The following is a 44,768-nucleotide window of genomic DNA, read 5'->3' as shown; positions in this document are numbered from 1 at the left end:
ATTTTTACTTTAATTGGTATTAGCTATTTAGCTACTGTAACAACGACCAAATATACCCTCGAAAACCGACCACTAGACGACTGGTCTAATTTAACTTATAGTACCGCCCATGAACGAAAAAACGAATGACACACGCCTGCATGTTTTAGATGTTGGCTACCAATTAATAGTGAACAACGGCTTTAACGGCGTTGGCTTATCGCAATTGCTTAAAGAAGCGGACGTGCCGAAAGGGTCGTTTTACCACTACTTTAAATCGAAAGAGCAATTTGGCGAGGCTCTGATCCAGCACTATTTTGAGACCTACATCAGCAGAGTTGAAACTATTTTGGTTCATGGTGAAGGCAACCATTACCAGAGAATTGTCAGTTATTTCACTCGATGGTCACAGATTGAAAACGGCACCTGCAATGCTCATAAATGCTTGGTAGTTAAACTCAGCGCGGAAGTTTCTGATCTTTCTGATCCTATGCGCCAAGCGCTATTAAAGGGTGCAGAAAAAGTGACGAATACCATCGAACAGTGCATTGTCGGCGGTATTGAAGATGGCTCCATAAAGGTTGAAGAGAGCCAAGAAGCAGCTCAGAACCTATACTCAATGTGGTTAGGCGCCAGCTTATTGAGCAAGCTGAGCCAAAGCTCACATAGCTTACAGTCAGCTTTGAGCCTTACCGAACGAATTTTAAAAGGTGAAAGCTAATAACGCGCAGCGCGCTTTATTGGCTTTAACTTAAAAAAATCACCCGCCCTCTTATCAATTTGATGACGGCGGGATTTTTAGACAACAAGACTAGACGACTGGTCTAATTCTAAATGTATAAAATACACAATTAAGGACATCCAATGACTCAACAAGACAATCGCCGAATCGTATTGGCTTCTCGCCCAGTTGGCGCACCGACTCAAGACAACTTCCGTTTAGAGACAGTAGCTGCGCCAAGCATCAAAGACGGCGAGATGTTACTTCGCTCAGTTTACCTTTCTCTAGACCCATACATGCGTGGTCGTATGAGCGATGCTAAATCCTACGCAGATCCCGTTGCGATTGATGAAGTGATGGTAGGCGCAACCGTATGTCAGGTTGAAGAATCAAACCACGCTGATTACGAAATTGGCGAGTGGGTACTGGCTTACACAGGTTGGCAAGATCTTGGTGTGTCTAACGGTGAAGGCCTTATCAAACTAGGTAAAGAACCAACGCACCCTTCTTACGCGCTTGGCATCATGGGTATGCCTGGTTTTACTGCTTACATGGGCTTGCTTGATATCGGCCAACCTAAAGAAGGCGACACGCTAGTCGTTGCAGCAGCAACAGGTGCTGTAGGCGCAACCGTTGGACAAATCGGCAAACTAAAAGGCTGTCGTGTTATCGGCGTTGCAGGCGGTCAAGAGAAGTGTCAGTACGCGAAAGAGATTCTTGGCTTTGATGAATGCATCGACCACAAAGCTGACGACTTCGCGGAGCAATTGGCTAAAGCGTGTGACAACGGCATCGACGTTTACTTTGAAAACGTTGGCGGCAAGGTATTCGATGCAGTAATGCCTCTGCTTAACACAGGTGCTCGTATTCCTGTGTGTGGCCTTATCTCTCAATACAATGCGACTTCACTGCCTGAAGGACCAGATCGTATGTCTAGCCTGATGGGTATGCTGCTTGTTAAAAGAATTAAGATGCAAGGTTTCATCATCTTTGATGACTACGCACACCGTTACAACGAATTTGCTGTTCAAATGACAGAATGGTTGTCTCAAGGCAAGATGCACTATCGTGAGCACCTGGTTGAAGGTCTAGAAAATGCGCCACAAGCATTCATGGGCCTATTGGAAGGTCAGAACTTCGGTAAGCTTGTTATCAAAACGAACGAAGCTAAATAAATTCAATAAACTGAACCCGTTAACTAGGTAGAATCATGATTACTTTGCATCACCTGAATAAGTCGCGCTCAAAGCGCATCATCTGGCTATTGGAAGAGCTTGGGGTAGATTACCAAATCAAACCCTACCAACGAGACAGTGTCACTTTTCTTGCACCACCAGAACTCAAATCCATTCACCCATTGGGTAAATCTCCTGTCATTGAAGACGATGGCGTCGTGATCACTGAATCTGGTGCTATCACGGAATACCTAATAGACAAATACGGTCAGGGTAAGTTCGCACCTACACGCGGCACCGCAAACTACGTTGAGTATTCTCAATGGCTTCACTTCGCTGAGAGTTCAGGTATTTTGCCAATGCTGCTTAAGATCTTTGTAATGAAGGACGGCTGTGAAACTAACTTCCTAGGCGGTTATGCAGACGATGAAAACCAAAAGATCTTAACTTACGTGAATAATGCACTTGAAGGTAAAACCTACTTGGTTGCAGACACACTAACAGGTGCAGATTTTATGATGTTGTTCATCGTAGAAATCGTTGGTAACTTTGGTGCAACTGCGCTTTACCCTAACATCGCTAAATACGGTGAACTTTTAAAGAGCCACCCTGCTTACCAAAAAGCTGAGCAAGTAGAGCTAGAACACTCGAACTGATCGAGTTTCACTCAAACACGTGCTTGCTAGAGTAAACACAAGAAACTAAATGAAGCCAAAGCCGATTTATCTTCTGCTTTGGCTTCTCATTTGTCTTCATTTCGACAACAATACCGAACTCTAACTGAACAGCCATAGAGTTTGATCTTAATGCCAACAAACCTCGCTCAATACACACCTCTGCACCTAGCAAACACGAATGTCGATTTAGCGCTACCGACTCGTTTTACGTTTCCGTATTACTATACCCCGCACCCTGTGTGTGAATTCGCTATGCTGCAGCTTCAGCAATCACTTGTCGACTGTGGTGTGAATGAAACCTCGCAAGGTAATCTCTACGCTGTGCTTCTTGTTCAGAATCCAACCACACAAGGGTTAGGTTACCTTTCTGCGTTTTCAGGCTTGCAGTTAGATCCGGCTTTGGTCTCTCAGTTAAACAACATTCACTTTGTTCCACCAGCCTTCGATTCAAAACAGTTTCAATCTCAAAACAGTGCGAACCTTGCTCGACAATTGCAGCTCTCGGACGACATTGAAAAGCTGCAACAGTCGCACAATCTAGACACATTATTGGCCGAGCTTGAAGGGTTAAAAATCGAATCAGCAAAAGCTATCGAAGCCTTTCAGTTAGCAATGGCCGCAAACAAAGCTCAGCGTAACGAACTCAGAGAACAAGCCAATCAAGAAAAAGCATTAGGGAATCTAGAGTCAGCGGCGAATTTGCTCAAACAACTGGGCAATCAAAGTAGCCAAGAGAAACGTGACCTAAAAGCACTTCGTATTGAGTGGAAACAGAAGATCGCAGAGCGCCAATCACAAATTGATTTGATTGAAAGCGAACTGAAAAACCGTAAGCAAGATCACCAAGCAGTTTCACAACAGTTGGAAACTCAACGCCTCTCTCACTATCGCTTTATCAATCAAGCCAAGCAATCTAAGAATTTACTCGAGTTGCTCGATGGTAAAGACGCGCTTGAAGGCTCTGGTGACTGCTGCCTACCTAAGTTGCTTAACTTTGCGTTTGAACACGGGTTCAAGCCGTTAGCATTATCTGAGTTTTGGTGGGGATTACCGCCTACAGACATCATTCGACAACACGCAAACCTCTACCCTGTTTGTCAGAGTAAAAGCTTTGAGATCCTCGAACACCAGTTAAGTGGCATAGAGCTAGAAGATAACCCGCTTATCGTGAACCCTGCGGTTGGTAAGTCTTTTAATATTGTTTATGAAGACGATGAAATCGTAGTCGTCAATAAGCCTGAAGAGTTCTTGTCGGTTCCCGGTAAGTTCATCGAAGATTCAGTTTATACCCGCATAAAAGCGCGTTACCCGGATGCGACTGGTCCTTTGATTATCCATAGGTTGGATATGTCGACGTCAGGTTTGTTGATCTTGGCGCTCACGGCGGAATCAAACAAGCATATTCAGAAGCAGTTCATTAATAGAACCGTAGAGAAACGCTACACCGCTTTGTTAGATGGCGAGATAACGGGCGAATCTGGCAATATCAGCCTTCCTTTGCGCGGCGACATCACGGACAGACCAAGACAACTGGTTTGTCACCAACACGGCCGAAATGCAGAGACCCATTGGCAAGTGGTTAGCACTCACAATGGCAAAACCAAGGTTCACTTGTACCCTAAAACAGGGCGAACCCACCAGCTGCGAGTGCACTGTGCTCATCCATTAGGGCTTGCTGTACCTATTCGTGGTGACGACTTATACGGATACAAACGCGAGCGCTTACACCTGCACGCTGGCTACTTAAAGTTGATTCACCCGACAACCGGTGAATGGATGGAGTTTGAAGTGCCTTCCGAGTTCTAAACTCTAACTTATCGAGCTAAGACTCTTATCTCACTCAATATTTGATCTCATAAAACGCATCAAGGTTCTACAACTGCTTAAGGTATAGAACCCTGATATTTAATTTTAATGTGATTATCACAGTTCATTAGCGTACTTTAGTTACTGAGTTCAATACTGCAGACGCCTAGCCCATCACATCTTTGCGCTGGTCAACACATTCGAAAGAGCCCATTTCGAACTCGCGACAGATCCATGGTCGGTTTTCGTAGATAGTACACATCAGTGTTTCTCTATCTACCGCAGAACACCAGCCGTCGTCTAAGCGCTTCATGGTTTCACCGCCCCATTCATCATAAGCGATGTGCTCTTCAGGTACGCCCGTATCTGTGATGATCATAACCTCTAAACGACAACAGCATGCCTGACAATTTGCACAGGTTACTTCGGGTTCGGTTACGTTCTTTATATCTATCGTCATAAGTGACTACACTGCTAAATTTTGCGTATAGTAATCGAAACCGCCCGCTACGGCTAATAAAGATAGTGCGGCGCGGCGTTTTCATTGATGTAGAAATAACAAAGGGCGCTGTGATTCACTCACAACACCCATAATATTTCGACTTTTCAGCGCGGCTTATCGCCACAGGCTCTATTTAGAACAGGCTCGCGAAGAACAGCTTAACGTAGTCTATTAAACGTTTGAACAAACCGCCCTGTTCAACCGCTTCAAGCGCGATCAAAGGCTGAGTTTGAACATCTTCGCCATCAACGGTGTAATGAACCACACCTAGAGATTGACCTTCTGCAATTGGCGCTTTCAGTTCAGAGTTAAGCTCGATAGATGCAGTCAGCTTTTTACTGTCTGACTTAGGCAACGTAATGAACGTGTCTTCTGCCACACCTAATTTCAATGTGTCTTGCTCACCAAACCATACCTTCTCTTCAGCCACTTGATCGCCGCCTTTATGCGGGTTTAGTGTATCGAAGAAACGGAAACCGTAGCTCAACAGCTGTTTGCTGTCTGATTCACGGCTCTTAACGCTTGATGCGCCCATCACAACCGCGATAAGTCTCATCTCACCTTGTGTCGCTGAACTCGCCAAACTGTAGCCAGCACCAGAGGTGTAGCCCGTTTTCATGCCATCAACGGTTAAGCTTCTATCACGCAACAAGCCATTACGGTTATGTTGAGTGATGCCGTTGTAACTGAAAGAGCGTTCGCTGTATAAGCCATACACATCCGGTAAATCACGAATAATGGCACGACCGAGTAACGCGATATCGTAAGGAGTCGAATAGAGGTCGTCTGCATCCAAACCATGTGCATTGGCAAAATGGGTGTTTTCTAGCTTCAGAGAGGTAGCCCAAGAGTTCATCAGGTCAACGAATGCATCTTGTGAGCCTGCAACATGCTCTGCAATCGCAACGCTAGCATCATTACCGGATTGAATAATCAAGCCACGATAAAGATCCATCATTGCTACATCGGTGTTTACTTCGATGAACATTTTTGAAGAGTCTGGGAAGTTCTTCGCCCACGCGTTCTCACTGATTCGTACCTGATCATCAGCAGAGATGTTGCCTCGCTTCATCTCTTGACCTGCCACATAGCTGGTCATCAGTTTGGTCAAGCTTGCTGGGTTTAACTTCGTATGTGCGTTTTTTTCTACCAGCACATCACCAGAATTAAAATCAATTAACACATACCCTTTTGCGCCTAGGCTAGGTGGGCTTGGTACTATAGAAGGTGCTGCGATAGCTGCATTACTTACCATCGCGGCGTTACTTACAATGAATATACTTAATAGAGGGAGAGAGTATTTGGAAAACAGTTTCATTGAATCAAACCTAAGTTAACGTTTTGAGCAGTATAGACAAATGCTAGCAAAAGAAGCGCGAACTTTACGTTGCTTTACGTATTTGTACCATTCGTTACAAATAAAAAAGTATAATCTGCGATCTGACCATATTTTCCACAACTAATATTTACTCCACGAATGCATTCAACGCCTAATGCTATCGCTCAGGCATGCGTCTAAATAACATTTCAACAAAGCCAGTAATACGCTGTTTGCTCTCGCTTGGCTCTAAATCAGGTTGGATGCCAGACTGTGCTAATGCTTGCCATTGTACGACCTCTGAGTTAGGTACGAAAAACGCAATGTACAACGACCCTTTCTCCGCGACTTTACCTTCACCATCGTAAAATGGCACACCAGTAGATAGCTTAATCGCATCGAAGATAGACTCATCGTTCAGTTCCGATTCTTCCGCTAATCCAAAGCCTACAACAACATCACCGACACCATCCTGCTTTAACTGATAACCTTTACTTGAGAGCTGTTCTTGAATCGAATCACGCACTAAATCGGTTACCACGGTTTCATCGTATTTTTGAGAAAGGTAAACCTTTTCTGACTCAGGGTGCCAGGAGTACGTCATCACGCCGTGTTTCATGAAACCAAAGTCACCGCTAGTGACCACACCATAATTGTGTGTGGGTGGTATTTCTTGCGTAGAGCATGCGGTCAGCCCAATAGCCATCAAAGCCAATAGTGCTGCTTTTTTTATGCTTTTTGTTGCACAAATGGATCGTTTTATCATTCGAGGCTTCCTTACCTATATAAGAATAACTATCAATTCAACCTCCAACATAAATAGTAATTATGTTAATAGAAAGGTCATTAAACGTTTGCGTAATCGCTAACCTTCACCTCTGTCTGTTTTGGGGGTTTAATCACAAAAACAGAGTTGGTATAGTTCTCCCCGTTAAACAAAACCAGACCATTCGAGGCACGGAGCTTCCTCAATCATCTCATGAAGAGAAGAATTGGTACCGACAAAGTATCGGCAAATTTAAGAGGGTCAAACAATGGAATTCAATATGGTTGAAATTTTAGGTTACGCTGCGTCTATTATGGTCGCAATTTCATTAACAATGAAAGATATCGTTCGTCTGCGTGTCCTTAACTTTATTGGCTGTGCACTCTTCACAGCATACGGCATCATGATTGACGCATGGCCAGTTGCAGCCACCAACGGCTTTATCGCTTGTGTAAACATCTACTTCCTTGCAAAAATGCAAAAGGAAAAAAAAACGGAAGCGATGAAAGCAGCGAAAGCTTAAATTAACGATTAGCCTTTCAAATAATTCTGAAAAAGCCCAAATAGAGCGATCTATTTGGGCTTTTTTGTGTTTGTCGTTCTCAAGAGCTCGATTTGTGTGAACAAAACTTTTCAATTCAATGAGGCTTTCAACCGATCACATGTAAGCAACGTGATATTCGTTCTCTCGATACGCTTGAGTGTTGTTACGTCCACTCTCTTTTGCTTGATAAAGCGCTTTGTCGGCTTTATCGATAGCGGTTTCAATGTCAGTCAGTGCTTGAGCATGGCAACAACCAGCGCTGATTGTTACTGGCGACACTAAGCCTTGAAGTTGCTCAACACATAACCGTAACGCCTCTGATAATTCGAATAACTCATGTTCATCACAATCAAACGTCACCAAAATAAACTCTTCACCGCCATAGCGTGCAATCAAACGACGACGGTTAACAAATCTCTGCAGTGATTTTGCGACCTCACAGATAAACCTATCGCCTTGAGCATGACCATATTGATCGTTCACCCGCTTGAAATGGTCAATATCCAGCAAAATGACACCGACATTTGTTAGCGGATAAGGCGACCTTTGAGTAATTTTCAGTTTTAGCTGTTCGATAAAACTCCGTCGACTAGGAAGCCCAGTAAGGTAATCGAGGCTTGCCACATCCAAGATTCTAAGATGACGATGCCGCAGGTAAAGCACCAACACGACAATAATGCTCAACAAACTTACAACCAAAGCCATCAAGCTAATAAACAATAGGCTATGATTTCGATTAAGCTCTTGCTCTAAGATACCTGCAGAAATGACCCAATTAAGATAAGGGTAAAACTTATAGAAGATTTTTTTGTTGGTCGTGCCACTATCACTGGAAATCGAGTAACTGAATTGACCTTCTGGTTTGGTGGCGATTCGATCAATAAGCAGTTCAGACGAGTAGCCTATTAAGGATTTCAATGATTTGTGCTCATAATCTGGATGAAGCACTAAGTTACCCTGCAGATCGACAATGTACACATATCCGCTATCACCAAACGCATACTTTCTAAGTTTATCTTTTAAACCTTCAAGATCGACCAAATACATCAATTCTTCTTTATAGGTCGTCGCAACCAAAGTATTACCACTCGGTAGCCTCATCGAATAAGCGACTTTGGCTCTGCGGCTTATCTCATGAGGGTTAGCGTGAAAGTACTCGATCATGCCAGAGTCAATAGTGAGCTGTTTTTGGATATGAGTAAGATGCCCACGCTTCTGACCTTGCAAGAATGGATGGTAGAGATGGACGCCTTGGGGTGACATCAAATAGATATAACCCGATTGTCCAATATGCAATTCACGGGCAATTTGGCTTACCTGTTCAACTTCTTGTTCTGGCGTGGTATGCCATACATGAGACGCAACGGTATCCGTAATTCCTTTAAGATATGTCTTTATCGCCTCATTAACTGTGGTGTCGACAATATCGTAACTCGCGTTCACAATCGTACGAAAAAACAGTTGGTTAGATTCCAACAATGACCTTTCAGTTCGATTAAATTGAAAGGCAGAAAGAATCATCGACACGACGGCGAGCGCAATTGAAAAATTAAGAATGTATTTACGTCTGACTTTCAAGATTACCCCGTAGATTTATAATTTCAGGTAACGCTGTGACTTCTCTTATATACAGACTGTTTTATATCATGTTTTTATTTTTTACTGAACGAGTGTCGATATTTTTAAGGGTTTCTATACGTAATCTGTGACTTATAACAAAAACGCCGAACTGGATTCAGTTCGGCTTTTTGATTTTACGTCTAGATTGATTACTTAATTGATACTAATTCCTGATAAATAGACTTAAAAGCATTTGTGTTTATTACCTATTACTACACTCTATTGTCTATAAATAGTTTGCTTAGCATTAAATTAAGAACAAACTTGAGTCCAGCTACCATCGCTACCCGGTTCAGAACTTGTCCACCAGTTTGCTTGGTAAACACTACCGTTGTGAACCACTTGGTCTCCTGTGTTTGCATGGCTTGGGTTACCTGCCCAATCTTTCTGAGGTAAGTCTGGGTAAACCGCTAAACCTGCCGTATCACATGTACCTGGATTGGTGCCACCATCGCCAGGGTTACCGCCACCTGAACTGATATCACCTAATGGTAGATCTGGCTGCTCGAAGCTAAACGCGTAATCAACGCCACCGACATTCACCGCGTAGTTAGCAGGGCCAGAAATTGGCAAGTAATACACCATGTCTAACTCATACACACCGCCAGCAGGAAGCTCTTCCCATGTCGGCAACGTAAACGCCACTCGGTGCATGGTTCCATCTAGTCCACCGATGTTATCCGCGCGAGTATGACCTGAAGCAATCACGGTCAAACCACCACCCGATTGATCTTTCGCGTTATCAGGTGCAGATACTGGGATATCGAATTGGAACTCAGTTCCACCCGGAAGAGCTTGCCCTGTGTTGTTCGTGAACGTGATCTTAGGGTTGATTGGGTAGTTTTGGTCACCGACTTTGAAGCCACCAACCGATACCGCGATATCTAGCGCTTCTGTTGGAATAGCACCCGTCGCTACTTTGTTTCCATATGGTGTTGCAGACTTAAACTTATCGTAGATAGCTTTCGTCATGGTGTTACCCATGTGGAACTCACCGTTACCGCTGTTACACGCTTGCTCAGTCGTATCGATAGAGCTTCGGTTGCCATTCGCATCGAGAACATAACAGTTATAATCCCCTGCTAGTTCCCAGAACATAATGCCGCCGATCTCTTTGTCGATAACGTAGTCCGCTTTCACGTCGATAGACTGTTTATCTTCTGTTGAAAGGAATACGCCCTTCTCTGCGTTCCACAACCAAGGGGCAACCGCCACACTGTCGTAGTTTCTCGTGTAAGTGCCCGTTAGAACATCTGAAGGATCATTCACAGGATCAAGCTTGTAAGCTTCAGCGTAAGAGCCCCAAATACCCTTCTCTAGGTTCTTCGCGTGCCACATAGGGTTAGAACCCGCGCCCATTTCGTTACCTTTTGGATCGGTATCGTGCCACATGTTGTCGATACCAATAGCGCCATGGCCACAGTTGTTTTTCTCGCCTTCACCCGTACCCGCTGAACATTCAGATTGGTTTGGCAGTGCTGCTCGGCCCCAAAGACCATTCTCACCACCCGTTACGCCTTGCCAACCACGAGTGTAGTAAGGCACACCGATGTTAATACGGCCTGCTGGCATAGAACCACGGAAGTAATGGTAAGCCCAATCCGTGTTCAGATAACCAATACCACCGTAAGCCGCCGTGTCGTATACGTTCCACTGCGCTAGCTCTGAATCTTTACCCGTATCAAACAAGGCTGCGTTATGACCTACGTGATCGTTCCACGCACCGTGAAGGTCGTAAGACATGATGTTTACGTAATCGAGGTACTTGGTTACATCGAATGTTTCCATACCGCGTAATAGGTAACCAGAAGAAGGCGCTGCGATCGTTAACATGTAGTGATTGCCATCTTGCGCAGACGCCGCATCGAGCTTCTCACGTAGCACTTTCATCAACACTTGGTACGACGCCCACAGGTATTGACGACGCGGCTCCATGAAGTCTTTGTCGTATGGGTTACCTGCGCCAGCCATAGAAGTTGGGTATTCGTAATCGATATCTAGACCATCGAACTGGTACTTACGCAGCATTTCGACCGCTGAAGTCGCGAATGTTTCGATACCTTGATGGTTGATAGAACCATCAGCATTGGTCGTCATGGTGTAGAAACCACCATCAGCCACGCGGCTGCCATCAGTCGCGAAGTGACCACCTGTTTCAGCCCAACCACCGATTGAGATTAACGTTTTCACGCCGTGTTTTTTCTTCGCTGTCGCTAATGCACCGAAGTGACCTTTGAAGCCTAATGCCGGATCAACTTCCACACCCGGCCACTCTTTACCAACCGCTGCGTTATTTGGATCGTTTACATCACCGACGTTTACTTTGCCATCTGAACCGATGCTCACGAAAGCGTAGTTAATGTGTGTGAGTTGTTCCCAAGGAATATCATTTACTAGGTAAGCAGCTTGTGGGTCATCCCCTGCACGCCAACTTGTGAAGTAACCAATGACACGACGGGGATGGTCTGCGCCCATTTTCTCACGGCCTTCATCATCGTAAATTGTACAGTAAGGAACATCGACACCTTGAGTTTGATATAAGCCATCAGGGCGACATGTGCTCACTGTTGGAGCGCCGTTCACGGTCAAAGATGCCAACGCAGAACCTGCAGTCGCACCTTGGTCGTCTGTTGCTTTCGCGTAAACCGCTAAAGAACCCGCTTGAGTTGTTGTGTAATCTAACGTGTAAGGGCTCGTTGCAGCAGTGCCCACAAGAGCACCCGCTACGTAGAAATCAACCTTATCAACCGTGCCATCGCTATCTGCTGCCGTTGCTGTCAGTGTGACTACACCACCAACATCAACAGATGTCACTGAAAGTGCAACTGAAACTGTCGGTGCTTCATTCCCTGGTTGTGCTGAATCAACAGAAACAGAAACCGCACTTGCAACACTTGCTGCGCCTTCATTATCCGTTGCAACAACAGAAACCTGATGATTACCCGACGTTGCAGCCCAAGTCGCTTCGAAAGGTGCCGCTGTGACTACCGCAACAGATGCGCCATCAACAAAGAACTCAACCGAAGCCACACTGCCATCAGAATCTAGTGCTGTTGCACTCAATACAACATTATCGCCTTCAGTAATCACGTCAGAAGCAGAGGGTGCCGTTAATGAAGCCGTTGGTACTTCATTTGGCGTACCGCCACCTCCGCCACCACTACACACATCAATCTTTTTCCATTGTGCATAGTCACCCTCAAATTGGCTCGGGTTGTTATTTTGATTCCAGTAATTCGCTGAGTACGCGCTGCCGTCATGTGAAACCTGATCACCACCGGTGTACACCGTGGCGGAATCCCACGCTTCTAACGTTGAACAATCCACAGCCGCGTAGCTGTTGAACGCCATTAAGCATGACGCGGTGAGAGTACTGAGTGTAAAAACCTTCTTGGCCACTCTTCCTTGGTTTAGGTGCATGTTAGCTGTCCCTTAAGTTATTGTTTCAAGATGCTTAATTTAAGTGTCATATTTCTCATCACTTAAATCTCTTCGCAAAACAACTGTAGGTAACAGTGCCAATTTAACACCTAAAATATTCGATATTTATAAAATGACTCGCATTAATTTGTTTATAGCATGCAATGAGTCGACACTTATTTTGCACGAACAACTAATATTAAATTTATTTCGGTACGCTAAAAAATATCGCCTAATTCGTATCCTTAATTACAAAACTCTATTCATATCTGCTTTATTTGTTCGTTCTGAAATTTCGTTTTAAAACTAACCAAAAGGGATTGATTTCGCCGTAGAACTGATTTCTTTTCTAAATTTGCCCACTTTTTCTTAACAATTGTGGTAGTATCGCGGATTTTTTTGACGAACCTCACATTTCCAATGCAAGTGTGGGAGAAATACATAGGCTCGAAAGAGCCAAATATAGCGAAGAAATAATGTCCAACTTGACGCAAGTCGCCAACGAAAACATCAACGCAGAATCTACTTCTATCGATTTCAATAAAGCTCAATCTTTGGGTGAAAAACTGGAACTCGGAAACCCAGTCTTTTGGCTTAGTGGCAGTTTTTTAACCCTCTTTGTCATCCTAGCCTTCACCAACACCTCCGTGTTGTCCGAACTTGTAAACATCGGCTTTAGTTATTCAACTAAGTGGTTCGGTGCTTTCTGGCAAGTCCTACTACTTCTCAACTTCATTATCGGTTTAGTGCTTGCACTAGGTCGCACCGGCCACGTTCGCTTAGGAACGCTTGCCCTACCTGAAATGACCACCTTTAAATGGATGTCTATCGTCCTATGTACGCTGCTAGCCGGCGGTGGTGTGTTCTGGGCAGCCGCAGAGCCTATCGCTCACTTTGTTTCAGCTCCGCCACTGTATGGCAACGCAGATCCTCAAGCGATGGCGTTCAATGCTCTATCACAATCTTTCATGCACTGGGGTTTCCTTGCATGGGCAATCTTAGGTGGTTTGTCTTCCATCGTGTTAATGCACTTGCATTACGACAAAGGCCTTCCTCTTAAGCCTCGCACTCTGCTTTACCCAGTACTTGGCGACAAAGCGATCAACAGTTGGGTTGGTAACGTTGTCGACGCATGCAGCATCGTGGCTGTAGCCGCAGGTACTATCGGCCCTATCGGCTTCCTTGGCCTACAAATCAGCTACGCACTGAGCGAACTGTTTGGCATTTCAGACAGCTTTGCAACTCAAAGTGTTGTTATTATCTTTGCTATCGCAATGTACACGCTTTCTGCTTTGAGCGGCGTGAACAAAGGTATCCAACTGGTAAGCCGTTACAACATCATCTTGTCTGTGTGTCTAATCGGCTACATCCTTCTTGTTGGCCCAACGAGCTTCATCGTTGATGGCTACCTGCAAGGTATGGGCGAAATGGTTGATAACTTCATCCCAATGGCGCTATACCGCCAAGATACAGCATGGCTAGGTGGCTGGACTGTGTTCTTCTGGGGTTGGTTCTTAGGTTATGGCCCAATGATGGCGATCTTCATTGCTCGTATCTCACGTGGCCGTACTATTCGCCAAATGATCGTTTCTATTAGCATCGTTGCGCCGCTTGTAACGTGTTTCTGGTTCAGCATCGTTGGTGGTAGTGGTCTAGCGTTTGAATTAGAGAACCCAGGTGTGATTTCTAGTGCGTTCGAAGGCTTCAACCTTCCGGCGGTTCTTCTAGCAATTACCGCGCAACTGCCGTTCCCAACTCTGATTGCAATTCTGTTCCTGATCCTGACGACCACGTTCATCGTGACAACAGGTGACTCAATGACTTACACCATCAGTGTGGTAATGACGGGTACGACAGAGCCAAACGCAGCGGTACGTACTTTCTGGGGTATCATCATGGGTGCGGTAGCGATCGCACTTATCTCAATGGGTTCAGGCGGCATCTCCGCTCTACAGTCGTTCATTGTGATCACTGCGGTTCCTGTATCGTTCATCTTGTTGCCGTGTCTATGGCACGCACCGAAAATCGCGAAACAGATGGCCAGAGATCAAGGTCTCGTTTAATGCCTGACCCGATTTAGTTTCGGGGAGCGTATAAAATTAAAAAGCCACTCAAGTGATTCACCTGAGTGGCTTTTTTGTATTTATAACGTTCTATAAGGTTGTTGGTATCAGTATCTTCAATTACTGGAATTTTTCACCTGCAGCAACCATAAACGACATCTCAACCAATAGCTCAGGGTTAGCAAGTTCTGCTTTCACACATGCACGGCTTGGCGCACAGCCTTCAGGGAACCACGATTCCCACACTTCATTTAACGCGTCAAAATTGGCAAAATCTGTTAGGTAAATAGTTACCGACAATACGCGAGATTTGTCACTGTCGACCAAGCTCATCATTTCTTCAGCTTGATCAAAAATTTGCTGAACCTGACTCTTAATTCCTGCCGTTGTATCAGTCTCTGGTACCTCAACAAAACTTGCGATGCCATTAAATACAGTTACATCTGACCAACGTTTGGTCGGGTTAATTCTATGGATTTTCACGAGCGATTCTCTTCTTATAATTAGGGGTTTACGTCAACGTAATCTAATCCAAATCGTGAATATTGAAAACAAAAATTGGAAGGCTCGCTGTACCTTTTGAACAGCACTATCGCCTACACATTGCTTCGGTTCTCAACATCACCAGTATTTAAGTTCATATCGAGACAATAAGTCTCTAGATAAATATATTAATTATTATTCTCAATGCGAAATTTAATCTGAACTCTTGCGGTCATATTCAAGGATTTTATTAAATGGAGTACTTTTATGCATGTTCAAACCTATGATTTAAAACAGAGTAATGTGGGATATAACCTAGGCGTGGTTGGAGTAGCATTAGTGCTCGCTTGGATTGGAATTTATAAGTTTACGCCAACTGAAGCGATGCTCATTGAACCGCTAATCGCGAATCATCCTGCAATGAACTGGCTTTACAATCTGTTCTCAGTACAAGCTGTGTCTAACATGGTGGGTGGCGCGGAGATCATCGTCGCGATTGGATTGATCGTTGGATTTAAGAAGCCGACAGTAGCTTTCTACTCAGGCATTGCTGCATCGGCTATCTTTGTTGTGACACTTAGCTTCCTGGTTACAACGCCAAACGCTTGGAAAGTATCGGATGGCATCTTAGTCACTAACTTCTTCCTAGTGAAAGATATCCTGTTTTTGGCTATCGCGATTAGCGTAATCGAACATAACAAACCTCAGAAGTAACCGTAAATCTAGAAGTGGCCAAACCTAGAAGTAACCTTAAACCTTTAAATAAAAAGACTCGAAGCTGGCTAGAAGGACGCTGCCAGCTTCTAATGTATAAGGCACTGATAGTCACCTAGTCAGCTAAAACCTTACGATAAAAATTAGCATCTTGATGTTCTCCTTTAAACACCGCGTAGCTCTCAACATACTCGACCAATTCAAAACCGGTATTGGATAAGATTTTGTTGGAACCGATATTGCCCACTAACGCATAGGCATCAACATATTTAAGGTTGGTCTGTTCCTCCAAATAGAGTAGAAACTGCTTTACTGCGTTAGACGCAATGCCTTTTGAAGCAAAGGAACGACCTACTCGATACCCTAGCTCTCCACTATGGGCGATCTGGTCGATATCGCGGATGTTGATTCTTCCACAGACAGTGCCATTGGCATCTTTGATCAACATAGGAATCATCTCACCATTCTCGTATTCAGTTAGAAAGCTGGTGATTTGCTCGGTCACACCTGCATTTGAATAGAAGCTATCACCCCTAACTGGAATAAATTGCTCAAACCACTCTCGATTTTCGACCTCAAAATCCAAAAGCGCACTCGCGTCATTCGGTTGAAGTAAGTGTAAAAATACATCCATGACAAATACTCTAATGTTTCCCTAAAAAGCCGCACCTTATGATTCATGAACCACGGCTTATTAATACGGTTACGGTAAACCTCTCAATTTCTTGGCTGGGTTACCTGCGTAGATACCTTTTTCGGTGATGTCTTTCGTTACCACACTGCCCGCGCCGATTACTGCACCTTCGCAAATGCTGACAGACAGAACCGTAGCGTTAGAACCGATCGTGACGTTGTCAGCTATCAAGGTACGCCCCCAACTTTCAGGATTAGGGTCTGGCTTGCCCTCTTTGAATAAGTCGTTGGCAAACATGACTCCGTGACCAACAAAGCAGTCACTTCCAATGGTCACATACTCACAGATAAAGGTGTGAGATTGAATCTTGCTTCTCGCACCTATCACGGTGTTCTTTTGAATCTCAACAAAGGGGCCAACGAACACATCATCTTTAAGCTCACAGCCATAAACGTTACTTGGCTCGATGATAGTGACATTCTCGCCACAGGTAATATCAGTAATCTGTGACTTTAATACTCTTGGACTTGCCATACTTCACTTCCTCTCGACATTAGCGTCACAATTCAACCTAAGAGATTGTGCCGTAGCCATTAAAGTGCAGCAAATAGATATGTTGAGAGTTGGCAATGGATCAGAAATTCTGCATAAATTAAAACAGTCCTACCAGCACAACTGACAACAGCACCCCACCGATAAAACTTGGGGCGTGGAATGGCTGAGCTTTAGATCTAACGTACTCTTTTTGAAGGTCTTCTTGGTAAGTTTTAACGGCGAGTTCTTTTATGTAGTTATTTTGCATAATAAGCTCCTTCTTAATCAGTAAGAGAAGCTTAAGACTTGAAGTTAGGTTGAGGTAAAGCAAAAAATCAGATTAATTGAACACTTTATTTTTGTTACTCGAGGATTACCCTGAACACATCGTTATTCACGCCGCCAACATCTACTAACTCTCCCGGTTTCATTAGAAGCGAGGTGTTAAGCTGTCGTGTTGAACGTGGCTCTTTTGTTTCTCGAATCACTAACATATCGACAAAATAGCCAGAGTCTTTCTTTGATATTGAGCCCGAAAACGTAACGCTTTCAACCCTATCGGCAAGGACTGAGTTGAATGTTTTATCCTCTAAAACACCTGCGGCGATGGATGTATCACCATAAAATAGCGTGATGGTTGTTGGGTCGGGTACCAACTCTTGATTGGACGAACACCCTATTAGGGTAAGGCATAGCAGTAAAATGGCTCGAAATTGCATAAACTGGTTTTCTTTATTACGTTAAGCGTCTGTTTTTCATATTAAAACACTTCAACCTTATAAATACCATGTTTACGGGATAAGCTTAGGTGTGTCGCTTCGATGGACTTGAGTAATGAAGTGAACGGATCAGATCTCGGCCTGTTGAGTTTGCTCCCTATTTGGAAGCTAAACCGAGATCTGATCGATATTATCGAGAAGGGTTCAATTGATTTATGCAACAACGCCTTGTGGAGGTGTCCCTTCACAGTTAGAAACGACAGCATCAATTTGTACTAAAGCATTCATTGGGATTTCTGAAACCCCTACTACCGTTCTTGCAGGCAGCTCAGCATTAAAGAATGTGGTGTAGACTTCGTTTACCACATCAATATCTGAAATATCCTTAAGTTGAATATTAATTTTCACCGTATCGTCCATGCTATGGTCAACGCTTTCAATTATCGCCTTAATATTGTTTAAACATTGTTCCGCTTGTTCTTTTACCCCGCCAGCAACGATTTCATTTGTTTTCGGATCTAAAGGTAATTGGGCTGAAATATGATTGTAGTGAGAGAAAGCAACAGTATGCGAATAAGGCATGAATGGTGCAGAAACAGTATTATTGGTTTCAATAACCAGTAAGCGAGTGTCTTCTGGTAATTGCGGCGGTGTACCGTCGCCATGTGAAATGGATGTATCAATTTGAATTAAAGCACCCATTGGTAATTCAGCTGCGTTAACAACAGTACGAGCAGGAACGTAGCTTGGGAAGAATTTAGCACATACTTCATTTACCACTTCCGCATCTGCGATATTTTTTAGGTAGATAGTCGTTTTAACCACATCATTCATGACATGACCGATACTTTCTAGAATAGCTTTGATGTTTGATAGACATTGTGCTGTTTGCGCTTCGATACCACCATCAACCAACTCACCTGTGGCTACATCTATAGGCAACTGAGCTGAAAGATTGTTGTAGTGAGAAAAGGCAGCAGTCTGCGTGGACACAGTACTTTGAGGTGCATTATCCGTATTTCTTGATACCTTAATTAGAGCGCAAGGTGCTTGTGGTTTAGTGCCTTCACCGTTAGAAATGAGAGCATCCATTTGAACCAGCGCATCGCTGTTTGTCAGTGCAGCGACACCCACGACAGTGCGTGTTGGCAGACTGTTGTGGAAGAAGCTTTTGTAAACTTCATCAATAGCATCGATATCAGAAATATTCTTAACGAAAACATGAATCTTCACGACATCATCCATAACATGGTCGATGCTTTCAACAATCGCTTTAATATTATTCAAACATTGTGCTGCTTGATCTTTAATATCACCGATGACTATTTCACCCGTTTTAGGGTCAATCGGAAGTTGAGCAGAAAAGTTATTATAATGAGAAAAAGCGACCGTTTGTGTAGATACAGAATTAATTGGTGCGTTTTCAGTGTTTCTTGAAATTTTAATGATATCGCTACTCATCGGTATTATCCTTTTAATAAAATAGGTATACGTATTTATATTTAACAATCGTATTTGAAAGAATGATTAAAGTAGCGCCATGTTAAGTGAATTATTTTAGGGTAAACGTGATATCCATCAGACTCTCAGTTGACTATAAATCAGCAAGTTACAGAATAATTAGTCATCAAACGACTAATTATCCGTCGTACTAGGCTTTATCAACTGCTAAATTATCTTTAATTTTAAGTCTATTCAATAATCCTGAATACTCTCTCTGATAGTACGGTGAGTAATTCCAGAATTTTAGATAATATTTGATAGGTTGTTCACACTAAAACTTCGTTAATAGCTAAGTTAGTGAGTTTCTCCCCTATACCTGTGCATAAACTCTTAGGCTATTTAATTAATTATTTTCGAGAGCTTATTTTATATAAGTACGTTAATAATATATTCGAGAATCAAATACCTACAATCTGACAATGCCTATGATTAGATACATTTACTCATATAATTCAACAAATATGAGCAATCGTCACCATAGCTTTTGGCATTATAGCTCTCAACACATAGTTTCGTTGAAAGAAGAACTAAACCGCTCTTGGAGTAGTATTGAAGTGGCGCTTAAATTCGCGACTGAATTGGGATGGGCTAGAATAACCGACTCGACGTGCAGCATCACTAATACGAAGGCCTTCTAGTTGAATCAGCTCTTTCGCTTTGTTGAGCCTAACCTTCTTCAAATATTGCAGTGGTGATTCAAAAGTGACATTACGGAATGCATAGTGGAAGGCAGACACGCTCATGTTGGCTTCGTCAGCCAGCGATTGAACAGTGATGGTTTGGTCGTATTCTTCATGCACTTTAGACAGCGCTTTAGCGACACGTGCGTAATGGCCATCATGATGAGCTAAATCAAACAGCACACGCCCTTCTGAACCGGTTAATGCGCGGTAGACAATCTCTGTCACCATCGCATCGCCCAATATATTGGCTTCAATGTCGCAATGCAGCGTTTTCACCAACCGGGTAAAGCTCTCTAGCATTTGCTCTTCCATCGGCGTCGATTCTAAGCCACTCGAGTTCTGTTTATGCTTGTTGCAGTAGCTCTCTAGAAAGCCTTGGTCTTCGAGCTTTTTGACTAAGCTATGCAAACGTTGAGAATCAATGCTTATCGACAAACCAAGCAATGGTTCGCCATTAACAGGCAAGGCTTCGCACTCTAACGGCATTGGCACACCCACCACAAGATAATCACCTGCAGCGTAAGTCACTGGCCTTTCACCAATGTAGATGTTCTTTTTGCCCTGTCCGAGCATGATAATGCCAGACTGGTAAGTAAATGGCTGACGCTGATTCCCGCCACTGCTTCGATACAACCACACACCGCTAATTTCAGTTTCTCTGATCCCTTCAAGGTCATCCCAACCTTTGTGTTCAACATAAGACTGTAATAACTGAGCGAGTGTTTTCATAAGTGGCGACTTTCCATTCTAAGTGCTAAGAGTAAGTAAGCTAAAGCAGAGGAAGAATATCAAGTTTGTAGAAATAGGCAATTTATTTGGAGGAACAGCTCTTCATTGACCTAGATTACTGTACTAATATGCAAATATAGAAATTGAGCAATAAACCAAAATAACAAATTTCGCTTTACACAAGGAATCTCTGATGCAATTTACTTACGTTAACCCTACTATTATCCATTTCGGTCAAGGCCAAATCAACGCTATCAGCCAAGCTGTTGATACTTCGAAGAAAGTACTGGTCATCTATGGTGGCGGTTCAATCAAGAGCAACGGTGTATACGACCAAGTTGTAGAAGCTTTAAAAGATCACTCTTGGATTGAGTTCTCTGGCGTTGAAGCAAACCCTACCAAAGAGACGCTAGACAAAGCAGTCGCTCTTGTTAAAGAAGAAAACGTAGAATTCATTATCGCTGTTGGCGGTGGTTCAGTAATCGACGGCTCTAAGTACGTTGCTGCAGCGGCTAAATATGACGGCGACGGTTGGGACATCCTAACGGGCAAACACCAAGTAACTGAAGCGACGCCAATCGGTGCGGTACTGACACTTCCTGCGACAGGTTCTGAATCTAACATGGGTGCGGTAATCACGCGTAAAGCGACTCAAGAGAAGCTTGCTTTCCTTAACCCTGCAGTACAGCCTAAGTTTGCGGTTATGGACCCAGATGTAATGAAGTCTCTACCTGAGCGCCAATTGATCAACGGTTTAGTTGATGCGTGGGTACACGTGTGTGAGCAATACATCACGATGCCAACAGACGCGATGGTTCAAGACGGTTACGCGGAAACACTGCTTAAGAACCTACTTGTACTGGGTAAGCAATACGACGAGCGTGACAACGACGCATGGCGTGCAAACCTAATGTGGACAGCAAACCAAGCGCTTAACGGCCTAATTGGTACGGGTGTTCCTCAAGATTGGGCAACTCACATGATTGGCCACGAATTCACAGCACTATGGCACGTAGACCACGCACGTTCGCTTGCGATTGTTCAACCTTCACTACTTCGTAACCAAATCGAAGCAAAACGTGGCAAGCTAGAGCAAATGGGTCGTAACGTATTTGGCCTAGAAGCGGGTGCTGATTTAGCAGAACGCACAATCGCTGCAATCGAAGCGTTCTACCACAGCCTAGACGTAGCAACCATGTTTGACGGCTACGAAACAAACAAAGCAACGGCGATTGACAATGTTGTCGCTCAACTTGAATCACACGGCTACCTACAACTTGGTGAGAATCAAGCAATCACGCCAGAGAAAACACGTGAGATTCTAGAGTCTGCGATTCACTAAGAATCGGGAAAATAGAGAGAAAGTAAAGATAGTGGTCATACAACGATGAATTTTCACATCTGACTGAACCCATTACTTTTTTCTTTCGTACAACAGAAGCAGTGTTCATTTTGAGCGCTGCTTTTTAATTTGCCCTACAAGATGCTATTAAATTCTCATAAGTCCTTAATTTTATGTGCAATCATATTTCTATATTGTTAAGGTAAACCTGTCTCTTTACTAGGTATGAACAACGATTTGAACAATCTCAAGGAAATGGTTAAGTTTAAGTCACTTAACAAGTGGTATGGTGATTTTCATGCCCTAAAGGGTATCGATTTAAATATTGAACAAGGAGAGATAGTGGTGATTTGCGGGCCGTCTGGTTCGGGTAAATCAACCTTGATCCGTTGTATCAATCAGCTAGAACCTTTCGAAAGTGGCGAACTTTCCGTGCTAGAACAAGTACTCCCGAGTAAGTTCAACACACCGGGCCAAGTCGGAATGGTGTTTCAGCACTTTCATTTATTCCCCCATCTTACCGTGCTTGAGAACCTTACTCTTTCTCCAATTTGTACGCTTAAAAAAAGCAAACAAGAAGCCGAAAAGATAGCAATGCACTATCTCGAGCGTGTGCACATTGCAGAACAAGCCAACAAATACCCAGTGCAACTTTCTGGCGGCCAGCAACAACGTGTGGCTATCGCCCGTTCTCTGTGTATGAAGCCGGAATTACTCTTGTTCGATGAACCCACTTCAGCGCTTGATCCGGAGATGATCAACGAAGTACTCGATGTGATGGTTGAACTGGCGAGCGAAGGCATCACCATGGTGTGTGTCACCCACGAAATGGGCTTTGCAAAACAAGTGGCCGACCGCGTTATCTTCATGGATGAAGGACAAATTGTGGAATCGAATACCCCACAAGCGCTCTTTGAAAACCCTCAACATGAACGTACTCAAGCGTTCCTAAATCAGATCCTGACTTATTGATGTTGATTCGAATTATTAAACCCGCCCTATCCGCTTTGGTACAGATTGTTGTACTGGTGGCTGCTGTTGTTTGGATTCTCGATTCTGGTGCACAAACCATGGGATACAGCTGGCAATGGGAGCGCGTGCCAGACTATATTGCTTTCTATGAAGATGGCGAATGGTGGCCTGCTGAATTAGTTGAAGGGCTACTGGTTACCATCAATATTTCTCTGATTTCTTTGGTCGCGACGCTGATTATTGGTTTAACGACAGCGCTATTGAGAAACTCAAATTCTGTGGTTGGACGTACCCTAGCCACCAGCTATGTTGAGTTGATTCGTAATACGCCGTTATTAGTACAAATTTATTTGCTCTATTTTGTATTTGGCCCCGTATTAGGGCTGGATCGCTTTAGCACTGCCGTTTTAGCCTTGGCACTTTTCCAAGGTGCTTACACCGCCGAGATATTCCGTGCCGGTTTAAATGGTATTGCGAGAGGACAATTTGAAGCAGCTCAATCCTTGGGATTATCAAAGACCTATACTTACTGGGATGTGATTCTTCCTCAGGTGGTGCAACGCACCTTGCCACCTTTGACCAATGAAGTGATCTCTCTAATTAAAAACTCTTCGATTGTGAGTGTCATGGCTATTTTCGACCTGACAACCGAAGCCAGAAACATTGTTTCTGAAACCGCGATGCCATTCGAGATTTGGTTCTCTGTGGCGATCATTTATCTTGCTCTTACACTTTCACTTTCTGCCGTTGCTGCTTGGCTTGAGCATAAGCTCGGAGCTAACTGGCGAACACAATAAGGATTTATCAGCATGAAGCTATTTAAAACCGCGATTACAGCCCTACTTGCGCTTGCCGTAAGTTTGCCTGCACTTGCTTCTGAAACGCCTAACCTCGATAAAATCAACGAACGTGGCTCACTGCGCGTTGGTATGTCGACATTTGTTCCTTGGGCGATGCGTAACAAACAAGGCGATCTCGTTGGCTTTGAAATCGACGTGGCGAAACGCCTTGCCGAAGATTCAGGTTGGAAAGTCGAATTTGTACCTACGGCATGGGACGGCATTATCCCTTCTCTATTATCGAAGAAGTTTGATGTGATCATCGGCGGTATGTCTATTACTGAAGCGCGAGCTAAAAGCGTACTGTTCACTGAACCTTACTCGCACTCTGGTGTTCAACTGGCTGCTAATAAAGAGCTAGCGGAAGGTTTTACTCAGATCTCTGATTTTGATTCTCGTCGCGTGAAAATTGCTGCTCGTCGTGGTGCGTTCACAGTTCAAGTGGCTCGTGAAACCTTCCCTAAAGCAAAAGTTCTACAGTTCGATGACGATGCTCAAGCATTCCAAGAAGTGTTAAACGGCAACGCGCACGCGGTTATCGCGTCTAGCCCGAAACCAGAACACGAAGCGATCAAAAACGCAGACACGCTATTTATTCCATTTGAAGAGCGTCTATCCAAAGGTAATGAAGCATTTGCAGTTCGCCTAGGTGAAACTGACAAGGCAGAATTCTTCAACGAGTGGATCAAAGCACGTACTGAAGACGGTTGGTTGAAAGAGCGCTACGAGTACTGGTTCTCAACTCTAGATTGGCAAGACCAGATTGCTCAAGGTCAGTAATCAGAACTGTTGCTAGTGAATCAAGGCAGTGCATTGTTTGCGCTGCCTTGTTTAAAACAACGAGATAGCTATAACCTCATAGCCACCTCTCACAACACATCAATTATTATCGTTTAAACAGGAATGACGTGAGTAGTACTAGCGCATTAACAACACCTAAGCCCAACGTTCATATGAAGCCTTGGTATCAACGCCTTAACCTTTTAGATGGCGTGTTACTCGCTGTCATTTGTGTGTTTACAGGCTGGCTTTATTATCGTTCCGCTGTTGGTATTAACTACCAGTGGCGCTGGGAAGATGCGTTTACCCTGATTTTCATTCCGCCTTCTCAAGGCAATACCCCTTACTTTTTCCAAGGCTTGATCGCGACACTACGCTTGAGTGTTTGGAGCATGGTGTTAGCTCTCTCTTTTGGCACATTACTTGGCGTTGCAAGGCACTCTAAAATTGCTTTCTTTCGTACCCCTGCACTGATTTTTATCCAGCTGGTTCGAAATATTCCACCACTGGTTTTTGTCTTCATATTCTATTTCTTCGTTTCTAACCAACTGATTCCATTACTTGGTTTAGAAAGTATCTTACGTGAACACAACGGCGAGATTAACGCTGTTCAAGCCTTTCTGTTTGGTCCTGCTAACCTTTGGGAAAACTTGGCGTCTGGTGTTATCTGTATTGGTTTGCTCTCTTCGGCTTACATCGCAGAAGTGATTCGAGCTGGCTTAGAAAGTATTCCTAAAGGGCAATGGGAAGCGGCCGATTCACTCGGCTTATCGGCGTTGTCTAAGTATCGATTTGTGGTTGGCCCGCAAGTATTAACGGCCATCACACCGCCTTTAGCAGGTCAGGCAATTTCTCTAGTAAAAGATACCTCGATTGTATCCCTGATTTCGATTCAAGAGATGACATTTGTTGGCACTGAAATGGCGAACTCTTCCGGTTTGATCTTCGAGATCTGGCTGATTGTTGGTGCGGTTTACTTCGCGTTATGTTTCACCCTTTCACGTATTTTCAAAGTCATTGAACAACGCTCGAGTGTTTACCTTAACCGCTAGTGTCATTGTTTATTTAGACGTGTATTCAAGCGTCTGTTAGATGTCAACATAGCCACCTAAGTCATAATATTCATCCACTTACCCTGATTGGTTTAACTCATTGACCAATCAGGATTAATTGCTTGAAAACTCTCTACTGAAACACAGCAAACCCATCATTTAGTCACTATACTTGAAGTATCAAATTCCATTGGATCTTCTCAAGGACTTCACTCAGCATGGACAATCATAAAGAAAGAGCTTTTTACGCCGTTGTTGGCGCATTGGTTGGAGACGCTGCTTCAATGGGGCTGCACTGGCTATATGACCAAGAGAGGATCTTGCACGTGGCGGGTTTTGAACCAGAATTTCGCTCACCAAACCAGTTCGATTATCAAGACAAAGGCTACTTCGCCCACCAAGGTAAAACCGCTGGCGACCAATCACAATACGGTGCTCAGTTATTGGCGATGGTCGATAGCCTAGCCGATAATCAACACTACGACGAAGCGAGTTACATTAAGCACTTCCGTTTCTGGTTTGATTTTGGTGGCAGTTGGCAAGGTTACATTGATAAAGCGACTCGTATGAGCTTGCTGAACATCCATCAATTAGAATTGGCAAATGCCCCGATTACAGCCTGTGGCGCGGATGATACACAGCTCCCCGCAGTCTCAAAGATCATTCCTTTAGTGGCGTGTACTTACACCTCTCACACCTTACCGGCAATGGTAGAGAGTGCGGTACGAGTGACCAACAACAACGACAAAGCCGTGGAATGGGCACAAGCCATCACCCTACTGATTCAAGCGGCAATTCAAGGCAACTCGCCACTGCAATCGGTAGAAATGGTGCGACAAACCTGTAGCAAGTTCATACACGATCAAATCGACGAAGCACTGGCTGATCCTGAGCTTTCGATTACAGATGCCGCGAAGAAGTTTGGATTGCATTGCGAATTGAGCGCTGCGTTCCCCTTGCTGATTCGCATCATTGCAGGTGCTCAGAGTTATCAACAAGGCATTCGAGACAATATCTTATGTGGCGGTGACAGCTGCGGGCGTGCGATTGTAATTGGCGCGGTATTAGCGGCGTGTTTCTACGAAGAAGATGGCGAAATTCCAACCGAATGGCTAAAACAAGTCGAACTCAATGGTGGCGTGCTGTCTTTGCCTATTGAGTGATTTCCACAACAACGAACTAGAGCCTGACATAAGACAAGCACACTTCTAGGTCGGATGTCGTTCCTATAAAGTTGGAACACACTGCGATAACTCATTCTTCAGCCAAACAACAAACGGGCTTTCTGGCTCTTCATGGTTGCTATCTTGCGTGAGCAATATGTACTGGTGACCAGAAGGTACGAAGCCAAACGGCGCGATCAAGTTACCTCTTTCAAGATCGTCGGCGACAAGTGGATAAGACCCAAGTGCTATGCCTAACCCATCGACAGCCGCCTGAAAGCAAAAGTAGAAGTGTGCAAATGTTTGGTTCGCTCGAGCTTTTGACCACTCTCCACCATTAACTTTATCTATAGTGATAGCACCCCAATGACTCCAAGCACCAGGCCGTGTACTGCTGTGCAGTAATTTCACATCATCTAAGTTATCTTTTACCTGCTGCCAATAACCCGGGGAACACACAGGGCCTACCCACTCTTCAACTAGTGGTATCTGTTCGTAACGCTCGGTTAATTTAAAGTCATCTCGGCGAATCGCCATATCGAGCCCTGTCGCATTCAAGTTCACAGGCCCACCAGCAGTCGACAATCGAACATCAATTCCGGATTCGTTATAGAAATCACCGAGTCGAGGCATTAACCAACGCATGGTCAATGTGGGTTCGCATGAAACTTCCAACGCTTGATGATTCAGCTGATTAAGCTTATGGACTCCAGTCTCCAAGGCTTGGAACGCTTGCTCTGTGTAACCTTTGAGTAATTCCCCTTCTTTGGTGAGACACACATTCCTGCCCTGTTTGTAGAACAAAACTTGGGATAAGTGATTTTCCAATACCTTGATCTGCTTACTCACCGCGCCATGTGTGATATTGAGTTTATCCGCCGCTTCACTGTAACTACTCGAATGCGCTGCTACGTGGAAAATATGAAATGCTTTCAAATGTCTCATGTGTGATTTTTTCTCACAGATAGGTGGAATTCATTTCGATTATAGGCAGCAATAAAAAACCATACAATGCTGGCTCATCAAATATAAAGAGTTGGAGTCATTATGGAGTGGTTAAGCCTAGCAGTATTGGGACTATTGATTGTTATTAGTCCAGGCGCTGATTTCGTTTTAGTTTTGAAAAACAGTGTCAATCAAGGAAGACAAGCAGGGATTTGGACTGCAATCGGTGTGAGTTTAGCGATTTGTGTTCACATCAGTTATTCAATGCTTGGGATCAGTTACTTAATCTCACAGAATGAGCAGCTGTTTGACATGATTAGATACGCAGGTGCAACCTACCTTATTTATCTAGGGCTAAAAGGTATCTTGAGTGCGGACAACAAGCTTGCACCTATCGAAGATGCAAAGCACCAGTGTTTGGCGCTATTTAGCCCAAGGCTTCTTATGTAACGTGCTCAACCCAAAAACCATGTTGTTCTTTTTGAGCATCTTCAGCCAAGTCATCTCACCTGATGCAGAAAACCAGCATGTCGCGCTCGGCTATGGGCTTTACATGATCGTTCTTCACGGTTTATGGTTTGGCGTTGTCGCTATGCTGTTTACTTCGAATACATTGCAAAAGCATCTATTGAGAGCAAAGAAAAGGCTTAATCAAGCATGTGGATTTGGCTTAGTGACGTTCGGAGCACTGTTGGCGATTAAATCGTAAACAAGCGAGTCACAAATAGAGAGCGATTCAAACGACTGAATCGCATCTAACTGGGTCTTGGTAAAACTCTAAACAAGATTCATCGGTCTAATATCGGCACTATCAGGGAAGATAGCGTTGAGTTGTTTCACTTCTATCGATAAATGTCGGTTGAGCACACCCTTGATAACCGAACGCATATCAGTCGTTGGACTAAGGTCTCGGCCTTCATATAGCTGGCTTTGGCTCAAGCCCGGCCAATTGGTAATAACCTTACCACCCGCTCCTTTCAACGATGGCAGCGCACCACCCGCAACAAACATGACGTTGCCAGTGCCGTGGTCGGTGCCTTTGGTGCCGTTTTCTTTTGCTGTTCGACCAAATTCACTGGCCGCGATGATCACTGTCTTCTGCCAACGATCACCTAGTGAAGCTTTGAGAGCCGCTAACCCAACATCCAAAGTTTTAAGCTGATTACTCAACCGTCCATTTACGTTGCCTTGATTGGCGTGAGTGTCCCACCCACCGAGTTCTAACGCTGCGATGTTTGGTCCGTTATCAGCCGACAATATGTCGCCTGTTTTACCCATCAATGATTTAAACTGTTTGCCGACACCTTGGTCGCCCACCAGTTGATCTATCTTCATGACACTTTCAAAGTTTGAAGACAGCATTTGGTCACTTTGAAACAACTCTTCCAGCAGTTCCGTTTGTTTATCACGTGTTTTTAAGCGGTTTGGGTACCAACTTGCAACGGTCGATTCGCCCTGCATGATGAGTGGTAAGCCCGAATCAATCGCTATTCCATCGTATTTTTCTGAGCTCAACGTGAGTAAACGGTTAATCCACCCTACGGTGTTAAACGGGTCGGAAGTGCCATTCTCCAATATCTTCTGTCCATCAAAATGTGAGCGCTCGCGATAAGCGGTTGAACAAGCGTGTACAAAGCTGAGTTCGTTACTCTCATACCATTGATGGCATTGCTTTAGGGATGGGTGAAGCCCAAAGAAATCATCCAACTTCACTAGCTGTTCAGGTTTTAATCCGATGTTGGGTCTCAAATTAGAGTAATCCGGATCGGCATGCGGCACTACAACATTTAAACCATCCATCGCGCCACGCAGTGATACCCAAATGAAGATATTGTCTGAACCTGTTTTGGCAAAGCTTGGAAATGGCAGCATCGCACTGACGCCAACAGCCGCCGCAATACCCATGAACTGGCGGCGGTTAATACTATGTGGCGCTTTATTCTGAGAACAATCTGACTTTTTCATACCCACTCCTAACGATATTGAAACTGCGGACTTAGCCACAACAGGGAAAGTTGCATTGCAGCGCTGTCGGCTTTGTTCAATACAATTTGGGTGTGTTCATCAATAGCATCGCCATATAAACCCGCGATCACTTTATCCACTACCGCTTTCGGCTTAACTCCTGACGCTTTAGCCGATTTTATTGCAGCAGACGCAAGCCTATTCGCAACTTGCATACGTTGAGTCAACGCCGAAGGGCTATTGTAGTCTCTGTCTTGATCCGACCAGCCTGCAGGTGAACCCGGTTTAAAAGGAGGCTGCCCTAAATTGTTGAGTGCATTGAATGCCTGTTTCTCGTTTAAAGAAATATCGGCACTACGAAGAACGGCAAACAGCCACTCCTTCGGCGGTCTAAAACGATTAGGGTTAGGTTTACTCGCCTCAGCGCTGTTCAATAACAAGCGATAGATAGGCAGTAAATCTCCCTCGCCTTTCAGATATTCAGCAACCATTTGCTCTGAGAGTTCTTTAGATATGTCGCCAATGAAATGCTGGCAAAGCTTATCAACCAAGTGCGCAGCAGTGTCTTTGTGGGTCGCTAAGGTTTTTAAACACGACTCTCCTTGCGAGACCCCGGATTGAGAATAGGACTTTCCAAGCAGTGTGATACTTCCTGGCTCATGCAGATTATTAGCGAATCGAAAACCAGCATCAGGAGATTTGAATTTAATGCCCCAGCCTGAAATGCCTTTTGCTAAAGCAATAACATCTTGCTGAGTATAAGAACCGTCAACGCCAAGAGTGTGGAGTTCTAAGATCTCACGAGCGAGGTTCTCATTGAGCCCCTTATTACGGCGCTTTCCGACTTTTGAATTGGGACCAATCGAGAGTTGATTATCGAGATACAGAAGCATCGCAGGATGTTTAGAAGAAGCCATCAGCATCTCGCCAAAGTTACCATTCCAATGCTGGCGAACCACATCGTTTTCAATGCTGGCGGCCAAGGGCATCAGTTTTCGATTATCGACCGAGATGGCGAAGTGATTGCTCCAAAACTGAATGATGCGCTCTTGAAAACCATAAGGAGTTTCAACACTTTGTAGGTGGCGAGCTTGAGCTTGTTGTCGATACTGCGTTCGAAGAAAAGACTGCGCTTCTTTCTTCGTGGCTTGCATCTGTTGTTCGTCACCCTTGGCCTTCATTCGTTGTACACGATTCTCTCCTACTTTAATCAGAGTAGATTCAGTACTCGGTAAGTCTTGTATAGCTTGGTGAACGAATGGCTTTTTATCCAACTGTTCTACAGGAGAATAATAGGTTGTTTGACCTAGTTTTGGCCCAAAGCCAAACCTTTGTTCACCCACGATTTTTGAAGTCGGGTAATAATTCATTGCACACTCCCTTACGCTCGATCTTTTCTAAGTGTAATCGCTTAGTCATCAAGCATAGGGAGCTTTACAAGGTTTTACGTTAGATAAGTGTCAGGTGCCTATCAAGTTACCGACACGGTGTGATCATTTTGAATGAGTGTCTATTCACGCCACATATAGACAAACTGATCGTTTTGCGAGGTGATTTCGAAGCCAAACCTTAAATACAACTCCCCAACTCGATTACCTTGTAAATAACACAACTCCACAGGCTTATTGAGTTTGGCTGCTTGAGCTAAGCAATCCGTTAAAACTTGGCTGCCAATACCTTTGCCATGATATTCAGGCAGTAGAAAGAATCGGCAAAAATAGAAGTGCTCGCCTTTGTCTTGCAACAACACACTACCAATCGCTTTACCTTGATATTCAATGATTTCAGGGCGTTCTTCTGCCCACTCTTCGGCGTGTATATCTCGTTGAATTTGTTCATCCCAGCCAAATACGGCCTTGATTGGTTCAAACTCAGCGGCCTTCTTAAGCTCGAACAGAAATTCATAATCTGATGACTGAGCAGGTCTTGTTGAATACTTCAAAATACCTCCAACAATAATTGGCTATGGCTTCATTTTCGTTTAAACCGGGACATAGTAACCCCGATCAAACCAAAAGATGCCACGCTTAAATGTTCATTTTGGTTCTAGTTGGTAACGTAAGACTTCGTGTTTATCTTGCTCTGAATAAAAGGTACTCAGGAATTGTCCACCGCACTTCTCAATGACCTTTTGCGAAGCTATATTGCCCCTCTCACACGTAATAATAGCGCTTTCGGACAATACGTACCGTTGAACCCAAGACAACATATGACTTGCGATACCCCGCCCTCTCGCTTGTGGCAAAGTCTCGTAGCCGATATGTCCGATGACATCGTGAATGTACGGACTGGTGCCATGACGAACTCTTATCACTCCAAGAATACGTCCAGACTCGAAACAAAAATAAGTAGAAGCAGGCGTCCACCCTTCTGGCAAACCCCCACCTTTTGAATAAGCAATTCGTCTTTCTAAATAGGCATCACTGCCATCAGAAATGCCCGTGTAAATATCTAACCCATCTTCAACACAGGCGTTCACATAGTGATGAAAGGCAGTTGAATGCGAAAGAGCAGCTTTAACCATGTCCATATGATGTTAATTCTCCGCCGGTTTTACGCTATTTAGTTCAGTAGCAACTCGCAATTTTGACCGATTATCGACTATTGCTTCTTAACGTACTTCGCCGTAACCAACATTTCACCGCCACCATCCAACTTGCAATCTAGCTGGTGATCTTTGCCTTCGTTGATGCGTCGAATCACGGCTTTAGTGCCGATTTTCAGTACGCTAGAACTGCCTTTAATTTTTAGATCTTTAATGAAGGTAACTTTATCGCCACTTTCCAATACAACGCCATTTACGTCCTTAACACGCGCGGCTTCTCTTTCTAAACGCTCTTCTTCTGGATTCCACTCATAGGCACACTCAGGGCAGATTAGGTTGTTTTGGTCTGGGTAGACATATTCAGATTGGCATTGCGGACAAGGAGGTAAGGACATACGTTAATACTTCATTTAAATAGAATTTGTTCCATTTTAATGGCTCTTGTCAGGCTTAGCGAGCATAAATCTAACAAGTTTTACGGAGAGCTAATTGTCTTCAAAAAAGAGCAGCACCTAAAACGAACAAACACAGCCGCTAAGCTGTGTTTGTTTAAAGGTTTGAAAAGCGGAACGGCTTAACGTTCGACTTTTGGTGAGTAAATCGAGTAAGCGGTAATTTGCCCTGCCACGATTGCCGAGAACATGAATAACGCCGATAAACCAATACTCGGGATAGGCAAAATCGATTGTTCAAACACCGACTGGCTGGCACTCACTAATACTCGGCTACCCGGAACCAAGATGATGATCCCTTGCACGATATAAATAGAACCCGTGAGCTCCATCTTCTTGGCAATCCAAGTTCCGTACAAAGTAATAAGAACCGTCGTCACCCAAGTGCCGACAACCCAACCACTATCAAAACCTAGATAGAATGGGCCCCACATACCGAGAACGGCAACTGGCAAACCAAGTAAGATGTCTTTAGGGCGAGCATTGAACATCACACCGATAGACACAGAGATCAGCACCAAGCCAGATATGTGCATCCACATCGGTACCGCGTTGGTATAGTCGATGGAGACCGCTTGTCCCCATATCGCTTCACCGATGTTGAGCCCCATGATAATCCCGACAAACAGCTTAATCAGGGTTAAGGCGCTCTGCCCTAGCAAGCTGGTACCAGAAACCAAGTCATTAAACGCCAAACATTCTAATGCGTTAGCTATGGATAACCCGGGGACAAACAAGACAATCGAGGCGATACACAACGCCCACACCGGAATCGGCAACCCTGTGCTCGCCAGAAACGCCACGAAGATACCGGTTAGCAGTGCCGAGATGAACTCAACCGCGATAGCACGACGTGAATGAAGAACTTGCTGACATACCCACACCATCAAACCCAATAACGCAGAAAAGCCCACCGCTTCCAACGTACTGCCCACCAGCATCAAATAAGCAGGCGGAATACCCATATTGGCAAGTGCAGTCACAAATTTTGAGTAACCGACAGGTTCTGGTACAGGCTCACTGCTTGGCTGGTTAATACGAATGATCGTATTGGCCAACAAACTCAGGTTAATTGACGCAGGCTTTAGACGCTTAAGAATAACGGCGTTGTTATCGTCTGGAAATTGATAGTTAATCGCAGTTGGCGTTGCTTGGATCATCACATCCACACCATGCTTTTTTGCATAGAATTGAGTGTATTTCTCTAGCTTGTAAGGAGCACAGCCACTGCGGTGAAGAGTGTCACCAATTTCAACAATTTTGTTAATTCGGAACTGAGAAGGCATGGGAATTTTAGGGGAGACAAAATGTGCGGCAAATGTACCAAACGATAGACGGAATGACGAGACTTTTGCGTGAATTATCAACTGAACTCGTTACTTTTTTCTGCAAAGGCTTATAAGTGCCTATAACTCTAGTCATTTGGGATTAGTTTACTGAATATTTTGACAAATTAATAAGTTAAATTTATGCATTCAGATTGTTATTAACGAAATCCAAAACACGAATAAAAACCAGGTTTATGTTAACACTCCAAATTCCTTAATTTTCATGAGATTTATGACTGCCAAGCACCATTAAAACAGGTTTATAAATTAATGTAGATTTATCGCAAAAAGCAGCATGACATTTACTATTATTTCTCACCTTCCTTTTACGAGATTTTAGTCACATTTTATTCACTCTGAAAACGCCGAACATGATGGAAAAACTAGCGGAGTGGTGGTTATGCGAGCACTTAGAATAAAAATGAAAGAAAAAGGTTTCGTTTTCAGTTAGATGTGGCATTATCAAACTCGTTAAGACGATGTGCGTGCATCGTATAATGGCTATTACCTCAGCCTTCCAAGCTGATGATGCGGGTTCGATTCCCGCTGCACGCTCCAGTCTTCTTGATACCTCAGTCTTACTCTTAAGACAGTGTGCGTGCATCGTATAATGGCTATTACCTCAGCCTTCCAAGCTGATGATGCGGGTTCGATTCCCGCTGCACGCTCCAACTTCTCCTTATGCTCCATGACGTGCTTTATTCCAGCGACACGCTATTCAAAAACTTTCTCCGTTAGTTAAATCCATAGTCATTAAATCTATACTGATTAAACTTATTTTGTTTAAGCTTAGATTGACCAACCAAAGCTATTAACTCCTTAATTCGCTTCGTATTTCTGACACCTATCCAAATCACACATTGCAGTTCAGCTTTTAATGATTTTCAAAATTGTTCCAATTTAATAATCTTGGTCAATATCTGCAAAAATCATTGTGTTAATGTGCGCGCATTAGCAACAACCCATAAATAATAAAAAATGTTTAAAAGCAATGAGTTAACAATTAGCATCGAAGCAATTAATGTCGCGCTAGCAAAAGTTGAAAATGCCAATAAAATTCAGCTAGATACATTGAAAGGTTATGTGAACAGCGAGCCTGAACAGGCTGTACTGGCTTTTCGATCGCTGAATGAAGCAGAGTCAATCGATGACAAGTTTAAAAAGATCATGGCAGAGCTACCGCATCTGAGCGGCGAAGCACACCATCTGCTTGAAACTTCTATCTTGCTACAGTGACTATAAATAAAGATAAGCCTCAGCGAATCCCTCACAGCAAAGCGCTTTAGGTATAAGTTAAGACTTATCTTTAATTTTCTAGCCCTCATTGAATTTCTAATTCAACAAAGCGCTATTGATTAACGTCTAAAGCGTTAACGACTTCACCATACCCGCTTCAGCGTGACCAGGGATATTGCACGCGAACTCTACGTTATTATCACCATGGAAATGCCACAGCAATTGCTTCGCTTTACCCGGCTTAACTGTAACTGTGCTACCCGAGTCATGGGCGTGATTACCCGTGTTTTTCATCATTTCACGGTGCTCTAGCTGCTCTGAAGCAGAACCAATCGAGAATTCGTGATCAATCTTGCCCGTATTCATCACAACAAACTGCACCACGTCGTTCGGCTCAATATCAACCTTGTTCTTAAATGTGATTTTCATATCGTCACTTAGCAGAACATGAACCACTTTATCCGGCTTTGCGCCTGTCGCAGGCATACCCACTTCAGACATGCCTTCCATATTCATCATCGAATGGTCCATCTTTCCATCCTTCATCATGCTGTGATCCATTTTTGAATGGTCCATCTCTCCACTCTTCATCATCGAGTGATCCATGTTTGAATGGTCGATACTTGAATGATCAACAGTTGAATGGTCCATTTCAGCAAAAGCCGTTGCAGTAGTTAACGTCAGTGCAATCGCAATAAGTGTCTTTTTCATGATCGTTCCTTAGATTAATTCAGTTATTTATTTGTTAGTTTCACATGTTCATGTGGTACGCCCTTACTCACTCTGTTTTTAGTCAGTAAGGGCTAATAATCAATACGTTATTTGTTTGTCTCGTTTTGGCTATGCATAATCTCACGCTGTTTCCAGAGCTTAAAGATTGCAGGCAACACCAGTAGAGTAAGCAATAGTGCAGACGCCATTCCGCCTATCATCGGCGCAGCAATTCGCTGCATCACTTCAGAGCCCGTACCTTCGCCATACATAATTGGAATGAGGCCAATGATCACAGTGAGAACCGTCATCATTACTGGACGCACACGAAGCCCTGCCCCTTCACGAATGGCATCAGTGAGATCGGTTTGTTGGAGTGTTTGCTGGCTCTGTTCGGCATCAAGCTTTTTGAAGTGCCACGCTTGGTTGAGATACACCAACATGATCACACCTATCTCGACCGCAACGCCCGCTAGCGCGATGAAGCCAACACCAACCGCAATGGAGAAGTTATAATTGAGGACATGCATCAGCCATAGGCCACCAACCATTGCGAGTGGCAATGTCAGCATGATCATCATCACCTCACCGACACGGCGGAAGCTCAGATACAACAGCAACATGATGATGGCGATGGTGATAGGTACAACGACACTCAGGCGATCTTTCGCGCGCTCCATGTATTCGTATTGACCAGACCACGCCAATGAATAACCAGCAGGTAAGACGATTTGATCTGTAACGACTGTTTGCGCCTCTGCAACATAAGAACCAAGGTCGCGACCTTCGATGTCAACGAACACCCAACCATTAGGACGCGCGTTCTCCGTCTTAATCATTGGTGGTCCATCTTCATAGCGAATATCTGCAACATCAGACAAAGCAATTCGCGCTCCATTTGGTGTCACTAACGGCAGGTTCTGCAACTTAACGACAGAATCACGATAGCTTTGTGGGTAACGGACATTGATTGGGTAACGCTCTAGCCCCTCAACGGTTTCGCCCACGTTCATGCCACCAACCGCAGTCGAAATAACCTGTTGCACTTCTTTAATGCTCAAGCCATATCGCGCAGCAGAACGACGTTTGATGTCTATCGTCACATAACGACCACCCGCAACACGCTCAGCGTAGACAGAAGCCGTACCACTCACGCTATTGAGGATGGGTTCAAGTTGAGAGCCAATATCCTCAATCACGCTCAGATCTGGGCCTGCGATTTTGATACCAATTGGCGTTTTAATACCGGTCGCTAACATGTCGATACGAGTTTTGATTGGCATAACCCACGCATTGGTTAAACCTGGGAACTGAATCAGATCATCGAACTCTTTGCGTAGTGACTCCGTAGTGACACCGTCACGCCACTCATCTCGCGGTTTAAGCTGAATCACGGTTTCAATCATGGTTAACGGTGCAGGATCGGTTGCTGTCTCTGCTCGACCAATTTTGCCCCACGTGGTTTCGACTTCTGGAATGGTTTTGATGAGCTTGTTGGTCTGTTGCAACAACTCACGAGCCTTACCTATTGAGATGCCCGGATACGTGGTTGGCATGTACATCAAATCCCCTTCATCCAAAGGAGGAATGAACTCACTACCAAGCTTACTGGTTGGGTAATAAGCAGACGCCATTAAGCCAAGTGCGATAACAATCATCATCTTGGGATACTTGAGGCTGAGGTTCAGAAGCGGTTTATACATCGCCACTAGGCTTCGGTTTACTGGGTTTTTGTGTTCAGGTAACACGTTGCCGCGAATGAAGTAACCCATTAGCACAGGAACAAGCGTGATAGCCAAACCGGCTGCAGCGGCCATTGCATACGTCTTGGTAAATGCAAGTGGCGAGAACATCTTGCCCTCTTGCCCTTCTAGCGCGAACACAGGCACAAAACTCAAGGTAATGATAATCAGAGAGAAGAACAGCGGTGCGCCAACTTCTTCTGCTGCCTTACCAATCACCTGCCAACGGTTTTTGTCAGTGAGCGGAGTCCGTTCAATGTGTTTATGAACGTTCTCGATCATCACGATGGCACCATCCACCATGGCGCCAATCGCAATCGCTATACCGCCAAGAGACATGATATTGGCGTTAATACCCTGCCAATGCATCACAATGAATGCACCCAAGATACCAACAGGCAGGCTTAGTGCGATAACCAGTGATGAGCGGATATGGAACAAGAACAGCGCACACACCACGGCGACCACGATGAACTCTTCAGCCAGCTTCTTCCAAAGGTTTTCAACGGCTGAATCAATCAAAGTCGAACGGTCATAAGTCGCGACAATCTCAACACCATCAGGCAAGCCAGCTTGCAGTTCAGCGAGTTTGGATTTAACCGAGTCGATCACTTCACTGGCATTTTCACCAAAGCGCATCACGATAACGCCGCCAACCGCCTCGCCCTCACCATTGAGTTCCGAGATACCACGACGCATTTGTGGGCCAAGGTTAATGTCAGCAATGTCACCTAATAGCAGCGGAGTACCTTTGTCTGTCACTTTTAACGGCAAAGATTGAATGTCTTCGATGCTTGTAAGGTAACCCGTGGTACGAACCATGTGTTCGGCTTCGGCAATCTCAACAACAGACGCTCCTGTTTCTTGATTACCATCTTGGATTGCCTTGTTGACTTGCTGAAGCGTCAGGTCATATGCACGTAACTTGGCAGGATCAATCTGTACTTGGTACTGCTTCACCATGCCGCCAACGGTCGCAACTTCAGACACGCCTTCTACAGTTTGCAATTCATACTTCAAGAACCAATCTTGCAAACTACGAAGTTCCGCTAAGTCATGCTGACCGGTTTTATCTTGCAACACGTAGCTGTAAACCCAGCCCACACCGGTTGCATCTGGCCCTAGTGTTGGCTTGGCACTCGATGGCAAGTTAGGTGCAACTTGGCTTAAGTACTCCAACACTCGTGAACGCGCCCAGTACATATCGGTATCGTCATTGAAGATGATATAGACATAGGAATCACCAAAGAACGAGTAGCCACGAACTGTTTCAGCACCCGGTACAGCTAACATGGCGGTGGTCAATGGATAGGTAACCTGATCCTCGACCACTTGTGGGGCTTGCCCCGGATAACTGGTTTTGATGATCACCTGAACATCTGACAAATCAGGAATGGCATCGACAGGTGTATTTTTAACGCTGTATAAGCCGCCAAATACGATGGCTACAGTAGCAACCAACACTAAGAAGCGGTTGCTAATAGACCAGCGAATGATTGCATTGATCATAGTTCGCCCTCACCCGTGCTATTCGTCGGTTCGAGAGATTTGAGCACATAATCAGAACCTTGCTTCGCCACTAGAAACCGAATGGTTTGACCCTCGGCAAACTCAGATAAATCAAGGTCATCACTGGCTTGGAAATTCATTTCACCCGCTTTCCAATTCCACTCAGGGACTGGCTGATGTTTTACAGTGATCATGCCAAAATCTGCCATCAACATGGTAATGTCACCCGTTACCCAAACTTCGCCGGCGATCTTGTGTTTGTTGACCTTGTAATCAACAACCTCGTATTGCCCTGACTCTGTCTTTCTCATCTCAAAGTCAATTGCCTTACCACGTTGCACGTCACTCATGTCCAAGCCTTCCACAAAGGTGAAATTCATCACCATGCCCGGCCAATCCCATTCTGGAACAGGCTGATGGTTAATCGTCACCATACGGCTGCCTTGCATAACATCGGAAATTTCACCGTTTGCCCATACGGTTTCAGCTTGTTCCTCAACACCATTGATGCGTGACAGATCAGCAGATTGGCTCGATTCAGAATCCAACATGAAGTGCGCAGAAGTGACAATGTTTTCACCTTGCTCTAGCCCTTGAAGCACCTCTATTTTTTCGCCAGCTTCACGACCAACCTCAATACGAGCAGAGCGATACTTGCCAGAACCTTTTGACATCACCACTCGAGTCATACCACCGGAGTGAATCACCGAAGATCTTGGGATAGTAAGAACGGCTTCATCACTGATGGGTTTCAGCGCAATATTTGCAAACATATTTGGCTTAAGCTCGCCATGGGGATTGGAGAACTTCAAACGAACGCGCAAGGTTCGAGTTTTTGGGTCAAGGATTGGGTACACGTAATCGACATTACCCAACCACTCTTTGCCAGGAATGGCATCTAGCGTCATCACCGCATTGCTGCCTGACGAGATCCAGTGCGCTTGACGCTCAAACACCTCAGCATCAACCCATACTTCGCCTAATGGACCAGCACTGATCACCGCTTGTGCAGGTGAAAGGTAACCACCTTCTCGGATATTCAGACTTGCGATGACACCATCGGCTGGCGCTTTGACTTCAATGGTTTGCGAGGCTTTGCCTTTGCGCGTAATAGCGCGGATTTGAGTCTTATCAACACCCAAGGTAATTAAGCGTTCAGTCGAGCCCTTGATCAAACCTTTACGACCCGTTTTATAAGCACTGATCAACTCTTCTTGTGCTTTAACAAGCTCTGGAGAATAGAGTGTGAAAAGCACATCACCTTTGTTTACCTTCTCACCCACTGCGTTGATGTAGAGCTTCTCAACCCAACCAGCTGCTCTTACGTTGGTTTGCCACAATGTACTTTCATCGAACGCCACATAACCCACGGTTTCAATCCGAGGAGATAGCGCTTCGAACTTAACTTTCGCTGTTTTGACACCCAGATTATTTTCTACCGACGAATCAATGAACACGGTACCGGGCTCATCTTTAACACCACTTGAGTCATCCGCGTAAACAGGGATTAAATCCATCCCCATAGGTGACTGACCCGGCTTGTCTCGCTGATAATTTGGGTCCATCGGAGCCACCCAATACAGAGGTTCATCCTTGGCCTGTTTACTTACATCTGCGCCTGTACTCGTTGCCATTGCTGACATGTCATGTGCTGGATTAATTAGAAAATGGTTCACACCAAAACCCAATGCACCACCGACCAATAAAGCGATTGTTGCTACTTTTACTGTACTCATTGTCTATTCCCTTATTGATTGGCTGTGTGTTTAGTTGCGCTTGAGTTGAGTTGTGGTTGGTTTACTTGGTATTCAAAGCCACTGACTAACGCCGCCAGTTTGCTGTTAACGATGTTGAGATCGGTGATCAAACGTTGTTGCTCTAACTTAAGCGCCAGCTCATCGGTCGTTGCTAAAATGACATCGTTAAACTGAGCGGTATTGTTTTGATAGCCCCTCTCAACCGCGCTGATTCGTGCTGCAGTTTGAGGAAGCAAGGACGTTTGATAGCGATCTAATCGCTGGATCAAATTTGATCTGTCCACCAGCAATGCATTCACTTGTGCGTTCATTTGGGAAAGTAAGGTGTCTTTTTGAGATTTGGCCGCACCAACTTGATACTGAGCAGCCGATAAGTTTTTATCTTGTCGATTCCCCGTAAACAGCGGGATGTCGACTGTCAGATAAGCACTCACCAGATCAGAAGCAGGTTCACCCGCCATGTTATTGGCTTGACGGTGTGCATACATCACTTCCACCCCAAATTGCGGGGTATAAGCTTGCTCGGCTAACTCAACCTGAGTTTGATTGGAGGAAATACTGACATCGGAGATCTTAACCAAAGGATGGTCAGTCAGTAGCTGATAGTGCTTGGTTGAATCGATATTGGTCGCTAATTTGCTTTCCAACAACGACCAATCGATTTGGTTAGTTGCATTCAGTGTGCCCTGAGAATCAAGAACCTGAGAACCTAGCCAATCAGAACCCAACCATTCAGAAAGCTGAGAGATTAGACGACGCTGAACCTGCTGGTTTGCCTGAAGTTTCTCATCAAGCTTGCTCACTTGGAGCTGAGCATTAAGCAGATCTTGCGCTTCACTTTTACCAATCGAGTAATTGGTTTGTACATAGTTTTCAAGCTCAACCAACAAACGACGATTTTGACGAATCACCGACTCAGCTTTTTGTTGATAACCTAACTCAAGCCAAAGCTGCGTCATGCTATTCGCAACCGTCAATTCTCTTGCTTGCACCTGCAAAGCTAAAGCATCTGCCTGTTGGCCTGCCTTTTTCTGTTGAAGGTTAAGCGTATCGCCACGCTCAAACTGCTGAATCAACCCTACCGATATATTGGTCATCGGGTCTTCATCGAATTGAAAGCTATCGACAGGCAAACCGCCAAATCCAACTTTCAATTTCGGGTCCATTAAGGTCGAGCTGGCAATGCCCGTTTCTCGCATCGCTTGAGACTGAGCAAAGTACTGTTTGCGATTTCCATCTTCGCTTAAAGCAATCTCAATCAGTGTATTGAGTTGCTGCGTCGAGCTTGCTTGGTCATGTGCTGAAATGTGTTGAGCATTTGAAGCTGACGCCGTGGTAGCCGCGAGCGTAGCACTTGAAAACAAGGCCATAGGCAAGGCAGCAGCAACCACTAAGCTCGTGTTCATGACAAACACAGAGGTTGTTGGTTTCATATTCACAATGAATGTCCATATCTAGCGCTAATTAGCGCATAAAAAAGAATGGCTTATCAGATTTATCTAACTGATAGAGCTGTATTTTTAGATATAGATTTATGCGGAAGGTGGGCGTAGCAAAGATTGAGCGCGTGCGACTTTCTGGCCAATCGTGACCGATTGAAAACGAGCTAATGAAAAGGAAAGTTGATCAACGGCTTGAACAGCCTGAATTGGATAGGGACTTGCAGAACACATTGAGGCACAGCAATCGGCACTCGAACAATGGTTACCCATCATCGGACTGCCGTCTTCGCTCATTGAAGACATATCGAATTGAGCCATCAAAGCATGGGCACTCATGTTAGAGTCTTCAGCGTGTACTTCTTCACTCATCACATGACACCCTGCCATTGAATCATTAACCGAAGTATCGCTGTGGTAACAAGTCGACTTGCTCGACCCCATTTCCATCATCATTACTTCAGTCATCAAGGCTGAGGAGCTTGAGGCATAGCTAGACATCAACATCGCAATGATGCTGAAAACAATAATCCAAGTTTTTCGGAATGTGTTTGTCATAGCTTACCTTTGAATTTACAACGCAACTATAAACGTTCCCCTTAGGGTAAGGTCAATCCCATTGTGCCGATATTTATCTGACCGTTGAAAAAGTATTCATCCTCTCTTTCATCAAAATGAGATAATTCTTCGACTTTGCAGTTTTTTCTTTAAAAATTATCCAATTAGCTAGCGAAACCTCTATCTGTGTATTTTACTTAAGACAGTGCAACCACGATTCACGGATGATAAAAATGGCTAACAAAAAAAACGTCAAAGCAAACAAGAAAAATACAGAAATCAAAAATAAGAAAAGTAACGAGCTAGAACAAAAGAAACCAACACAAAAAAAGAAGCGCAGACTGCATTCACATCTAAAAGTGAATATCCCACTTTTTCAGTCACTCATGATGATTTTGCCATCATTGGCTAAACACGCTGCTGCAGAAAGTATAGACAATTCCAGCGACGCTGCAGATCAAGTAACCGCAAATAACGTGGCCGAAAAAGATGTCACCGATGACCATAGAAAGGCGGACTCATCAGCGGTTGCTCTCCAAGAAGCTCAGACGAGTGACAGCGACGTAAACTCCACCTTAAGTGCAAGTCATGCCGCCCATGGTTCGAGCTCTCACTTGGTTCCTTCTCATCATTTATCGACGCTTTCTCACCCGCAAGTCCATTACATTCCTTCGGTATCGATGCCGACTATCTCCTCAGGAAGTAACGGTCAGCCGACTCATTCGAATGCGCCTACGACGCCCGCTTTACCCGTCACCTTTATGCCAGAAGTCATAAAAGGTACGTACGGAGAGCTTCATGTTGATGCAAATGGTCAATACACATTCGTATTGAATCCAAATTCTCCTCAATACATCCTGTTAAATCAGCACCAACCAGGTACTGACCATTTTGCGTTACACCTATCTAATGGCTCGAGCATCATTGTCCAGATACCAGTAACAGGTAAGCAAGACACGCCAAGTATTTCTGGAGACTTAACAGGTGTCGTAACAGAAGATCACAATATTGATTCACAAGGCTTGTTACATGCCAACGGCAAAATCGATGTCATAGACCCTGACCAAAATGAAAGTTCGGTTACACCGGAAGTTATCTCAGGTAAATATGGTTCATTAACTATCGATGCTGATGGACATTGGCAGTATCAAGTTGATAACTCGCTCTCTAATGTTCAAGCTTTAACCGCAGCCACTTCATTGCACGAAAGTTTCACAATTCACACCAAAGATGGCACACCGCAAACGATCGATATGACGATTGGCGGAAACGACGACAATGCCGTAATTACGGGTGTGGATGCTGGCACGTTAACTGAAGATTTAACGACACAAGTTCAAGGGCAGCTTTCGGTAACAGATTCAGATCTTGGAGAAGATCATTTCCAGGCATCACAAGTAACTAGCAATTTCGGTACGCTAAGCATCACCAAAGACGGTGCGTGGACATACAGTTTAGACAACAATAACCCAGTAGTTCAAAGACTTGGCCAAGGTTCAACTGCGACAGACATCGTCACTGTTCACTCAGCTGATGGCACGCCACATCAAATCACCATTACCGTCAACGGCACTAACGATACTGCAGTGATTGCAGGCACTAACTCAGGTGCGGTAACTGAAGAGTCGCAACTGAAAACGTCTGGGACTCTGACTATTACAGATACCGATAAAGGCGAAGATCACTTCTCGAATACCGATATCGCAGGTCAATTAGGCACCCTACATCTTAAAGATAACGGTAATTGGACCTACGATTTAGATAACAAAAACACGGCAGTTCAAGCACTAGCGCAAGGTAAAACGGCGACGGACACTATCACCGTTCACTCTGCCGATGGCAC

General features: G+C 44.4%; 39 protein-coding genes, 2 tRNA genes and 1 pseudogene. 18 read left to right on the top strand and 24 right to left on the bottom strand.

The window, feature by feature from the left end:
* Window positions 1-109 precede the first annotated feature (109 nt).
* From AB4585_RS09330 to AB4585_RS09315, 4 genes are all read left to right on the top strand, one after another.
* Window positions 110-700, top strand: coding sequence for a TetR/AcrR family transcriptional regulator (locus tag AB4585_RS09330; RefSeq protein WP_017062643.1), 591 nt, complete (start codon window positions 110-112; stop codon window positions 698-700).
* Between the two features lie 143 nt (window positions 701-843).
* Window positions 844-1,875, top strand: coding sequence for an NADP-dependent oxidoreductase (locus AB4585_RS09325; RefSeq protein ID WP_102428560.1), 1,032 nt, complete (start codon window positions 844-846; stop codon window positions 1,873-1,875).
* 35 nt (window positions 1,876-1,910) lie between these two features.
* Window positions 1,911-2,531: a glutathione S-transferase family protein gene (locus AB4585_RS09320; RefSeq protein ID WP_372169646.1), complete on the top strand. Its 621-nt coding sequence runs from the start codon at window positions 1,911-1,913 to the stop codon at window positions 2,529-2,531.
* A 150-nt stretch (window positions 2,532-2,681) separates the two neighbouring features.
* Complete coding sequence (locus AB4585_RS09315; RefSeq protein WP_372058977.1) at window positions 2,682-4,358, top strand: pseudouridine synthase; 1,677 nt, start codon at window positions 2,682-2,684, stop codon at window positions 4,356-4,358.
* A 166-nt stretch (window positions 4,359-4,524) separates the two neighbouring features.
* Here the strand turns inward: AB4585_RS09315 and AB4585_RS09310 are convergent, their stop codons facing one another.
* The 3 genes from AB4585_RS09310 to AB4585_RS09300 all read right to left on the bottom strand — a co-directional run bounded on the left by AB4585_RS09310 (window position 4,525) and on the right by AB4585_RS09300 (window position 6,944).
* Window positions 4,525-4,818: a YkgJ family cysteine cluster protein gene (locus tag AB4585_RS09310; RefSeq protein WP_080582263.1), complete on the bottom strand. Its 294-nt coding sequence runs from the start codon at window positions 4,816-4,818 to the stop codon at window positions 4,525-4,527.
* Between the two features lie 175 nt (window positions 4,819-4,993).
* The gene (locus AB4585_RS09305) at window positions 4,994-6,178 is read right to left on the bottom strand and encodes a serine hydrolase (protein WP_372169642.1); all 1,185 of its coding nucleotides are present in this window, start codon (window positions 6,176-6,178) and stop codon (window positions 4,994-4,996) included.
* Between the two features lie 178 nt (window positions 6,179-6,356).
* Entirely contained in the window at window positions 6,357-6,944 is a 588-nt protein-coding gene (locus AB4585_RS09300) for a DUF4136 domain-containing protein (RefSeq protein WP_017064475.1), read from the bottom strand.
* 268 nt (window positions 6,945-7,212) lie between these two features.
* Here AB4585_RS09300 and AB4585_RS09295 point away from each other — a divergent pair, with 268 nt between their 5' ends.
* A complete protein-coding gene (locus AB4585_RS09295; RefSeq protein WP_017068159.1) occupies window positions 7,213-7,467 on the top strand; it encodes a YgjV family protein in 255 nt (84 codons plus the stop codon).
* A 135-nt stretch (window positions 7,468-7,602) separates the two neighbouring features.
* On the opposite strand, the gene AB4585_RS09290 is transcribed toward AB4585_RS09295, so the two are convergent.
* The gene (locus tag AB4585_RS09290) at window positions 7,603-9,066 is read right to left on the bottom strand and encodes a diguanylate cyclase domain-containing protein (RefSeq protein WP_372154457.1); all 1,464 of its coding nucleotides are present in this window, start codon (window positions 9,064-9,066) and stop codon (window positions 7,603-7,605) included.
* 294 nt (window positions 9,067-9,360) lie between these two features.
* On the bottom strand, window positions 9,361-12,528 hold the full coding sequence (locus tag AB4585_RS09285; protein WP_372154456.1) for a chitinase C-terminal domain-containing protein: 3,168 nt from the start codon (window positions 12,526-12,528) through the stop codon (window positions 9,361-9,363).
* A gap of 476 nt (window positions 12,529-13,004) precedes the next feature.
* On the opposite strand from AB4585_RS09285, the gene AB4585_RS09280 reads away from it, so the two are divergent.
* Window positions 13,005-14,591: a BCCT family transporter gene (locus tag AB4585_RS09280; protein ID WP_372154455.1), complete on the top strand. Its 1,587-nt coding sequence runs from the start codon at window positions 13,005-13,007 to the stop codon at window positions 14,589-14,591.
* Window positions 14,592-14,711: 120 nt separating this feature from the next.
* Here AB4585_RS09280 and AB4585_RS09275 read toward each other — a convergent pair whose 3' ends face one another.
* Entirely contained in the window at window positions 14,712-15,074 is a 363-nt protein-coding gene (locus AB4585_RS09275; RefSeq protein ID WP_004731436.1) for a RidA family protein, read from the bottom strand.
* A 267-nt stretch (window positions 15,075-15,341) separates the two neighbouring features.
* On the opposite strand from AB4585_RS09275, the gene AB4585_RS09270 reads away from it, so the two are divergent.
* Entirely contained in the window at window positions 15,342-15,788 is a 447-nt protein-coding gene (locus AB4585_RS09270) for a DUF417 family protein (protein ID WP_017064470.1), read from the top strand.
* Window positions 15,789-15,903: 115 nt separating this feature from the next.
* Here the strand turns inward: AB4585_RS09270 and AB4585_RS09265 are convergent, their stop codons facing one another.
* From AB4585_RS09265 to AB4585_RS09240, 6 genes are all read right to left on the bottom strand, one after another.
* Window positions 15,904-16,422: a GNAT family N-acetyltransferase gene (locus tag AB4585_RS09265; protein WP_017062656.1), complete on the bottom strand. Its 519-nt coding sequence runs from the start codon at window positions 16,420-16,422 to the stop codon at window positions 15,904-15,906.
* 69 nt (window positions 16,423-16,491) lie between these two features.
* A complete protein-coding gene (locus AB4585_RS09260; RefSeq protein ID WP_017062657.1) occupies window positions 16,492-16,956 on the bottom strand; it encodes an acyltransferase in 465 nt (154 codons plus the stop codon).
* 118 nt (window positions 16,957-17,074) lie between these two features.
* Window positions 17,075-17,224 (bottom strand): hypothetical protein, encoded by a 150-nt coding sequence (locus AB4585_RS09255; RefSeq protein ID WP_017067591.1) that lies wholly within the window; start codon window positions 17,222-17,224, stop codon window positions 17,075-17,077.
* Window positions 17,225-17,318: 94 nt separating this feature from the next.
* Complete coding sequence (locus AB4585_RS09250; protein ID WP_017062659.1) at window positions 17,319-17,675, bottom strand: hypothetical protein; 357 nt, start codon at window positions 17,673-17,675, stop codon at window positions 17,319-17,321.
* Between the two features lie 213 nt (window positions 17,676-17,888).
* Window positions 17,889-19,136 (bottom strand): RidA family protein, encoded by a 1,248-nt coding sequence (locus AB4585_RS09245; protein WP_372154454.1) that lies wholly within the window; start codon window positions 19,134-19,136, stop codon window positions 17,889-17,891.
* A gap of 569 nt (window positions 19,137-19,705) precedes the next feature.
* Window positions 19,706-20,590: an AraC family transcriptional regulator gene (locus tag AB4585_RS09240; RefSeq protein ID WP_017062661.1), complete on the bottom strand. Its 885-nt coding sequence runs from the start codon at window positions 20,588-20,590 to the stop codon at window positions 19,706-19,708.
* Window positions 20,591-20,783: 193 nt separating this feature from the next.
* Between AB4585_RS09240 and AB4585_RS09235 the strand changes: the two genes are divergently transcribed.
* The 6 genes from AB4585_RS09235 (at window position 20,784) to AB4585_RS09210 (ending at window position 26,738) form a co-directional block, all read left to right on the top strand.
* Window positions 20,784-21,932, top strand: coding sequence for an iron-containing alcohol dehydrogenase (locus tag AB4585_RS09235; RefSeq protein ID WP_372154453.1), 1,149 nt, complete (start codon window positions 20,784-20,786; stop codon window positions 21,930-21,932).
* Between the two features lie 225 nt (window positions 21,933-22,157).
* Window positions 22,158-22,904, top strand: a complete 747-nt coding sequence (locus AB4585_RS09230; protein ID WP_372169637.1) for an amino acid ABC transporter ATP-binding protein — start codon at window positions 22,158-22,160, stop codon at window positions 22,902-22,904.
* The gene (locus tag AB4585_RS09225; protein ID WP_009845515.1) at window positions 22,904-23,701 is read left to right on the top strand and encodes an amino acid ABC transporter permease; all 798 of its coding nucleotides are present in this window, start codon (window positions 22,904-22,906) and stop codon (window positions 23,699-23,701) included. The genes AB4585_RS09230 and AB4585_RS09225 overlap by 1 nt, the downstream gene beginning before the upstream one ends.
* A gap of 12 nt (window positions 23,702-23,713) precedes the next feature.
* Complete coding sequence (locus tag AB4585_RS09220; RefSeq protein ID WP_017093706.1) at window positions 23,714-24,523, top strand: transporter substrate-binding domain-containing protein; 810 nt, start codon at window positions 23,714-23,716, stop codon at window positions 24,521-24,523.
* Window positions 24,524-24,651: 128 nt separating this feature from the next.
* Window positions 24,652-25,575, top strand: coding sequence for an amino acid ABC transporter permease (locus AB4585_RS09215; RefSeq protein WP_372169635.1), 924 nt, complete (start codon window positions 24,652-24,654; stop codon window positions 25,573-25,575).
* 218 nt (window positions 25,576-25,793) lie between these two features.
* Complete coding sequence (locus AB4585_RS09210; RefSeq protein ID WP_372154451.1) at window positions 25,794-26,738, top strand: ADP-ribosylglycohydrolase family protein; 945 nt, start codon at window positions 25,794-25,796, stop codon at window positions 26,736-26,738.
* A 63-nt stretch (window positions 26,739-26,801) separates the two neighbouring features.
* Here AB4585_RS09210 and AB4585_RS09205 read toward each other — a convergent pair whose 3' ends face one another.
* Window positions 26,802-27,683 carry a LysR substrate-binding domain-containing protein gene (locus AB4585_RS09205; protein ID WP_017062668.1) on the bottom strand — a complete coding sequence of 294 codons (882 nt, stop codon included), beginning with the start codon at window positions 27,681-27,683 and terminating at the stop codon, window positions 26,802-26,804.
* 102 nt (window positions 27,684-27,785) lie between these two features.
* On the opposite strand from AB4585_RS09205, the pseudogene AB4585_RS09200 reads away from it, so the two are divergent.
* Window positions 27,786-28,392, top strand: a pseudogene (locus AB4585_RS09200) (LysE family translocator).
* Between the two features lie 68 nt (window positions 28,393-28,460).
* Here the strand turns inward: AB4585_RS09200 and AB4585_RS09195 are convergent.
* The 6 genes from AB4585_RS09195 to AB4585_RS09170 form a co-directional block, all read right to left on the bottom strand.
* A complete protein-coding gene (locus AB4585_RS09195) occupies window positions 28,461-29,648 on the bottom strand; it encodes a DUF1501 domain-containing protein (protein WP_102333476.1) in 1,188 nt (395 codons plus the stop codon).
* Between the two features lie 8 nt (window positions 29,649-29,656).
* Window positions 29,657-31,018 (bottom strand): DUF1800 family protein, encoded by a 1,362-nt coding sequence (locus AB4585_RS09190; protein WP_017081500.1) that lies wholly within the window; start codon window positions 31,016-31,018, stop codon window positions 29,657-29,659.
* Between the two features lie 140 nt (window positions 31,019-31,158).
* Entirely contained in the window at window positions 31,159-31,590 is a 432-nt protein-coding gene (locus AB4585_RS09185; RefSeq protein ID WP_017081499.1) for a GNAT family N-acetyltransferase, read from the bottom strand.
* Between the two features lie 93 nt (window positions 31,591-31,683).
* Window positions 31,684-32,178: a GNAT family N-acetyltransferase gene (locus tag AB4585_RS09180; protein WP_017081498.1), complete on the bottom strand. Its 495-nt coding sequence runs from the start codon at window positions 32,176-32,178 to the stop codon at window positions 31,684-31,686.
* Window positions 32,179-32,249: 71 nt separating this feature from the next.
* Window positions 32,250-32,588 (bottom strand): zinc ribbon domain-containing protein YjdM, encoded by a 339-nt coding sequence (locus AB4585_RS09175; RefSeq protein WP_004731484.1) that lies wholly within the window; start codon window positions 32,586-32,588, stop codon window positions 32,250-32,252.
* Between the two features lie 179 nt (window positions 32,589-32,767).
* Window positions 32,768-33,931 (bottom strand): threonine/serine exporter family protein, encoded by a 1,164-nt coding sequence (locus tag AB4585_RS09170; RefSeq protein ID WP_004731486.1) that lies wholly within the window; start codon window positions 33,929-33,931, stop codon window positions 32,768-32,770.
* Window positions 33,932-34,456: 525 nt separating this feature from the next.
* Here AB4585_RS09170 and AB4585_RS09165 point away from each other — a divergent pair.
* The 3 genes from AB4585_RS09165 to AB4585_RS09155 all read left to right on the top strand — a co-directional run bounded on the left by AB4585_RS09165 (window position 34,457) and on the right by AB4585_RS09155 (window position 35,209).
* A tRNA-Gly gene (locus AB4585_RS09165) sits at window positions 34,457-34,531 on the top strand.
* A gap of 38 nt (window positions 34,532-34,569) precedes the next feature.
* Window positions 34,570-34,644 (top strand) — tRNA-Gly (locus AB4585_RS09160).
* Window positions 34,645-34,951: 307 nt separating this feature from the next.
* Window positions 34,952-35,209 carry a hypothetical protein gene (locus tag AB4585_RS09155; protein ID WP_065583933.1) on the top strand — a complete coding sequence of 86 codons (258 nt, stop codon included), beginning with the start codon at window positions 34,952-34,954 and terminating at the stop codon, window positions 35,207-35,209.
* A 126-nt stretch (window positions 35,210-35,335) separates the two neighbouring features.
* On the opposite strand, the gene AB4585_RS09150 is transcribed toward AB4585_RS09155, so the two are convergent.
* The 5 genes from AB4585_RS09150 to AB4585_RS09130 all read right to left on the bottom strand — a co-directional run bounded on the left by AB4585_RS09150 (window position 35,336) and on the right by AB4585_RS09130 (window position 42,925).
* On the bottom strand, window positions 35,336-35,920 hold the full coding sequence (locus AB4585_RS09150; RefSeq protein WP_372169632.1) for a cupredoxin family protein: 585 nt from the start codon (window positions 35,918-35,920) through the stop codon (window positions 35,336-35,338).
* A gap of 107 nt (window positions 35,921-36,027) precedes the next feature.
* A complete protein-coding gene (locus AB4585_RS09145; RefSeq protein WP_372169630.1) occupies window positions 36,028-39,171 on the bottom strand; it encodes an efflux RND transporter permease subunit in 3,144 nt (1,047 codons plus the stop codon).
* Window positions 39,168-40,907 carry an efflux RND transporter periplasmic adaptor subunit gene (locus tag AB4585_RS09140; RefSeq protein ID WP_372169628.1) on the bottom strand — a complete coding sequence of 580 codons (1,740 nt, stop codon included), beginning with the start codon at window positions 40,905-40,907 and terminating at the stop codon, window positions 39,168-39,170. Before AB4585_RS09140 ends, AB4585_RS09145 begins: the two co-directional genes overlap by 4 nt.
* Window positions 40,908-40,918: 11 nt before the next feature.
* Entirely contained in the window at window positions 40,919-42,361 is a 1,443-nt protein-coding gene (locus AB4585_RS09135) for a TolC family protein (RefSeq protein ID WP_102537775.1), read from the bottom strand.
* Between the two features lie 99 nt (window positions 42,362-42,460).
* Window positions 42,461-42,925 carry a hypothetical protein gene (locus tag AB4585_RS09130; RefSeq protein ID WP_372169625.1) on the bottom strand — a complete coding sequence of 155 codons (465 nt, stop codon included), beginning with the start codon at window positions 42,923-42,925 and terminating at the stop codon, window positions 42,461-42,463.
* 233 nt (window positions 42,926-43,158) lie between these two features.
* Between AB4585_RS09130 and AB4585_RS09125 the strand changes: the two genes are divergently transcribed.
* Window positions 43,159-44,768 (top strand): VCBS domain-containing protein (locus AB4585_RS09125; protein WP_372169623.1); only part of this gene is annotated, 1,610 nt, incomplete at its 3' end.

Origin of the sequence: Vibrio sp. 10N.222.49.C9 (genome assembly GCF_041474985.1) — a bacterium.
Taxonomy (GTDB): domain Bacteria; phylum Pseudomonadota; class Gammaproteobacteria; order Enterobacterales; family Vibrionaceae; genus Vibrio; species Vibrio crassostreae_C.
Note: the sequence above shows the minus strand (reverse complement) of the source record. Positions and strands in the feature narration are given on the sequence as shown.

Bases quoted from the DNA above. Each gene is read 5' to 3' on its own strand.
- AB4585_RS09330 (WP_017062643.1), top strand. From the start codon at position 110: ATGAACGAAAAAACGAATGACACACGCCTGCATGTTTTAGATGTTGGC.
- AB4585_RS09325 (WP_102428560.1), top strand. From the start codon at position 844: ATGACTCAACAAGACAATCGCCGAATCGTATTGGCTTCTCGCCCAGTT.
- AB4585_RS09320 (WP_372169646.1), top strand. From the start codon at position 1,911: ATGATTACTTTGCATCACCTGAATAAGTCGCGCTCAAAGCGCATCATC.
- AB4585_RS09315 (WP_372058977.1), top strand. From the start codon at position 2,682: ATGCCAACAAACCTCGCTCAATACACACCTCTGCACCTAGCAAACACG.
- AB4585_RS09310 (WP_080582263.1), bottom strand. From the start codon at position 4,818: ATGACGATAGATATAAAGAACGTAACCGAACCCGAAGTAACCTGTGCA.
- AB4585_RS09305 (WP_372169642.1), bottom strand. From the start codon at position 6,178: ATGAAACTGTTTTCCAAATACTCTCTCCCTCTATTAAGTATATTCATT.
- AB4585_RS09300 (WP_017064475.1), bottom strand. From the start codon at position 6,944: ATGATAAAACGATCCATTTGTGCAACAAAAAGCATAAAAAAAGCAGCA.
- AB4585_RS09295 (WP_017068159.1), top strand. From the start codon at position 7,213: ATGGAATTCAATATGGTTGAAATTTTAGGTTACGCTGCGTCTATTATG.
- AB4585_RS09285 (WP_372154456.1), bottom strand. From the start codon at position 12,528: ATGCACCTAAACCAAGGAAGAGTGGCCAAGAAGGTTTTTACACTCAGT.
- AB4585_RS09280 (WP_372154455.1), top strand. From the start codon at position 13,005: ATGTCCAACTTGACGCAAGTCGCCAACGAAAACATCAACGCAGAATCT.
- AB4585_RS09270 (WP_017064470.1), top strand. From the start codon at position 15,342: ATGCATGTTCAAACCTATGATTTAAAACAGAGTAATGTGGGATATAAC.
- AB4585_RS09265 (WP_017062656.1), bottom strand. From the start codon at position 16,422: ATGGATGTATTTTTACACTTACTTCAACCGAATGACGCGAGTGCGCTT.
- AB4585_RS09260 (WP_017062657.1), bottom strand. From the start codon at position 16,956: ATGGCAAGTCCAAGAGTATTAAAGTCACAGATTACTGATATTACCTGT.
- AB4585_RS09255 (WP_017067591.1), bottom strand. From the start codon at position 17,224: ATGCAAAATAACTACATAAAAGAACTCGCCGTTAAAACTTACCAAGAA.
- AB4585_RS09250 (WP_017062659.1), bottom strand. From the start codon at position 17,675: ATGCAATTTCGAGCCATTTTACTGCTATGCCTTACCCTAATAGGGTGT.
- AB4585_RS09245 (WP_372154454.1), bottom strand. From the start codon at position 19,136: ATGAGTAGCGATATCATTAAAATTTCAAGAAACACTGAAAACGCACCA.
- AB4585_RS09240 (WP_017062661.1), bottom strand. From the start codon at position 20,590: ATGAAAACACTCGCTCAGTTATTACAGTCTTATGTTGAACACAAAGGT.
- AB4585_RS09235 (WP_372154453.1), top strand. From the start codon at position 20,784: ATGCAATTTACTTACGTTAACCCTACTATTATCCATTTCGGTCAAGGC.
- AB4585_RS09230 (WP_372169637.1), top strand. From the start codon at position 22,158: ATGAACAACGATTTGAACAATCTCAAGGAAATGGTTAAGTTTAAGTCA.
- AB4585_RS09225 (WP_009845515.1), top strand. From the start codon at position 22,904: ATGTTGATTCGAATTATTAAACCCGCCCTATCCGCTTTGGTACAGATT.
- AB4585_RS09220 (WP_017093706.1), top strand. From the start codon at position 23,714: ATGAAGCTATTTAAAACCGCGATTACAGCCCTACTTGCGCTTGCCGTA.
- AB4585_RS09210 (WP_372154451.1), top strand. From the start codon at position 25,794: ATGGACAATCATAAAGAAAGAGCTTTTTACGCCGTTGTTGGCGCATTG.
- AB4585_RS09205 (WP_017062668.1), bottom strand. From the start codon at position 27,683: ATGAGACATTTGAAAGCATTTCATATTTTCCACGTAGCAGCGCATTCG.
- AB4585_RS09195 (WP_102333476.1), bottom strand. From the start codon at position 29,648: ATGAAAAAGTCAGATTGTTCTCAGAATAAAGCGCCACATAGTATTAAC.
- AB4585_RS09190 (WP_017081500.1), bottom strand. From the start codon at position 31,018: ATGAATTATTACCCGACTTCAAAAATCGTGGGTGAACAAAGGTTTGGC.
- AB4585_RS09180 (WP_017081498.1), bottom strand. From the start codon at position 32,178: ATGGACATGGTTAAAGCTGCTCTTTCGCATTCAACTGCCTTTCATCAC.
- AB4585_RS09175 (WP_004731484.1), bottom strand. From the start codon at position 32,588: ATGTCCTTACCTCCTTGTCCGCAATGCCAATCTGAATATGTCTACCCA.
- AB4585_RS09170 (WP_004731486.1), bottom strand. From the start codon at position 33,931: ATGCCTTCTCAGTTCCGAATTAACAAAATTGTTGAAATTGGTGACACT.
- AB4585_RS09155 (WP_065583933.1), top strand. From the start codon at position 34,952: ATGTTTAAAAGCAATGAGTTAACAATTAGCATCGAAGCAATTAATGTC.
- AB4585_RS09150 (WP_372169632.1), bottom strand. From the start codon at position 35,920: ATGAAAAAGACACTTATTGCGATTGCACTGACGTTAACTACTGCAACG.
- AB4585_RS09145 (WP_372169630.1), bottom strand. From the start codon at position 39,171: ATGATCAATGCAATCATTCGCTGGTCTATTAGCAACCGCTTCTTAGTG.
- AB4585_RS09140 (WP_372169628.1), bottom strand. From the start codon at position 40,907: ATGAGTACAGTAAAAGTAGCAACAATCGCTTTATTGGTCGGTGGTGCA.
- AB4585_RS09135 (WP_102537775.1), bottom strand. From the start codon at position 42,361: ATGAAACCAACAACCTCTGTGTTTGTCATGAACACGAGCTTAGTGGTT.
- AB4585_RS09130 (WP_372169625.1), bottom strand. From the start codon at position 42,925: ATGACAAACACATTCCGAAAAACTTGGATTATTGTTTTCAGCATCATT.